Here is a 57,671-nt window from a genome sequence, read left to right as displayed (position 1 = left end):
AAATGGTTGGTTAAATATATCACCATATTCCCGCGAATGTATTCGGTAAAAACCTGAATTAAAATGAGCAAAATAAAACCTGCAGCAAGAGCGTATAGGTTGTTGGGGTTACTCGCCCCAAGTACATTGTCAGTAACATGTTGCAAAAAAAGCGGATTAAACAAGGTTAGCATTTCAATCGACAATGAGAGAACGATAAGTAAGCAGACAAATTTATTTATTCCTCGGACAGTTTTGAGAAGATCAACTAAACTCAGCTTGTTTTTTGCTTTTATCTCTGTAAAGCCATGGGATTTTTCAATCTCCAATGCGATGCCAGTAAATGAGTTGGAGACCTCAGACATTTTGCATTCACGCCGGCCTAGAGCAGGATCATGAATGATGATGCTGTTTTTCTTAATCTGCTTAAGCACTACGAAATGATTCATATTCCAATGCAAAATTGCGGGTGTTTTTAGCTGTTTTAATTCCTCCAGGGAAATTTTTAAAGCCCGGCTAGTGAAACCTAATTGCTGAAATAAATCTTTAAGCACTAATAAATTAATCCCTTTCTGTGTGGGTTTATTGACCCGCCTGACCGCATGCAAATCCAAATCCTGCCCCCAGAAATTACAGATCATAGCGACACAGGCATGACCGCATTCTGCAATTTCATCCTGTAAAATCACAGGAAGCCTGGTGCTTTTCTTAAATTCGAGTACTAACTGTCCATAATTCATAGAAATAAAGTCCCATAAAAACTATATAAAGGATCTAAAACCCACTGCCATACTTTTCTTTTGGAGCCAACGATCACAGCTGAAAGGGTCATGCCGTGTTGAATGGGCTTTTTCCTGCCATAAAGGACTACCATTGGACTGTCCAAATTGGCAGTAATTTTGTAATAAGGCTCGCCAATCCGTATTGGTTTTTCTTCCTCCTCGTCCGTCAGGATACTTTGGCTTATGGTTTTAACCGTTGCGGAATAAGAACCAAAACGTTCATATGGATAAGCATCGTATCTAATAATTACTTTTTTATTGTTTTGTAAAAACCCAGCTTGTCGGGCTGGAATATACAGTTCAGCTACAAGCGAGGAATCAGCCGGTAGAATTTTTAGCAAAGGTTTAGATGCATTACTGTATTGGCCTGTTTTGAATAAAACAGTGGAGATGGTGCCGTCGATGGGTGAGCGAATTGTATAGGTTCGACTCTGCCGATATCGAATGAGCTCTACTTCAGCAAGATTTTTTTTATTTTCAAGCTCTCGCAACTCATCTTGTTTTTGGTTGTACTCCATTAAAGAAATATATTTTTTAAACAATAAACGCTTAAACTGCTTTAACTGCTGCTTTTTATGAACAATTTCTTTTTCCAGAACCTGTTTTCCTCGTCTTAATTGCTCTCCAACATCCTGTTTTTCATGTCCATAACCCGAATAGGAAGTATCAATTAAAAATAATTTCTCCCCTTTTTGAATGCGATCACCCTGTTTGTGGTAGCTTTTAACAATGATGCCGTTTGTTCTAGGATATACTTGAGCAGCAGCCTGGCTGGAGTTGATATAACCTGACACAACGAATCTCTCAGAAAATTCGGCAAAAATAAAAAACAGAATAACTAAGCAAGCTAAACAGGCGAAACCCGTACTAACAATAAAATAACGAGGCGGGATATTAATAGAAACCGTCCCAAACATTTGTTGAAGCCTGTTGCGCATGACTTCAGGCCTGAAAAGTTGCGGATTATCCATTGCGAGTTGGCTCTTAGGTTGGCATCCCCGACTGAGTTGTCTTTCCTGTTAGACTCAGCCGGCTATTTTTGGAATTTCGATTTAGGCTCGCTGAGATACAGAGTTAAGCCAATTTTTCCAGGCATTTACATCATACTCGGCAAACTCTTTCCCGCTAATCCTCTTTAAAATATCATAGGCGGGTAAATGATTGTTGGGCTGGAGCAACTGAAGCAATGCCAGCAATTGCGGGCCTGCCTGTTGAGCAAGAATTGTTTTTGCAGGCTCAGATTTAGCTGCTTGCAATAAAATCAATAAAGATTTATTTCTATCTGTGTCCATAGGAGAGTCCAGCAACTTAATAAACGGCATGACATCAATCTGCTCTATGTTTGCCTTTGCCATGGTCGCGCCGATTACACGCATGGCTGCATTTCGTACAAATTCATTTTTATCATTTACTTGAGGAAGCAAGAGAGCAATAATTTCCTTGGGATTGTTGAGATGGCCAAGTAAAAAAATTGCTGATGTTCTTCTTTCTGGATTTGAGTCATGATTCATTGTATTTAGAACAAGAGTACGCTCTTTTACAACACCATCATTGAACGCATTTAAATAAGGTGCTAATTGGGGATGCTTAAAATCACCCAGACAGTGATAAACAGGGCAAATGTAGTCATTTGACTGAAGTTGATTGGTCATAAACAGCTTCATCTGAAGTTTTTCAAACTCAGTCATTTTGGCAATTAAGTCCTGTTTTTGCGGCGGCCGCTGAACATGCTCTTCAGAGTTTACGAAGCGCATTCTCTCTTGTTGATTTTTCCTAATCACCTCGATGGTTGTATAATGCTTGTTCCCGTCGTAGTAAATGGTGTCAAAATTAACGTAAAGATAATCGCCATCTTTTTTTATCTTCTCAACCAAGGCTTCTTTTTTTGGGCGCAACGCCTCAATATCCTTCGTAATGTCTCGATTTCTCATAAAATCCTGAGTGATCTTGTCAAAAAAATTTTCAAATTCAATTAATTCAGCAGAATATTGTTTGAGAATATGAGCAGCTTCCTTTGGATTACTGCCATAAACATCCAGATTATGGGCAGCGACTTTAAAAGACGAAACCATTGCAAACAATGGCAAGGCAATTTTTAACCCTCTCATTTTAACTTCCTTATGCAATTTGCGCTTGTGCACAATTTAAATAAACGTGACGCATTAAATTCTCATCTAATAAATCACGGACCTCCTTTTTATAGCAGGATATTGTATGCACAGCCTGATCTTTTTCCCATTGAAATTTGCTGGATTTATTCAATAGAAATTGAATAAAGGTATCAAGCATCTTGAAATCGGAATTGTATTCTTCAATCCACAAAAACTGCCCCTGCTCATTCACTTCGAGGAAAACGTAGTCACCCTCTGGCGTTACAATAAAATCCAGACAACCAAAAACCAGCCCCATTCTATGCATGAATTGTTTTATCTTGTTTTCAACAGTAGGTGGTAGATTGTAAGGTTCAATACTCATTTGCCCTTCTGGAATGATTCGCCAATCTATTTGGCCATCGCTATGTTCCTGGGAATTTAACCGAGCCGTGAGAAGATAATCACCAAAACAAGTGATCCGCAATTCATATTTTTTGGCTATTTGTAATTGAAAGATGCCAGGAACCAATTGCAAAGCTTCATCATTTGGCAGATCCTTCAAAGTGATCTTGCTGGTGTAAGCCAATTTCATTTGGTTTTCTTCAAACCAAAATGCAGAACACAGAGGCTTATAAATCACACCCGTTTGTTCGTTTTTCGCAACAAAGCTTCTGATTTCAGCCGAATCATTCGAGCACAGGGTCATTGGGGTAATTAATCCGCACTCCCCGGCAAGTTTTAATTGCAGCAATTTCGAATTAGAACGCAGTGCGGATTCTTTTGAATTAATCCAAAAGGCCTCTGGCGCTAAATTATTCGCAATGGATTCATGAAAGAGGATATTCTCCTTCGTTACAAATTGATAATCTTCAGGATGCGTTTTCTGCTTAGGGATAAACGGTTTTCTAGGACGGCGCCACCATACTACATCATAGTGGTTGTCCTGTATGCTTTCATGTTCATCTGCTGTTTTCCACCGAAAATCCTTGTGGTTGATGAAAATAGAGTTTCGCTGTTTTGTGGGCTGGTCCGCTGTAAAAAAGAGCCTCGTTTCATGCCCGAGGTGTTCCATTGCCGATTTGACGAATAGCGCGTGAGTATCATCAGCCTCTGTGGTAATTAACAATTTCATCTTTAATTTCAATCCCTAAAGCCATTTGTAAGAGCCTCAATAGCGAGGCTCTAATTCCAATTTACCAATCAAAATGCACATCAAGATGAGCGTCATAATTGCCCGTTTGCCCGCTTGGTCCCATGGTGATGCTAGAGGTCATTCCAGAAGTAACACCTCCAGCCACTTTTTCCAAATCCTCATCAGTAATCGTCTTGGCTAATTGATAAGCGAAAACGCGCTCATGTTTATCTTTCATTATTTTCTCCTATAATATTGATAATTAATTCTTAGCTTGTAGAGTTTCCCCATCCAGTTCTTATGAATGCGAAAACTCAGCGCACTAAGCATTTAATTATCTTGGACTTGCTATCGTATTTTCCTTAACCCTGAAACTCTCTTCAGGGGCGAGTAAATTATCTATTCTTTCTGGCAAAATCGGTTTTCCTAAAATTAGGACTTGTATTTTGTTTTTTTCAATATTAATGAGAGAATAAATTTTGGCCAGCTTGTCTTGCAGTAATGGAGCTGTTATGTTCAGCAACATCTTATTTTCAAGTCGGTGACAGAATTTTGCGTCCATTGTCTCTAAACATTATAGGTGCAGGAAAATTGGGTAAGGTCATTGGGTGCTTACTCAAAAAGGCACTAAGAATTTCGGCGATTTGCAATCAATCGCCTGCTAGCACCCAAACTGCGGTTGCATTTATTGGCGAAGGCCTTTGCTCTTCTTCGATCAAGGATTTACCTCCTTCTGACCTCACGCTAATAGCTGCCTCTGATGAAGCCATCTTTCCAATTGCAGAAGAACTCAGCACCAGCATGAAGCTGCAACAAGGTAGCATCATATTTCATTGCAGTGGTCTTTTAAGCTCTGAAACGTTACTTCCATTAAAAAAGAAAGGATGTTTTTTAGCGAGCATTCACCCAATGAAAAGCTTCGCCAACCCAGGTTTAAACATTACTCAATACAGAGGAACCTACTGTGCCATCGAAGGGGATAACGAAGCATTATCGGTGCTCATTCCTTTGTTTAGATCCATCGGTTCTGTGATGTTTGAAATTGAAAAGGATAAAAAAGCCTTATACCATGCAGCGGGTGTTTTTGCTTCCAACTACCTGCTTACTCTGGCCAGGCAATCCTTATCCTGTCTTCATGAAGCCGGGGTGGAAGAACAACTTGCTGTGCAAATCGTTAGCAATCTTATGAAAGGAACGGTTTCAAATCTTGAGCACAACCTATCCCCCGAGCGAGCATTAACTGGCCCCATTCAACGGGCAGACCTATCCACGATTAAATCTCATCTACAAGCGCTTAACCATGAGCAAAAATCAATCTACTCTAAACTTGGATTAGCCACTATTCCATTGACTATGCACGATGAGGAGGAAAAAGCAGCCATTAAGGAAGCTTTGCTGCCTTAGCCTTGCCAGACAAAATTTAACTTTTAAATATTCCGTTGTAAAACCACAAGTATTAATCCTGCTACTCAATTAAGATTCGCTTTTTTTATGGAGCACTTTACATTAAGTTTCTGAATGCATTGCTTTTAATTTAATTTTTCTAATTTGGTGGAATGCTTTATTTCTTTCCGGTAATATGGGTCGATTTTAAATTTCAGTTTTTAGGAGAAGGAATGAAACGGATTTTTGGGTTAATGCTTTCATTTTTTATCAGTACAGCTGTCGCGGCAGTCTTCAGTCCCAAAGAAATAAAAATTCTTGAGCAAAATTTTCTCGCTAATGTGACGGATACTGGAGCCATTGTAGCTTCACCATCCCGATACTACCCTGATTACTATTATGATTGGGTAAGAGACTCAGCCATTTCTATGAATCTGGTTGAGGGTTGGTATGAGAAAAATAATAACCGTGAAGATAAAACCCGCCTTTTAAATTACGTCAACTGGGTTGAGAAAGCACAACATCAGATAGACACTCTTCCAGGCCAGGATATCATCGGTGAACCCAAATTTTATATGGATGGCAGAGCCTTTGATGGCGCCTGGGGACGGCCGCAAAATGATGGTCCGGCATTAAGAGCCCTAACACTCATTCGATTTGCCCATACTCTTCTCAAGAATAATGAAAAAGATTATGTACAAAAGCATCTGTATGACAATAATCTGGATGCAAATCGTATGGGCGCCATCAAAACAGATCTGGAATACATTGCCCACCATTGGCAAGATAAAAATTATGATCTTTGGGAAGAAGTCTATGGTGAACACTTTTTCACCGAAATTGTCCAAAGAAAAGCTTTAATTGAAGGAGCTAAATTAGCAAGAGAATTGCATGACAATTCAGCAGCAGCTTATTACGACTTACAAGCCAATCTCATTGAAAAGCGTCTTGAGCAACATATTGATAAAGACAATAATATCATCCAGGCTACTCTAGTTCCGCATCCAGGTCCTCAAAAAACTTTGGAATTGGATTCCGCGGTTGTACTTGGAGTCCTGCTTGGCCAAACAGATAACATGCCTTTTGCAGCGGATAATAAATACGTTAAAAATACAGTCAAGGCATTAAAGCAACAATTCAAAATACTTTATCCAATTAATGATGAGTACCATCAAGCTGTTCTTTTTGGTCGATATCCCGGCGATACTTATGACGGTTATCGAAACGACAGTTTGGGCAATCCCTGGTTCATTCTAACAGCAACAATGGCTGAATATTACTATACTTTGGCTTCCATGCTGCCGCACACGGAAGAGCATCGCGTCAAATTTGAAAGCTATGTTGAGGAAGGAGATGGCTATTTAAAACTCATTAAGAAATACGCTCCACATTTAATGATGAGTGAACAAATCAACCGTGAAACCGGTATTCAACAAGGTGCCATTTCTTTGACCTGGAGTTATGTGGCTGTACTTCGTGCGATTAATCTGCGCGAGCACCTGCAAGTTTTTGTTTAGTGTTCCCCATTAGCGATTTTCCCCATATTGTCTTGATATGGGGATACCTCCCCAATTCTATTTTCAAATCTCAAAATTTCTTCAGAGAGATAACAGAAATACTAATAACCTGTTTTATTCAAAAGCTTTGTATTCCTTACCCTAGACAACACGTCTGACCCGTCCAAAACGATTTACTACAAGTTTTATGGAAGTAGACTGAGGCGTTAGGAGTTTGAAATGCCCACTGGTGGTTGCCTTTTTTAAATCATTAACAAAAAGAAGATAAGAGTTGGATTGGAAACCCTTCCAACTAATCTGCATACCTGGATAATGCCATTGCCACTTATGTAGTATTTTACTTCCCTGGTGATATTTGTGATCTTTGGTGTCAGGAAACAAAATCATTCCTTGAGACCAATCATCCGCTATGCCCCTTAGAATTAAATGTTGATCATGTAAAAGTGCTAATCTTTTCGCATGCTCTATGGCCAATGTAATTTCATGTTCAATGGCCTCCAATTGATTTTTCTTAAAAAGAGAATGCCACACCGGAAAAGCCATAAAACAAAATAAGCTCATCAAAAGCATGACAAATACAAGCTCTATCAGGCTAAATCCTGTGCTTTTTCTTAGCATGTTTCTAAAATCTGCCTTACTGTCAGCATATCCACGTAAGCTTTTTTCTTGTCTTGTGGGTTTCGAAGCAGATAAGCGGGGTGATAACTGACTATAAATGGAATAGTTTTAAATTTGTGGACTTTCTGACGTAATTGGTTTAACGGCAGCATTTGATTCATTAGAAATTGTCCCGCAAAGCGGCCTAAAGCCAACAATAGATGAGGGTTAATCAGTTCAATTTGTTTTAAAAGAAAAGGACTGCATGAGTTAATTTCTTCTGGTCTGGGATCACGATTTTCGGGTGGCCTACATTTTAGAACGTTCGCAATGTATACGTCCTTCTCAGTTAAACCAATGCTTTTAAGCATTTGGTTTAAAAGCATACCGGCTTTACCAACGAAAGGCTGTCCCTGTTTATCTTCATAAAAGCCCGGGGCTTCACCTATAATCATAAGCTTGGCCTCAGGATTGCCGCGGGCAAAAACCGTTTGACTGCGTGTTTCACTTAAATTGCAGCGCACACAGGAAGCAACTTCCTTAGCCAAATCGGTTAATGTACAGTTGGAATTTTCTTGCTCTCGGGGCAATAAGACATCTATCCCCATGAGTTCAAGATAAAAATTATTTAATTGTTCTGACATGAAAAAAATGAATAGTTGGATGGTCAGAAATTATGGCAAATTAATCCAAGCTTGCGAAGTCTGGAAATTCACATCCCAGACTTCGAGCCTGTATAAATAATCAGCCCACGTTAGATTCCATTCTCGTTGAAACTGAAGAAATAAATTCATCAGATTTCGGCAATTGGATCAAACAATCTAAATTAGCGACCAAATATTTTAAATGTTTGGGAATCTTAGCTTTATGCTCTTTGATTATCGCTGCAATCTCGCTTAGCTCCACTGAACCTGGCAACCAAGGATCATCCATTTCCGAAGCTCTCTCCCAGATTGGAACCATGGCTTGTTTCAAGACGTTTGTGTCAGGCAAACGCTCAAATAATGTTTGCAAATGGAACCGGGTTTGTTCTTCTAAAATGCTATTTAAATGAGATTTCAACTGCACTGAAACCTCTTTATCTTCAATAAGATCTTTGGCCACTTGCAAAAACATTTGCACAGTAACGTCATAAAGTCGGCTGTAACCTTTTTTATTATGCTGAGTCCCTTTGTCCCTTTCTAAAATATTCTTTTGAGTTTCCCAGATGGTATTCAAAGTGTGATCATAATATTCTTCCTTCGTTTCAAATCCCCGATCTTCCAAGGAGTGAAATAATCTGGCAGCTTGCTGCTCTCGAACAGAGTTTTTCCACCAGAAGCTTGCATATTTTTTCTGTTGTTTTTCAAAAAACTCTTGATGCTTGGCTTTCACCTCTGACGCATCCATTCCTACCACTTGGTCTACTGCTTCGGTAAATGGAGCCTTGGCCACTTCAACCAACTCTCTGGTGAAATAGATTAAGTCCTTGAAACATTTTTGCAGTAAATTTCGTCCTTCCAGGTTATCCCCAAGTTCCTCCGGAATACTCGTTAAAATCTTAGTTGATAACCGTTGGTACTCTTGATAGCACCTCTCAGCAAACTGTTCTCCGAGATTTAAGATATTATGATGCAGGAGCTGCATTATTTTTTGGCGAAGCGGCTGTCTTGTACCTCTTGCATGGCCAAAAAACGCATTCCACTTGTTTTCCCTCTTGAGAGCAACATCAGCCTCATGAACGACGAAAAGCGCATTTTGAAGATCTTGTTTGTTCCTGATCGTTTTCGTTTTAAAATAAGCTTTATACAAAGCTTCAACCGTTTTTTCCTGTAATCCTTGTTGTTCCTTCATCACATCCAGAAAATCACGATACTGTGAATTACTACGTATGTGCTGAGGCGTTTTCAAATAATGTCCCAACAAATTTATAGTAGGATAGCGGTTGTCAAAACCTCTAAGATCATTAATGAGTTTAAGAGATTCCTTCATTAAAGCTCGATCATTTCCCTGTTTCCAGCTACTCCACAAGACTTTAATAGCGGCCTTAGGCAAATCACTTGCTGCTTTTTCAATAATTACAGCAAAAGCTTTAAGCCCTCCAATTTTTTCAAATTTAAGGGAGTCAACATAGTGCAGGTATTTATCGGACAGAAATTCATACTTGTCGCCCTGCATCTTAACTTTTTCAATAATTTGCAGGGTCTCTAAAATGCTGGTTAACAGGCCATGATTAATTGTGCCATTGTTGTATTCATCAAGCAGCTTAGACAAATCAGCATCGGTCAAATTACAATCTTTGACAGCCAGGAAAAATTCCTTCGCTTTTTCAGCTGACATTGTGCTGAATAATCTCGTCCAATATAAATGCTGGCCAGGATTCTCTGGTTTTGCAAAGAAGTCTGCAGATTTAATAACCCCTCGGCTCATCAGGAAACGAGTAAAGGCTAATGCTGCCTCATTGACCTGCTCAAGCACTTTTTGGCAATCATCAAATTCATAGCGCCCCGGTTTAAACCGAATTTGCCTGTTGACGTATTCCAAAGGAATGTATGAAGGCAAGGCAAATAGCGGTTTAAGCACTTGCTTTTCAAAAGATTTGCTCATTTCCTGGCTGGATAAATTATCAATCAGCGTGTCACAATCCTCTTGTTGAAGAGGTAGCCGTTGAGATAAAAAGTGCCAGAATCTATTTCGCAAATCGGGAGACATATTCCTTAAGACATCTGGCTGAGGTAGATAGTCTCTCTCTGGATCAAAACCATTATTCGTCATGATAATTGCGAACAATGGTCTTAACTGACCAGGCAATTCCATCAGCGTATCCGCATGCTCCTCCAGATAATTCACCAATCTCTTAACTCTTAGATTGGCTTGTTCAACTTCCTCTGCGGAGTTTAAGGGCTCGCTCTTATGATTTTCACGAATGAGTTGAATCAAATAACCTAAATCATTCCTGTTGGTATGAGCAATCAGTAATCGAGTGACTTTGGAGTTAGAAGTAAGGATTTTCTCAAGTTCGGGCAGTTGAATAAAATCATCCCAAAACTCTTTACGGATTACCTCACTGAAATTTCTGATGAATTTTCTTGAAGCGTCGTGTTCGCTGACATAAGCCGTATTATTAATCTTCATGGTTAACATGAACAAAATGCTATTTTTAGCAATGGTCTCGGCATCAAGTTGCAAAGGACGCTTGTCATTCAGCCAATGCTGAGCGAAGAACGTGTTCAATCCATCCAGGAATTCCGCATCTTGTTTTTCAGTGATATGACTACCGTAAACGTGCAATACCTGAGCTAGAGCTCCACAAGAAACGTTAAATACCCCACGGTTTTTCTTTAGGCATTCAGTCAAGGATGAAAACAATTTCTGTCTTCTTCGGTCCTGAACTTCCGCACTAAATGCTCTGTTTCCCTGGTGGCAGCTTTGTATTTTAAGTTCTTTGTATAATAAGCCTAAAAAGATTTGCTTCTCACCATAAACCGCCTGAATCACTTCTTCTTGTCTGTGAGGTTCAGCGGACAGACTAAAGTAATGACTCTCTGCTTCCCTTATCCATTCCTGATAAAATTCAACTACTGTAGCCATATCTTGTTTTTGATTACCAGAAATATGGCGATACACGGGAACGTATGGAACTATGGCCATTCCAGAAACATCCTGGGTGGAATGTACATGTGCTTGTGCATGCATCCCCTTCTCTGCAGGGAGACTGCTTTCTTCTCTCTTTCCACTGAGGGCATGTTCACAATCTTCCCTGACTTCCATAAGCTCCGCAATTTGCTTGAAAATCTCAGGGCCCACTTGCTCTTTGTCAATCGGGCTTTTATCTGAGTATTCAAGTTTGTCAGGGTGCCATTCTAAAGCCAATCGTTTTAGTTGCTTCTTCAACTTTTCAAGTGTGGTTAAATCCTCTGCTTTAAGTTGTCTGCTGTCCAATTTTCCTTTCCATATCCTGGTTTGCTCTTTTAAATGAGCAAGAAGCCCTGCGGAACCTTGATTTAGATCAGCTGTATTCTCTGTCAAAGTAACCAAACAGAATTTATCCAGTTGTGGGGAAAGAACACACAGTTTTTGCCATATGGCATCTGCTTTTTTGAAAAATTCGGTATAAACCTCTTCACTGTCCCCTGCCTTGCCTGTAAGTCTGCCATTCCACGCATCTTCTATCTGTTTACGATGCTCAAGCCAGGCTGTTCGCAAGCGATTGTGGGTACGATGATCATTGTCGCGTATTGACTTATGCAACACATCCATGACTTCGCCAGATAAAGTTGCAATCAAGTACTCTTTACGGCGCAGGAATTTTTCACGTTCATGCTTAAGTTCGTGATTCAGCTGTACCACCGCCCGTGTTGTCACGTATTTATTTTGTAGCTCTTTATTATCTTCAAGCCACGACCATTTTTTGGATAAATTATGCTTATGTTTTTGCAATTTATGAGAAAGATGGAGTGCTTGCTCTTGGCAAATGGCCTCAAGACGAGAGGCATGTGCTGATTGCATATACCTATTGTATTCTTTCTTAATGGCCTGGAAGTTAATGATGTCTACGCAAAATCCTTCAGCACCATTTCGACCCTGACGGCCACGCTCTTGTTTTTCAACATCCGGATCAGCGGGATAACTGCGCATTACCCCCAGACCTTTCGGAGATTTAGGTTTAATATCCGTACCCCGTCCCAAACGTGCGCTGTTAGTCACTGCCCCAACTTTTCCTGCTTCAGGCAGAATTTCACTTTCTTGTTTACCACTGTCATTGGTGTCTGTTTGAAATTGCTCAAGAGAATAATCTTTGCTTTCAAGAACTTTCGCAATTTTTTTACTCAAACGCTTAACTGCCGGGTCATCTTTACAAGCATGCAAGAGAGGCTGATCTTTGTGCTCAATGATACAGGCTGCAAGGGCTTCGACTTGCTCCTCTTCTGAATCGCAGAAAATCATGGGTAAGTATTTGGTACGAATGACTTCATGTGAAGGCAATTTGGAAATGTGCTCAATTCCGAATTCTTCTTTATAGAATCGAAGAGCGACCGCATTTCCAGCCGTACCCGTACAACCTTCCAGTTTACTGTAATATTTTCTAAGCAAATAGGGCACGTTTTGCGACAAAGCAATTTGAGTATTGGGATCAACGAAGAAGTCGGGTGTTTGCCCTTTGGCGACTGCTTCTTTGTTTAGTCGGACATGCAAAAATTGCTGCACCAAATCGCTGTAGGTGGAACCCAATCGAACCTGATTACCAATTACTACTTTTGCTGCTCTCGTTTCGAGATTTAAGCCGCCTACAACAATTTTATTATCAGGCCTGATGCAAAAATCTGTATCTACCGTTAGATTAGAAGCAACCTGTGCTGCTGTAAGCAGGAGCTTCAACTGTTGATCACGTTTTTTGAGTGCGCTTTCATCCCCATTTAATGCAGGAATGATATATTTTTCGAAGAAATGTGATTGCTTTGGGCTATGGGAAAGTCGTTCCTGTAGGTACTTGCACAGCGATTGCAAATGATCCTTGCGGGACACAGCCAAAACACCCGTTTGATCAATTTTCTTGAAGGTATGACGATTTTCGAGAAACCAATCGTAAGTAACACGGTAAACCCATTCATCCATGTTGTAGATTGGATCACTGTCCGTATTGTCCGAATAGTTAAACTGGGTTTGTTCAAACCGCAGAATGTAATCTGCTTCATCAAGCCAGGCTGCACGACGTTTTGGATCAAGTTCAATAGCATCTTTTCCATCCCACATGTGTCCGGAATGGAACAAACTGAAATTGCCAATGGTGGCGTAGTTAATAGCACCTACCCCAGCCCTAGAACGTGTTTTATAGCTACGTGCCGGAGAACTCTCAGTGATGTAAGCATGTTGTATCCCCATAGCATCCAATACAGGAGCAAATTCCTCATGGTCCCGTTTTGATAAACTATCCTTGGAACTGAAGACATCAACAACATAATCGTTAAGAGCCAAATAGGCAGACCGCATAACCGTGATGATGCTTTTACCCTGTCCAGTTCGTACCTGGTGCAGCAAACTTTCATCGTTATACAAGGCCGCATATAACAGAGCCAGCATTTGGGTATGATTAGCCCATTTTCCTGATTTACGAAGTAGAACTTCCCGCATGCAAGCAAGAACCCGGGCGGAGGCTTGATGTTTGTCAGTGTCATCGCCTGCGTTCCTTAGAGACTCAAGTGATTGATCCAAAGTTTTGGTTAACACATCTGCGGGCAAGGCATGCAAACGAGCGGCTTGACTGTAACTATTGGTGTAATACAACAGGTTAATCAGTTCTTTTTGCTCAGCATCCTCAAGATAACGTGCGCCCTTGCGCTTAAATCCAGCAAGTACTCGCATGAGACCTTTTCGATCATCCTCAGTAATGCTGTAGTGTCGTTTTGATTCACCCTTTTCATTGAGCCCTTGTTCTACGGTTTCGAACTGATGAATGAGGGATTTGGTGTCCCCGGCTTGGTGCATGGACAATAATTCATCCAACTTAGTGAGCGAAGGGAAAGGCTCAGAACCGTAATACTCTGCAAGAATTTTTAGATTTTGCTCGGATAAACCCTCCAATTTGTTGCGAACCTTCACCAAAATTCCCTGCTCTTTTTGCCAGTCCGTTAGCCCTTGTGCCAGGATAATTTTGATGTAAGCCTCTTTGGGGGTTGTACATGGGAAATGACGCTGAAAGATATGAGCTGTGATGACGCGATTCTCTAATAACTCAATCAACTTCACCTGAGTTCTCTGCCACAGGGACAGCATATTGTCCTCAGGACTAATTATGTTTAATGCGTCCTTAGCTTCTTGGGCCAAGCTCTTGATGATTGCACTTTGCTGAACTGGGGCAAAATCCTGTGCTACATCAATTAATCGGAGCAAAGCATTCATCCATTCACTGCCTACTTTGGCTTCATGCAATCGCGACAATGTGGTTTGCGCCGTTCTAACAAAAGCAATATTGTCAATATTTGCAAAAATCAGCTTGGCTAAGACGGGTTTGTACTGGTTAGGCAAGGGTTCTTCAACCAGTTTTTTGATTAGTACTTGGGGTGATAACGGATCTTTTTCTTTTAATTTATTCAAATCATCACTCAACAAACTAGAGTCTTTGTCAAGTTCATTATTCAGAAGAACTCTCAATAAATTGACTGGATAATGTTGTTGATCATGAACTTTCTCATCGATGAAGACCTGCAACCAACTTGTAAGCTGATGAATGGAATATCGCTTTAGACCCTTTTTACTGCCGTTGGAGATAAGGGTACCCAAGATTTGCCCTAATTCATCAAAATGAGTTTTATTATCAAGGCGCGCCAGAGTTGCCAGGAACCTTGAAATTTGTTGTTCAACTGTTGCCCCAGCCTTAACCGCCACATGTTGTTTAAATAAACTGTGACATAATTCCAAATTTTGCTTTTTGAATCCAGGTTTTAAATGCTCGTCCATAAAGGCAAGGGCCTCTTCCATCTCTTTTTGTTCTAGAGCTCGGAAAGGAGCATCCTGGAAAGTAATGGCACATTGTTTTTTCAGTAAACCAGAAACTGCTGCCCTTCTTGTTTCCTCTGGAGTGGAGGATTTTGCAATGTCAGTCATTATCTCTAACAATTCATCACTGTTCGGTAAATAGTTAGAATTCGCAAAGTCGATGGATTGCAACTGTCGCTGGAATATACTTACCTGTTTTAGCACCTCTTGAGACTTAACCCTGTCGATACCCCCTGCAATGAGCACCGCTTCTGCTACAGGATCCCTCCATTCAGGACCAACTTCTTTAATGAGCCATGGATAACTATTGAACAATGAATCATCAAAATCAAAATGTTCAGTATAGGAAAGTAATCTAGCAAAAACGGCTTGTTTATCTTCCAATTTCTCGAAACATTGCAATGCACGACCAGCGGCATTGACAATTTTCAAGCCATTAGGATTTTTGAGAATGGCTAAATCGACCCTCCGTTCGCGGGCTGCTTCAATGAAAAAAGGCACATCGACAAAGCGCATTTGGAAAGTGCCAGGCATCAGCTCATCATCAAGCGACAGTTGCAGGTTTAACCAAACAAGAAAGTCCTCAGGCAGTTTTGCAAATGCTACTGTCCATTGGGCGAAATGGTTTTTGGAGTCTTCTGAAAGACTGAGTTCATTGCCATCGAATGCAGGGGATTTCATGCCTTCATAAAATTCAAGGCTGTCTACCCCAATGGCCAAACCAGCAATAAATAACCTTAGAGTTAAGCTATTTTCCTTTGAAATATCATCGCCAAGAATGTTCTTTAAGGCTGCGAAATCTTTGTGGCTTAACTGCATTCTTTGCGAAGCAAAGCGCAAAGCATGGGTAAGGGGTGAAGTTAAATCAAATTTGTAGTTCCAGCGGACAGCGTATCCAGGATCGCTTCTATGGCTTGTCTGGGTAAAATCGGAAAGCAACAGTTGTTGGTCCCAATAAGGGAAGTGCTGGTAGCGAGTTGCATAATAAAATCCATTATGCTTCCAGTCGATATTGTGCAGATTATTTAAGATATTTTGCTGAACTTGCTTACTATCGAGTTGATTTTTGGTATCCCGTAAGACGCGGTATAAACGATCGAGAAAGACCTTGCCATTAAAGTCTGGAGTGTTCTCCAATAGCTCAGTGAGGCTATCTTCATTAAGAATAAGATCCTTATTTTCGGCATAGGAAAGTACTTTTTGAAATGCATACCAAAGATCCGCATAATGCATGTGACCCGTCGCGCGGCCGTGGGCATCAACAAGCTTCCACCAAAGAGCCTGATGTTTTGGAAAATTCTTTAAAGTAGCAATGCTCAAAGCCATAGCATCCACTTCAGATTTTTCTAAAAACTCTGACCAATTTTCTGAAACGTCTAAAAAGCGCCTTTTCCAAATCTCAAAATGCTTTTGGCCAAAGGCGGCAAGCATCTGATCAGCAATAAAAAGAAAGTGCTCACTGCCATTAATATTTGGATTAGTGATGTCTGAATGATTAAAGACCTGCCCAAAGGATTTGAGGTTACTGGTTGTAAAGACGATACTGGAGCCATCATTAAAAAACAGCTCCCTTAATTTAGGTGCAGGCTGGTTTTTCAATCCTCCCGCCCACACATCCAAGTAATGCAAGCAAGATTGGTACTCTTCAGGCGATCTGAATTTTCCTGTCGCATCAAAATGCTGCATAATCACAGAGGCGGTTTCTGCATCATTTTCTATATGGTTACCAATGAATTTTTGAGCATTAATGAGGCGTTGTTTGTCTTTGTCCTCAGTTGCCAGATATTGCCATAAAGTTTGATGAGCTTCTTTGTTTCGGCTAAGGCAATCAAACTGGCGATAGTCACCTCGGAATTCTTCAGCCTTTTTAGGATCATATAATTCTACAGTAAAAGGATTTCGCTCTTTTAATGTTTTTTGCTTTAAAGCCCTTAAATCTTTTTTCTCGCGTCTTTCATCGAAATTGAGAATTAATCCTCGATTTTGAACCGAATACTGAAGATAAAAGCCGGGTGGCAGATTGTCTTTTGCTACCCCCATTCGAAATTGCGGGGCATGTTCCATAATCTTTTGCACAGCATTGGGGTGAATTTTTTCAATAACTTGTGATGCATCAACCTCACTACCGACCCATAGAGAAAATAATTGTCTGAGCTCCTGCTTTTTCCATCCTGAGAGCATTTTAGTATTTTCGTTAAGAACTTCCCAAAGCTGTTTGCAGCGCTCATCAATATTATCCCGGGTAATCAGTTCGCGCTCATCCCCGTAAAACTGGACAATTTCCTGCTCTTGTTCCTGTTCTTGTTCCTGCTCTTGCTCGGCTTGTTCTTCGACTTGAAACTCTTGAACCACTTCTTGCTGAAGCTGTTGTTGAATGCCGGGAGTTTGTGCCGTTAATGGGTAAAGAACATCTTCACCTTCCCAAAGTTGCGGTTCCTGGGCTAACTTATTATCAAGAATAAGCTCAGGATTGAGAGAATCCCTTGCCGCTTCATAAATATTAGCTGTATTGGCAACTAATTTTTCATAATTCACACGGCGTTGGTTATTAAGGATTGCGTTTTGCATGCTGCGATAAGAAGCTTTTAAGTCCCTGGCTTCTTTCTCTGCATAGGCTTCCCGGTTCCACTCAGGGATATTAATTTGAACTTGGAGATCTTGGTTTTTCGCTTGAGCAGTTAAACTTAATATAAGCGGATGGCTTTGTTTCTTCGCATCAGGATTTCTTAAATTGTACAGATTTACTTCTGCCAATTCTTGCGGAAAACGTTTTTTGCGCGCATCCAGGGCTGCAATCAACTCCAACAAAGCACGTGAGGTTTTGTCATCCAAGTTGCTGGGTAAAATAAGCGATAAAGATTTGAATAAAGGGGCATAACCTGCATCTTTGGGATGGTAGGCTTTAATTTTTTCCGTTAAAGAGGCAATATACTCATGCGGCTCATCGGCAAGCCCACCGTTTAAATCGAATGTGCAGGACAAATTCGGAGATGGCTCTTTATCATCCACATCTCCAGAGTAAGCATTCAATACAGTAAATAATTCATCAAGTCCGCGCTTGCCCATTTGTGCAAACTGCACAAATGCCCAAGTCTTTGAAGGAAGTTCACGTCTTTCATCATGATCACAATAGGAGTATCGCCACGAACTGTTGAATTCTTGTGCTTGCTTAATGAAGTCAATGTTGATGGCTTCCCCATTGTTTTTAAAGAAATCAACAAGGGCGTTCCCGGTGGCACTCCACAATTTCTTACGGTTTGCTGGCTCTTTATCCGCCTTAGCCAATGCTTCAGGCTCAACCTCAGCCAGGAATCGGTTACGGGCAGCGCATTGCAGGGCAAATCCAAAACTTTGTCGATGCATCAACCAATTTCCTTGAGGTCTTATAGTCCTCAGATTGATGTCGTAGTCAAACAATAGCTCCTGGGTGAAACTTAAATTGAGGCCAGGAGTAACCAGGCGATTTAGCGAGTAATGATAAACCAAGTCCAAAGCTTCAGTTAAATAATCCGAAAGCTCGTAGGAATTCTCATTGATTTTTAAGGTTTTTAAATCCGCAGATAGAGATAATTGCCCGTTGTCGAATCCATCAAGAATATGTGAAACATTAAAGCGCAGAATATCCTTAGAACCTAGCAGGTAAAAAGGGTTTTTTTCTTTCAGTGGATTAAGCTCAGCCCAAGTCAGTTTGCTGAAAGGTTTACGATTTCTCGCTGCGTCCTTAACTCGGTCTACGAGAGACTCATATCCCACATTAACGTTACGCATACATTGTTCTAAAACCAGCTGATGCAACACTGGAACCGGAACTTTATCACGGAACTGCTCTAAAGATCTCTTCCGCGGACCTGCACAGGCAGGGAAAATTCTTCCTAAAAGTACGGCATGCCACTGCGTAAGATCACTCAAATCACTAACATCATTCAGTTTGATATTGTTGATGCAAGTCACTGTTTCAATGTTCATTCGCTGTAGGGCTGGAATAGAGGCAAACTGGCTGGATAAATAGTCAGCAGTAGCCCCAGGAATTTTCATATCTTTAGGAAGATAAGCTGTCCATCCCCTAGATGCTTTAGACAATAAAATCCAAACTGGCTGAGATTCGGAGCCTATATTGACTAATACATTGTCTAAGGAATCCCATTGTGACGGTTTTAAAATTTTCAACTCTTCAATATGATAGGGAGCATTAGTTGTGGTGGCGATTCCCTCAATGGTCTGTCTTGCCTGCATGGCATTGGAATTAAAATTTAGCAGATAACGGAGAATATCTACGCGACTGATTGGGTAATCTAATCTTTCCTTTCCTGACAATTGGTTTGAGAGGTTTAGGTATACTTGGCTCACATACTCCAGACGTTGATCCCTCATGTACATGGAAAAGGCATTTGAAAGAGGAAAACCCTCTATATAATGGGTTAGCCACTCCTGGGAAAATAGCTGTTGCTCCCATTGAAAATTCTTACCTTCTATCTGCTTTACTGAAGCAGCAGCCCATGCAGTCAAATTAGGTTTGGATTTAGCTAACAAACGGTTATTGATGTACTCATATAGGAATTGGTAAGGAATTGAATTTTCATATAAGCGACTTTTATTGATCCACTGGTGCCTATCGAAGAATTGATTAATGGCTTGTTCAGGTTTTAAAGCATCAATGGCGGTAGAAAACTTTTGTTCAATTCCTTGCGAAGAGCCCCAGATCTCATTATTAAATTGCTGTTTATACTCCGTTTCGAGTCTTTGTATAATGGCAGGCTGGTCAACCCGGATATAGTTGGCATAAGATCTTTTAATCGTGTAGCCATGAATCTGCACGAACTCCCACGAAAAACCTTCTTCGTCGTTTTTTGCAAAAGCTTGAGGATTACTCCTTTTGAGTTTTGCTATTTCCTCTTTTTCTCTCGATTCAGCTTCTGCTAATGCCAGTTTGTGTATCTCGGCTTTTTTTTCCATCAGCCACTCTCGCAGCAGTACTGATTTGATTCGTTCAAGAATGGCGCCTCGTACTTGCTTTACCAATTGCTTCTTCGACATAATGGACTCCGCGATAAATCAAACTGCAACACATTTTGCGCAGTAAGTTGTAATGATGAGCAAATATAGAAAGATTATAATGCCTAAATATTAAGAATTTCTTAGCAGAGTCTCTTTACATTGAAATTTAAGGAGAAATTATTTTCTATGTAAAAATGCTGTGATTTGACGGCTTAATCTGAGGGGAGCAATAGTTGCGCAATAAGCGAGTAATTTATTAATGAATCCAGGTATAATGAATAATTTATTTTTTTGAAGGCTTTCATAAGCTACTTCAGCTACCTTTTCAGCGGAGCTAAGCCCCAAAACCCCCCGAGCCAGAAAGCTGCCTTCCATGTGAGCCTCCTTAAAGAAATGGCTTTGGGTAGGACCCGGGCATAAAATAGACAGCGAAACCCCTGTTCCTTTCAATTCGTAGGCAAGGCTGACGGAAAAAGAAGTTACATAAGCCTTTGAAGCGTAATATACCGACATATAAGGTCCTGGCTGAAAGCCTGCTGTAGAAGACAGTTGCAGGATCTTTCCTCGTTTACAGTCCACAAACCGCTTGGCAAAGTATCGTGTCAATTGCGACACCGTAGTAATATTCAATTGCAGCATCTGTTGTAATAGATGGGAATCCATGTCTTTGTAATCACCCAAATAACCAATACCGGCATTATTGACCAAACAATCTATGTCATACTTTTTACCCGCAATAATGTTAATCAGTTCAAATGGAGATTTGCTCTGATTCAGATCAAGAGGGATGATTTCGACAGCAACACCATATTGTGTTCGAATATCGCAAGCCAATTGCTCAAGTATCTCTCTGCTTCGGGCAGTAAGAATTAAATCATGCCCATGTTTTGCAAATTCAAATGCTAAGGCGCGACCGATCCCCTTCGATGATCCGGTTATCAAGGTATATGTCATCTTCTTCCTCTACAATAGACGTATCAAGTACACTGAAGACTTCCAAAGGTTCCTCACCTTGCTTCAATGATGCACACAAATTCTGGAGCTCCTCCCAATTTTCCTTGAGAATGAGATTGATGACTCTCAGACCTTGTCTGGGTAATAAATTCCAATTTCCCCAAAACACTTCACTTTTAATTTTATACTCATTCACCTGCAAGGCGCGATTAAGCAATTTAAATTTCTCAGCGATATCTTCTATCTTTGCCAAATGGGAACTCTGTAAGAACTGGGTAAAGATGTGAAAGAGTATATGCGTTGGCCCTTTCACGGCATTCAAGTAACGCAGACCAAATAAGGGTTGGTTTAATGAAAGAAAATGGCGAGCTAGTTTGAATAATTTTACATCGTTAGCATGATTAACAAAATTGCTTGGTAAACGGTGAAATATGGGATATACCGCTTCGAATAATCGCATATTCCGGAATATCCAGCATTTTTCAGTCCTTTCAGAAGACAAATGAGAAGTGAAATCGTCTTGATCCGTGGGTGATTCATGCCTGTTTTGTGCTTGCGTAAAATAATTTCTTCTCAGTTCAACTATTTTTTCCTCGCTCATTCCTTCTTGCTGGGCTTCACGAGCAATTCTTTCAAACCACTCTGCATGCCCGCGATAACAGCTAAAATAAAGTAGCTCTTCCAGGGAAGAAAACGTGGAAAACATAAGCTCTACATTTTTAGCCTTTTCTTCTGTTCTATCATATCTGGCTTGAATATAATGATTGGCTGCTTCATAACCATTCTTGACCAGTTCATTTTGATCTCTCATATCCAGATTAAATTGAGTGGAGGAAATTTTTCCTACAGGAATCAATACGACTTGATTACTATGCTGCAGCAATTTTAATCTGTCTTTTTCCCACCCGCTTACAGGATCTTTAACCCCCGTTAACAATCCATATATCCAGTTCCAAAAGAAGTTTTCCCGATACACTCGCTCAACCAGCCGGTCCACCAAGCTTCTTTCGTAACCGTGATCAAATTGAAATGCCAGCATTCTCAAACAATTGCCGTGCTCGGATTCCAACAAGGTTGTCCGATCATCTTTAAATGTTTCAGTGGGTAAATTATTTAAAATTCCACCATCTTTATGGGGTTTACCATCAAGTAGAGTCGGTTTAAAGATCACTGGAAAACTGGCTGAGGTTTTTCCTGCCTCGCTAATTTCTGCCCATGGGGTAGTTGGAAATGAAAAATAACGTGTTTCTCTGCGCTCAACGTGGGTTGCAGTTACAATAAGCTCCTTACCCAAACCACAATCGGGATATTTGCACTTTAATTTATGCAAGGATTCAAAGGTTATTTTGCCAAACCGGAATACATGCTCTGCTAAAAACCTTCTGCCCTCTGCGGTTTTATCAATGGAATACTTATCAATAATTCCATTAACTTTTTTAACAATCATATAATCCAATGCCGCTTTCAATGCACGAGCATCGGAAAGTCCTGAACTATCGATATCATAATGAATCAGATTTTCCTCTTTGAATCCCTGGAAAAACTCAAGAATTTCAGCTGAAGAACAGCCTATATAACATAAAATAGCCATTATGGCTCCTGCCGAACTTCCTGCAAATTTATCCGCGCTAATCCCAGCTTCTTCAAAAGCCTTGATTCCTCCTACATGCGCAAAAATTTTAGCTCCACCGCCGCAAAAGACAAAGCTGTCCACATCCTGTCTTTTTTCAATTACAAGAATTTGACCATTGGTTTCGCGGCGATATATTTCGGCCTGCTGATCTTTAAATAACAAACGATAGTCTTTACTGCCGCCGAGAATCTCTTCCATTTCAATTTCATTTGAAGGTTTTGTAAACCAGGCCTTGAGTCTGTCAAATAAGCGTTGAAGCCAGGATTTCGTCGTGATCAGTCGCTGGGTTTGACGATATTCGCGCATGTCCTGCATACGCTTACTCTGGCACAAGACGCGCACAGCAAAGGGATGAGGGTTAGAGACCATTGAACTAAAATTCTGGGCTTGAATGTCTGTTGTGAGCAAATGTTCAACCATAGCATCCGTCAAAATAACACGTTTCGTGTTCCTTAATGGTTCCGTTTGGTTGTCCTGAGGTTCCCTGTATTTTGTTCCAGTCTCACCAGGAGCTAATTGATTAAACCCTATCAATAACCCATGAGTGTCTTCGCAAATCTCAAGGCCAGTTAACTGATAATTCAATGAGAGCTCTAATGGAGCCAAATGCCAGTGATAGGATTTTCTGCGATAAAATAATAAATTTGTTATACGTCCCCACCAGCTTAAGCCGACTTCTGCCGTATACCCACGATAATTATTAGTCGTAACTCCTGAAAGAAGAGCTGTATAAGCCTGCTCCCGATGAGGAGCTAAAAACCACTGCAGGAATTTTTTACGCGAGATTTCGCTCATTCTCGTAAAATCAATAATGATACGCTCATCATCCAGTAAATAATCACTCAAACTGAATTTGGAATCGGGCGGCTGTCCATTGATGCGAAACCAGCCATGGTGGACGCAAAGCAGGAATTTTTTTAATAAGAGAACATTAGGATGATGGACAATATCTTGGCTTAATAGATCATTTAATACGTCTTTTCTTGACATAGTCTATTCCCTTAGTTGCAAGCCTATGAATGATGCGCATTCCATGCATCAAATATGTCAAATTATTTGACTAAATTAATAACTAACATAGATCAGTGAATAAATAAATAGCAAATTAGTTAAGCCATTCTTCCACAGAGCTCAACATCTCTACTCCGGGGCGAATGATTCATGGTTTTTGTTTTTAATGGATAACCACAGGGGCTGAAGGCCTTGAAGAGTGGCTTAACTCTGGAATCAATAAACAAAATTAGTCAATGGAAGTCAAAATTAGATCGATTATCTTTGATGGTGAAGGCGCGCGTGTAATCGGCCTCCCAATAACGAGATAATCACTCCCGGCCTGAATCGCTTGCGAAGGTGTCATTATGCGAGCCTGGTCATCCAGGCTGCTTTCAGGCAATCGGATACCGGGGGTGACAGTAATGAATGATGGGCCACAAGCATTCTTTATCGTTGGAACTTCAAAGGCGGAGCAAACAACGCCATCCAAACCTGCGGTTTTAGATAAGCAGGCTAAATTTTGAACCTGTTCTTCAACAGATGTTTCAACATTGATTTGGATCAAATCTTCCGCCGTCATACTGGTCAACACCGTGACTGCAATCAACAAGGGGCGTTTAGCTCCATAAGGATTTAAAGCTTCTCTAGCGGCTTGCATCATTTTTAAACCACCGCAAGCATGGACGTTTATCATCCAAACACCCAAGTTCGCACAGGCATGGCAAGCCTGAGCTACGGTGTTCGGAATGTCGTGAAATTTTAAATCCAAAAAGACCTTAAAGCCTTTATTTATAATGGTTCGAACCAGTTCAGTCCCAAATAAGGTAAACATTTCACTGCCAATTTTTATGGCACACTGTTTTGGATTAAGCTGCGTTAGCAACTGAAATGCTTCTTCTTGTCGATGAAAATCAAAAGCAACAATAAGCTTTGGGTTCACCTTAGGCCTCCACTGCCTCATGGGACAAGCAAGATTTGACTGCGGCGGCAATTCTTTGTTGATCGTCAATCGTCAAATAGGGGTGCATTGGTAAACTTACCACGTATTGACTGGCGCGTTCCGCATGAGGAAAGTCGCCTCTTTTATAGCCTAAATGAAGTAAAGCTTCTTGTTCATGCATGGCTATTGGATAATGAACAGCAGTAGGAATACCCAAGGCTTGCATTTGCTTTTGGAATAACTCGCGATTAGGAACTTCGATTGTATATTGCGCAAAAACCGAAGTATGACCGGGCTTAATCACTGGAGTTTTTACCACATTAGAAAGCAGTTTTTCGTAATTTTCCGCTACTCTTTGGCGCATAATGATTTCATCTGGAAATAGCTTCATTTTTTCCAGAAGGATAGCGGCCTGGATTGTATCCATTCGCCCATTTATTCCAATTCTGCGGTGACAGTACCTGGCATTTTGACCATGAATACGCACTTCCACCATTCTTTCTGCGAGGATATCGTCATCGGTAAAACAAGCTCCCGAATCTCCATATCCCCCTAAAGGTTTTGAAGGAAAGAAACTGGTGCAGCCAATTGTTGATAAAGCGCAAGAATAGTCTCCATGATAGGTTGCGCCAAAGCTTTGTGCGCCATCCTCAACAACGGGCAGACCATAGCGCTTTGCAATGTTATTGATGCGATTCATATCAGCGCATTGCCCATATAAGCTCACGGGCATAATCGCTTTGGTTTTCTCAGTAATCGCTGCCTCGATTTTATCTGGATCGATATTGTAAGTATCCGGTTCAATATCAACAAAAACAGGTTTCGCCTGACAAAGTGCAATGACTTCCGCTGTAGCAAAAAAACTGAATGGACTGGTTATTACTTCATCACCTGGTTCCAATTCCAAAGCCATTAACGCCATTAATAATGCATCTGTCCCGCTCGAATTCACTATGGCATGTCTCACGCCTAAAAATTGTGCCAGCTCTTTCTCAAGTTTGGTTATTTCAGGCCCCATGATGTATTGACCATGCTCAAGAACATTTTGGATGCCCTTTAAAATATTTTGCTCAATTAATCTATATTGATGTTTAAGATCTATAAATTGCATAATTATCTCAATATTAATGGGGTAAGAGCCAAGTGTCGATGAGCAATTTCAAACTCATCTTAAGCTGCGGGTGAACAATAAAAATCAATCACAACTTAACTACATGGATTTAAGGATGTTTTTTCACAAACACTGACTTAACTTCATGCACAAAAAACCTGGGTATGAGCTCTAATCCCCTTCCAAACCATGAACTGGCTTCATTCTACCCCACTGCTTACAACTTGGGCAATGCCAATGAAGATGTTTGCCGCCAAAACCGCACTGTCCACAACGATATATCGGTTTATTATCTAAAAATTTACTGGTTATATCGTAAAGCATCTGCAACTTTTCTCTTACTTTGCCATGAGCTGTTTCCAGATGCCAAAAAATGAGACGGTTTAACCCTCTGATTGAAGGGTGTGTTCCTAATTTATCAGATACAAAATCAATGGCGACATCAACGCTTTTGTGGTTACGTAAAAATTCCCCAATAACAAAAATGGTAGAAGCTCTTGGATGTTCTGTCAGAGTTTGTTGAAGGTGCTCAATGCATTCGTCCATTGAATCCAGTTCACGATGGCAAGCGACTAACGGCTCAATGATCTCACTTAGAAATTCCGGATCCTGCTCAGGAACACGTTTCAAAGAGCGAATAGCTTGCTTATAGCGCCCCATTTGCATATCAAGAGAAGCTTGCATGAGACTAGCCCGTACGCACATCTTGTCGACCATAAACGCCTGCTTAATGGCATTTTGTGCTTTCTCAAATGCATTGGACTTTAGGGCTTGTGCTGCTATTTCGCAATAATAGTGAGCAGCCTGGGTATGCATGCTTTGGCCTAAAGACAGTTCAAGTTTTTTAGCAACATCTAAAGCCTTTTCCCAAGCTTTTTCCTGCTGATAAATGGCCAATAGTCCCTGGAGGCTACAAGTCTCACTCCCTCCACCCAACTCAACTACCTCAAGGAAAATACGTTCTGCACGGTCAAATAAGCCAGCACTCATGTAGTCCTGACCAAGAGCCATAAGGGCTTCCTTACGTTCTCTGAGACTGAGTTGCGGGCGAGCAATCAAATTTTGATGGATTCGTATTGCCCTGTCGACTTCTCCTCGCCGCCTGAATAGACTACCCAAAGCAAGATGTGTTTCTACTGTATCGCTATCGACCTCAAGCAACTTAATAAAGATATCAACTGCTTTATCCGGCTGCTCATTGAGCAAATAATTCAAGCCCACTACATATTCGCGAGATAAACGATTATTGAAACGGGTTTCTTTGGCCGAATAATTACGGCTCGCAACCCACCATCCTGACCAAGCCGCGGCAGGTAACAGTAAGGGCCATAAATTAATCATTCAAAAGCTCCATTATTTCGTCTATTCCAATAGGCAGTATGCCAAGTGATTAATGCTGATCCTGTAAGGGGATTGATCGCAAATTTTTAATTTCTTTCTCAGTCAATTTAAATTGGTTTTTAAGTTTTGCGTATTCAATTTTAAGCCGCCAGTAGCGATATAAAAACAAAAGAAAGCCTAAAAGTAAACCTATACCCAACATGATAGTCATAAGCACAGCAATAGGCATGGTTACTTTGCTGAAGTAAAAATTCACCACAACAGATGAAGCATTTAAGGCAGCAAAGGTAACACCTAATAAGATCAAAACCAAATAAATTATCATCATAAAAAGGCGCATTGCATTTCCCTTTTTAACATTTCGAATAAAAACTGCTGTATAAGAAATACGCGGCTCTAGTTAAGCGCCATGCATTTTCAAATCATTTCGGTATTACTCTACCATTCCAGCAAAATTTGACAATTAAAATAAAAAAAAAGCGTAGGTGAACTACGCTTTTTCTAGGTATTACGCGAAGGATTATTCGCCTTCTTTGCTGGCCATTTTCTCTTTAAGCAAATCACCTAAAGTGGTTGAAGCAACTTCCCCGCTGCGGGAGTATTTCTTAATTGCTTCAGCTTGATCTTGAGCATCTTTGGCTTTAACTGAAAGAGCAATGCTGCGATTTTTCTTGTCAATGTTGATGATTTTAGCTTCAACTTCATCACCTTCTTTGAAGAAATTACTCGCGTCATCGACTCGTTCTTCAGAAATTTCATTGGCGCGAATGGTGCCAGTAACATCTGAAGCCAGCTCAACAGTTACAGTCTTGGCATCAACTGCAGATACCTTGCCCTTAACAATTGCGCCTTTGCCATGTTCTTCAACATAGGTAGTCCATGCATCGCCTTCAAGCTGTTTCAAGCCTAAGGAAATTCGCTCACGCTCAGCATCGATGGCCAAAATAACAGCCTCAAGCTCTTGTCCTTTCTTGAACTGCTTAACCGCTTCTTCTCCAGGAATATTCCAGGAAATATCAGATAAGTGAACGAGTCCGTCAATTTCGCCTTCAAGGCCGATGAAGATTCCGAAATCAGTAATAGAACGAATCTTACCTTTAACTTTCTGTCCCTTGCTATGACTTTGAGCAAATTGATGCCAGGGATTGCCTACGCATTGTTTCATGCCCAAGGAAATACGTCGACGTTCTTCATCAATTTCAAGAACCATCACATCAACGACATCGCCCATGGAAACAACTTTGCTTGGGTGAACATTTTTATTGGTCCAATCCATTTCAGACATGTGAACCAAGCCTTCTACACCCTCTTCAATTTCAACAAAGCAACCGTAGTCTGTAATATTGGTGACTTTACCCTTCAGTTTTTTACCGACTGGATAACGCTCAACCAGATCAACCCATGGATCATTACCCAACTGTTTCATGCCGAGTGATACACGGTTGCGCTCGCTGTCGAAACTCAAAACTTTTACACGGACATCCTGGCCAACAGTTAGTACCTCGCTTGGATGCTTAACACGCTTCCAAGAAATGTCAGTAATGTGCAACAAGCCGTCAATTCCGCCCAAGTCAATAAATGCACCGTAATCGGTGAGGTTTTTAACAATACCATTGAGTACTTGGCCTTCATGTAAGGATTCAAGAAGCGCTTGTCTATCAGCACTGCTTTCTTCTTCAACAACAGCACGACGAGACACAACAATGTTATTGCGCTTGAGATCCATTTTGATGACTTTAAACTCTAATTCTTTACCTTCTAGGTAGGAAGGATCACGAACTGGTCTGACATCAACCAAAGAACCTGGCAAAAAGGCGCGAATTGAGCCGATTTCTACCGTGAAGCCACCTTTGACTTTGCCGGAAATTAAACCGGTCACTGTATCATTGTTTTCGTGGCATTTGGACAGTTTGCGCCATGCTTCTTGGCGTTTTGCTTTTTCTCTGGATAGCAGGGTTTCGCCATAGCCGTCCTCTACTGAGTCCAGCGCTACTTCAACGGTGTCACCGAGATGGATTTCCAGCTTTCCATTCTTATCTTGGAATTCTTGAACTGAAACAATGCCTTCGGATTTTAGACCAGCATTTAAGGTGACCCAATCGTTATCGATCCCGATAACTTTGGCGGAAATGATCGCTCCTGGATAAAACTGTGCGCCAGCGATACTTTGCTCAAACAATTCTTTGAAACTTTCAGACATATTTAATTAACTCTCAAGTAAAAAAATGGAAGAACGAGGTCCTCTCGCCTTCCCCCAAATTTAACGGAAATACAAATGTTCATCGAGTAATTTTAATACATGTTCGAACACTTGTACAACTGTTAATCCAGTTGTATCGATAAAAACCGCATCCTCTGCGGGTTTCAATGGCGCATGCACTCGAGAAGTGTCTCTTGCATCCCGTTTAGCCAATTCATCAACAACTTCGGCGAGGCTAGCATCAATTCCTTTTTCTTTCAACTGTAAATATCGTCGAAATGCTCTTTCTTCGGGTGTTGCATACAAATAAAGTTTTAATGAAGCATGTGGGAAAACCACTGTGCCCATATCTCGGCCATCAGTAACCAAGCCGGGAAGTACGGCAAAGGCGCGCTGACGATCTAGCAAAGCGTTTCTAACTTCAGGAAGAACAGCAATTTTAGAAGCATTTTGCCCACACTCTTCACTTCTGATTTCGTCAATGACATTGTTTCCATCCAGTAAAACAGCCGCTTTTTGCTCTGGATTGGTTTCAAATTTTAGATCCAGAGAGCGGGCTAATTCCGCAAGTCCTTTTTCATCATTAAAATCAATTTTTTTCTTTTGTGCAGCCAAAGCCAAAACTCGATAGATTGAACCACTGTCTAAAACATGCCACTGTAGATGATTCGCGAGCATGTGGCAAATGGTTCCCTTGCCTGTACCACTTGGTCCATCCAAAGTAATAACAGGGACGTCTTTACTGGGCTTCATATTGATTTTCCTTGATGGACAAATGAATGGAATTTGCGGTTCGCACGAATGTAGGAAAAGAAGTCGCCACGTTGGCACAATTTTTTATTGTAACTGGATTTTTTGCGACTGCCCCAGCAATGGCAAAAGCCATGGCAATACGATGATCATGGAAACTGTTTACCTCCCCGCCTTGAAGCTCACCGCCTTGAATATATAAACCATCATCAAAAGCCTGAGCTTCAATGCCGAGACGCTGCAAACCTTCAACCATTGCTCCAATTCGATCACTTTCCTTGCATCGCAATTCTCTAGCCCCATGAAGCAAAGTTTGGCCTTTGGCACAAGCGGCCGCAATAAAAATAATGGGGAACTCATCAATAGCCAGAGGAACTAAATCAGAAGGAATATCAATACCTTCCAGGGGAGCGTGCTGAACGAATAAGTCTGCCACCAATTCTTCACCACAAAGGCGTTTATTATTTAAAGTGATGTGCGCTCCCATATGAGTTAAAATTTGAATAACCCCGGTTCTTGTGGGATTTATGCCAACATTTCTAATAACCAATTCGGAGCCAGGAATGATGGTTGCTGCAACAATGAAAAAGGCGGCAGAAGAGATATCTCCAGGAACAATGATGTCAGTTCCCAGGCATTCGCTTTCAGAATTAATAATGATCGTATTTTCTGATTTTTGAATGGGGTAGGAAAAAGTGGTAAGCATACGCTCAGTATGGTCTCTTGTAAATCCGGGCTCAATGACCCTGGTCTCCCCCTGTGCATACATCCCTGCCAATAATAAACAGGATTTTACTTGAGCACTCGCCTCAGGCATTTCATAGGTAATCCCTTGCAAGTTACGACCACCTTTAATACGTAGAGGAGGTTTACCATCGGTGGTACTGATCTCAGCTCCCATTTGGATTAATGGTCGACTCACCCGCTCCATTGGCCTTTTTTGTAAACTTTGATCGCCCGTCAATTCGCTATCGAAGGGCTGAGCGGCCAAAAGACCTGAGAGCAAACGTATGGTTGTACCGGAATTGCCACAATCAATGACATCTTTGGGTTTTTGCAAACCATGCTTACCAACGCCATGAATAATCACTCGTTGGGCAACAGGCCCTTCAATCGAAACCCCCATTGAGCGAAACGCCTTCAAAGTCGCCAGACAATCTTCTCCCTCTAGAAAACCACTGATTGTCGTAGTACCGCGTGCAATGGCACCTAAAATAATTGACCTGTGTGAAATGGACTTATCACCTGGTACCGTGATATCGCCCCGCAGGGCATTCACTGGGCTGCTGACAAAATCTAGCAGTTTCATTAATCATATTCCTTAGCAAAATCGCACATAAATTCTATTAATTGCTCCACAGCAACCAAAGGCATCGAATTATATAGACTGGCACGAAGCCCCCCCACTGCACGATGGCCTTTCAAAGCCAATAAACCTCGTCGACTGGCTTTAGTCAGAAAAATAGGTTCAAGATCTGATTTTTTAAGGGTAAAACAAACATTTACAAGTGATCTTGCCTGCTTTGCTATTTTGCAACTATAAAAAGAAGAAGAGTCAATATAATCGTAGAGCATATTGGCTTTCTTACAATTCACCTCATAGATAGCTTTCACTCCGCCCTGCTGTTTAAGCCAGTCAAACATTTTCAATGCAATATAACAGTTAAACGTGGGAGGAGTGGCATAGATTGAATGTTCCATGGCATGTATTCGATAATCCAGCATCGTGGGTAAAATTTTATCACCGATGCTGTTTAGAAATTCATCTCGTACAATAACCACAGTCAACCCAGAGTTGGCAATGTTCTTCTGAGCACCCGCAAAAATTAAGTGATAATTTTGCACATCGATTGGCTCGCTTAAAATGCTGGAAGTCATATCGGCAATCAATGGAAGGCCTGTAAAAGTTGGCGCCTTAAGACGAATGCCATTGATGGTTTCATTAGAAGTGAAGTACAGATAACGGGTTTTATCCTGAATCTGCCAGTCTGTCATTTCTGGCCAGTCCACAAAACCCTGCGACTCGCTACTGGCTACACAATAAGCATTTTTTAATTTACAAGCTTCCTTAAAGGCTAATGCAGACCAAATACCGCTTATAAGATAGGCACCTTGCTCAGACTGATCTAAAAAATTTAACGCAATCATGGCAAATTGCGTGCGTGCGGCTCCGCCTAAAAAAAGGACATGATAATTGGAAGGAATGTGCAAAAGTTCACGAAGGCCTTGCTCTGCTTTGGCCATTAATTCTATGAATTCAGGGGTTCGATGGCCGATTTCCATAATGGACATGCCAGTGTTCTGCCAATTCAGAAGTTCTGTCTGCACTTCCTTAAGAATTGGTTCGGGGAGCATGGCAGGGCCTGCCCCGAAATTAAAGCCTCTATTCATCTGAATGCTCATCCGATTGCGATTCGAAGCCCTCTACTCCATCCTGACTGCTGTCTTCTTCTTGTTCAGAGTCATCCAGTTTCTCCTCACCAAGATCTTCAATACGCTGCATCCCGACTACATGCTCACCTGGAGTAACGTTAATCAATCGGACACCTTGAGTATTGCGGCCGATGATGGATAACTCCGAAACCTTGAAACGCACCAAAGTTCCCTTATCGGTAATGAGCATCGCCTCATCATTGTCTTCTACTTGAAGCGCGCGAACCACTTTACCATTTCGTTCATTCACCTGGATTGAAATCACCCCTTGCCCACCACGTCCAGACACCCGATATTCTTCCACATCGGTGCGTTTTCCATAACCATTCTCAGTGGCCGTGAGAATGCTGCCGTGATCCTTGGCAACGACTAATGAAATCACTGATTGACCTTCTTGCAAGCGAATACCACGGACTCCACGTGCAGTTCTTCCCATAGGACGAACAAGGTTTTCATCGAAACGAATGACCTTACCAGCATCCGTAAACAGCATAATATCTTTGGTGCCATCCGTGATATCGACGCCAACCAGACGATCATCATTATCCAAATCGACAGCAATAATGCCATTGGATCGTGGGCGACTGAATGCTTCTAAAGGTACTTTTTTTACGGTGCCCGCCTTAGTGGCCATAAAGACAAAATAACCTTCCGTGAATTCTCGGACAGGCAGCATGGCATTAATTGATTCATCCGCAGCGAGCGGCAAAATATTAACAATGGGTTTGCCACGTGAAATTCGACTGGCTAATGGCAGTTGATAGGCTTTAAGCCAATATAATTTGCCATAATTAGAAAAGCACAATAACGTGTCATGGGTGCTGGCTATCACCAACCGCTCGATAAAATCCTCATCCTTAACATTGGTGGCCGACTTGCCTTTACCACCACGGCGTTGCGCTTGATAGGCAGAAATTGGTTGATATTTGACGTAACCTTGATGCGAAAGCGTCACAACGACATTTTCTTCAGTGATTAAGTCTTCAATAGTTAAATCTTCTTGTGAAGCAATAATTTCCGTTCGTCTTGAATCACCAAACTGCCCTTTTACTTCAAGTAACTCATCTCGGATAACCTGCATTAGGCGTTCAGGGGAAGCTAAAATATCAAGCAATTCCTTGATTAGTTCCAATAATTCTTCAAATTCTTTAATAATTTTATCTTGTTCTAAAGCCGTTAAGCGATGCAATCTCAATTCAAGAATCGCTTGGGCTTGTTCTGCTGAAAGACGATATCCCGCATCGGTCAAGCCGTATTCAGCCGGTAAATCATCAGGTCGGCAGGCGTCACTGCCAGCATTTTTCAACATAGACTTGACCAAACCCGGCGCCCAAACACGAGCCAACAGCGCCTCTTTGGCTACTTGCGGAGTGGCGGATTGCTTAATCAACTCAATCATTTCATCGATGTTTGCTAAAGCAACGCCTAAACCTTCTAAAATATGAGCACGACTTCTTGCTTTTTTCAGTTCAAAGATGGTGCGGCGGGTCACCACTTCACGGCGGTGCTTGAGGAAATACTCAAGTATTTCTTTGAGGTTCAATGTGCGCGGTTGCCCATCCACCAAAGCAACCATGTTGATTCCAAATACGTTTTGCATTTGGGTGTGAGCATAAAGATTATTTAAAATCACCTCAGGCACTTCACCGCGCTTTAATTCAATAACTACACGCATACCCTGCTTATCGGATTCATCCCGCAAGCCAGAGATTCCTTCAATGCGCTTTTCACGTACCAATTCAGCAATTTTTTCAACCAAACGAGCTTTATTAACCTGATAAGGCAACTCATTGATGATTATGGCTTGACGCCCTGACTGCTCATCGGTTTCGATGTCTGTGCGTGCACGGACATAAATTCGACCTCGACCCGTGCGATAAGCTTCGACAATCCCGGCTTTACCGTTAATGATGGCCGCTGTTGGAAAATCAGGGCCTGGAACATAGACCATTAAGTCATCCAGTGTTAAATCAGGATTATCCACCAGGGCAACACAGGCATTAATTATTTCACTCAGGTTATGAGGAGGAATATTCGTCGCCATACCTACAGCAATCCCTGAAGAGCCATTCACTAACAGGTTAGGGATTCGTGCTGGCAACACAACAGGAGCGAATTCAGTTTCGTCATAGTTAGGGCTGAAATCAACCGTTTCTTTTTCCAAATCAGCCAATAAAGCATGCGCAAGCTTTGACATCCTGACTTCGGTATATCGCATGGCAGCGGCCATGTCGCCATCGATCGAGCCGAAGTTTCCTTGCCCATCGATGAGCATGTAGCGCATTGAGAAAGGCTGAGCCATACGCACGATGGTGTCATAAACTGCAGTGTCTCCATGAGGATGGTATTTACCAATAACATCCCCGACTACACGGGCTGATTTCTTATAAGGCTTATTCCAGTCATTACCCAGTTCACTCATGGCAAAAAGCACCCGTCTATGAACTGGCTTTAATCCATCTCGCACATCCGGCAGAGCTCGTCCTACAATGACGCTCATCGCATAATCAAGATAGGATTGCTTTAATTCATCTTCAATGTTAACTGGTATAACTTCTTTGGCTAAATAAACCATGACGAGGACGTATCCTTATGCAATTGATGCAAGTAAATAGGGTGAAATAATAGCACAGAGGCCAATTTAATTGAATCGCTATCCCTGATTAAGACGTAGATGCCGTAAACACATGTGGGACTTTTTCCAAAAAGCTAATGATTAATTTGTCAATGTTGATTCTGCTGCTACTTAAAAAATCTCCATTCATACGATTGGTCAATACCACACTGATGGACAAGCAGCGATGACCCAAGGCGCTACCCAGTCCAAGTATAGCAGCTGTCTCCATTTCGAGATTGGTAATACCTAAACCTGAAAAGGAGAATTCCTTGAGCGCATTAAGGAAATTGGGATAGCGAAGAGGCAATCGCAAACTTCTGCCTTGAGGGCCATAAAACCCCCCGCACGTCGCGCTGATGCCCACTACTCCCAGAGATTTAAATCCATCTAATAAATTCTGATCGGCTTCAGCAACAAAAAAAGGTCCCGTTTCTCCGCGCAATTGAATTTCCAGTGCCGATTGGAGTTCCAATAAATTTTGTGAACGTGGGAATTCATAATATTGCATCAAAGTATCAAACCCGATGCCATACTGGCTTACTATCACATCTCCTGGCCGGCATTCCTCCTTAATTCCCCCCGTTGTCCCTAATCGAATGATACTCAGGCGTTTTGTTTTCTCCCTAAATGAACGGCTCTCCACATCCAGATTGGCCAATGCATCGAGCTCGGTCATGACAATGTCGATATTGGGCATTCCGATTCCAGTAGAAATCACGGTAAGGCGTTGGTTCCCAATGTATCCAGTATGCGTAACAAACTCTCGATGAATTCTTTGTACTTCCACTCTATCAAAATATTGACTTACTTGCTGGACCCGTCCAGGATCGCCAACAGTAATTACCAAATCAGCGAGCTCTTCAGCCCTTAAATCCAGATGATATACAGCTCCTCGTTTGTTAAAAGGTAAATCGGCTGGTTTAATCATTATGCTTTCCCTATTAAATTACCGCAGATTGCTTCATACTTATTCATAATGTTAAAAATGAATTTGCGAATAGACAAATTGACTGCAAAGGGGCATTTTTATATAGTTCTGCGCACTGACGCAAGCGAGAAGGCTAAGAAGCCACAAATTTAGGAGACGCGATGACCAAAAAAGTTGCACAACTTAACATTAACGGCCATGATCCAATTGAGCTTCCCATTTATAGCCCAACGCTTGGTAATGATGTCATTGACATCAATAAGCTGGCTGGACAAGGTTATTTTACATTTGATCCAGGTTTCGTAGCGACCGCCTCTTGTGAATCTAAAATTACCTATATCGATGGGGATAAAGGAATCCTGCTTTATCGTGGCTATCCCATAGAACAATTGGCAGAAAAGAAAGATTTTCTGGACGTGAGTTATTTGCTACTGAATGGTGAATTGCCAGACGAAAAGCAAAAGAAAGATTTTGTTGGTTTGATTAATAATCACACCATGGTGCATCAACAGATGTACAATTTTCTAAATGGTTTCCGTCGTGATGCACATCCAATGGCCATTATGGTAGGCATTGTAGGGGCATTGTCTGCTTTTTATCATGATTCCATCGATTTGAATAATCAGAATGATCGATTTATTTCAGCCATTCGATTAATTGCCAAAATGCCCACTCTGGCGGCCATGAGTTATAAATACTCTGTAGGTCAACCTTATATGTATCCACAAAATAAAATGTCCTATGCTGAAAATTTCTTGCATATGATGTTTGGAGTTCCTTCTGAGGATGTGACCCCAGATCCTGTGATCGTCAATGCCATGGATACGATCTTCACTCTTCATGCGGATCATGAACAAAATGCCTCAACATCTACGGTAAGGCTTGCAGGGTCTACAGGTGCTAATCCTTATGCCTGTATTTCAGCAGGAATTGGGGCTTTATGGGGACCCGCCCATGGTGGTGCCAATGAGGCTTGCCTCAATATGCTGAAGGAAATTGGTGACGTTAAGCACATAAATCATTACATCAAACGTGCAAAAGACAAAGACGATCCATTCCGATTAATGGGCTTTGGCCATCGCGTGTACAAGAGCTACGATCCACGCGCCAAGGTTATGCGTAAAACCTGTTATGAGGTACTCAATGCAGTGGGTGCGCATGAAACACCTTTATTCAAGTTGGCTTTGGAATTGGAGCGCATTGCCCTGGAAGATGATTATTTCATCGAGAAAAAACTCTATCCAAACGTTGATTTCTATTCCGGCATCACTCTAAGTGCAATTGGCATTCCCACGAATATGTATACAGTTATTTTTGCTTTGGCAAGGACTGTAGGATGGATGTCCCACTGGATGGAAATGGTGGCTAATAAATCCAAAATCGGACGTCCTCGCCAACTTTATACTGGTGAAAAACAAAGGGATGTACCTTAAGCAACTGAACAGGAGCAAGTACATCTTGCTCCTTTAACTATCCACCCATAAGATTCCCCGAATCGGCAATTTTAAATCTTACATCTCATCATTCATTGACTAACTGCTGCTTTATTTAACCTTGCCTATGTTGAAAGCCCTAGCTATCCTATAATTAATTAAATTCTCATGCCTGAAGGGATTCATTTATGATTATTGACGTCCATGCGCACTGCTTTCCCAAAGAATATCTTGATGATATTGAACGGAAAGGAGGGAATTTGGTTGATGTTGCCCGGTATATGAGAGCGGGAATAGAAGAACAGGATTTGGAATTACGTCTTGCAGTAATGAAAAAGGCTGGCGTTGATTTACAGGTGCTTTCCATTGTGCCTCAAGTCCCGTATTTTTCAAATAAAAATGATGCAGTAAGCAGTGCCAAAATGGCGAATGATATCTATGCACAGCTCATTGCTAAATACCCCAAACATTTTCAAGCCTTTGGGATTTTCCCACTCCCGCACATTCAAGAATCATTAGATGAGATTAAACGCTGCTTTGATGATTTGGGAATGCTGGGTGTTACTGTAACAACTACCGTGTTGCAGCGGTCTATAGTAGAAGCAGACCGTTTTGAAGCCATTTTTGCCGAGCTAAATCGCAGAAAAGCGGTTGTATTTTTACATCCTGCGGGCTGTTGTACCGGTGAGCAAACCAAAGTGTATGGGCTTACCTGGATGATTGGGGCCCCTTTTGAGGACACTTATGGAGTTTTGCATCTAATCTTATCTGGTATCACCACGCGTTATCCTGATATCCATTTTATTAGTACTCATCTTGGTGGCTATTTACCACTGATCATGCAGCGCATAGATAATTTATACAGCGATTGGGGTGAAGGCAATATTGAGGGTGTGCCCAGCGACTTTATAAAAAAATTTTGGTTTGATACGGTAGCCCATGGACATATTCCTGCATTACACAACGCAGTAGCTGTTTATCCCCATAATCAATTATTGTTGGGGACAGACTACCCTTATGCGAATCACGATAAATACCTCCTGGCAGTGGATTACATAAAAGAGGCCAATCTTCCAGAAGAATTGGTTAAAAAAATTCTCAGTGATAATGCCAAAAAACTATTTAATTTATAACTGGCACACTGCTAAGCTAAGATGCTTAAAGCTTTTTGCCATCCATGATAATTGGCTTCCACTGCTTCCCTGTCCTGGCCCGGATAAAACTCCTTATCTAAGCGCCAATTTTTTTGCAATTCATCTAGTGAGTTAATCAAACCCGCTCCCAGAGCTGCTAACATAGCAGCCCCTTGCGCCGTGCTTTCGACTTCTTTGGGGCGTTGTACAATCAAATCACATTGCGAAGCTAGAAATTGCAAAAACCAATTATTAACGGCCATGCCACCATCCACTCGTAGTTTGCTAAACACAAGTCCACTGTCTTTACGCATGGCAGTCAATACATCCCTGGTTAAATAGCAGACGCTTTCTAATGCAGCTCGCGCAAAATGCGCACGATTAGTGGTTCTGCTTAAGCCAACAATCGCCGCCCCTGCAGCAGAAGACCAATGCGGGGCACCCAATCCGGTAAATGAGGGCAATAAATAAACTCCCTCATTACTCGACAAACTCTGTGCCAGCGATTCGCTTTCATCCGGGGTGGCAATTAGCTTCATCTCTTCACACAACCACTTAATCGTTGTTCCGGCATGATAAAGGCTGCCTTCCATGCCATAAGCTATTTCATCTTTAATTCCATATGCAATGGTGGTCAATAGTCCATAATTTGATTTTGCTGGGTTGGATCCAAGGTTAAGCAATAGGAATCCCCCTGTTCCAAAGGTTGCTTTAATCATTCCCTCCTGAAAACAACCCTGGCCAATCAAAGCCGCTTGTTGATCTCCTGCAACCCCGGTTATAGGAATTGGCTTGCCCAGATAACTTTTATCAATAGCGCCAAATTGAGCATCGCTATTACAAACCTGCGGTAAACATGCAAGAGGAACTTTGAAAAGATCGAGCAACTCTTCATCCCATTGCAGACTATGGATGTTGAACAATAAAGTCCGTGATGCATTACTAACATCTGTTAAATGGGAATGGCCTTTTGTTAGACGCCAAATCAAAAAGCTGTCAATGGTGCCGAAAGCCAATTGATTTTTACTCGCCAGTTCGCGTGCTTCAGGGAGATTATCAAATAACCAGTGCAGTTTACTGCCGGAAAAATATGGATCAGCCAATAAACCGGTTTTTGCTTGCAATAAATCATTGAACTCGACCAGTGATTGACAGAAGCCTTCAGTCCTTCTATCTTGCCAGACAATGGCGGGAGCCAAGCATTTACCACTTTGTTTGTCCCAAATTACTGTGGTTTCCCGTTGATTGGTAATGCCACAAGCTGCTATTTTTTCAGCTCCTACTTGTTCTGCCACATCTAAAATTGCCTTTAGCGTTTTTGTCCAAATCTCTTCGGGATCATGCTCCACCCATCCTGCCTTTGGGTAGGATTGTTTAAGAGCATATTGGCTTGAATGAATCAATTTACCTGAAGATTCGTAAACAATGGCTCTGGTGCTGCTCGTTCCTTGATCAATGGCAAGAAGATAGTTCATTGCTTTTCATTTCCTGAATGTGATAATTAAATTAATATCAGAGGTAGGCCACAGCAATTTACTTCAAATGCTTCAAGCCATCCTGGCGTTATTAAGAGAATTTATACCATCTTGACAGCATTTTACATGATTTCGGAGACAACATGGAGCGAGTTTTTGATGTTGCAGTTATCGGAGGAGGAATTAATGGCTGTGGCTGCGCTGCAGATGCTTCCATGCGTGGGTTGTCAGTAATTCTTTTAGAAAAGGATGATCTTGCCTCAAAAACTTCATCCAGCAGCAGTAAATTAATTCATGGCGGCCTTCGTTATCTGGAGCATTATGATTTCAAACTGGTAAAAAAAGCTTTGGATGAACGCCAACGTTTATTAAAGCTTGCGCCTTATTTAGTGCGACCTTTACCATTTGTTCTCCCCTACTCCAAAGAAATGCGGCCGGTTTGGTTATTACGCACCGGCTTATTTCTTTACGATAATCTCAGCCGTGACAATAAATTGCCGGGCAGCCGTTTTCTACTGCGCAAAAAGCATTCCCCCTACTTTGATCCTTTAAAAGAAAAATACCAGAAGGGATTTCTTTTCTATGATTGCACAACGGATGATTCTCGCTTGACTATAACCAACGCTTTGCAAGCAAAAAATCACGGTGCTGTCATCTGCAATTATACGCAACTTGTTCAAGCTAATACCATCGATGGGCTTTGGCATTTGACCACCCAAGATAAAACAGGTGAACAGCATTTTATTAAGGCCAAAGCTGTAATTAACGCGACCGGCCCCTGGGTCGAGTCCATGAACAACTTATTGCAAATCGACAATCAATACAAAATGTCTTTGGTCAAAGGCAGCCATTTGCTGGTGCATAAATTGTATGAAGGCAAACACGCCTACCTTTTACAACATCAAGACAAACGCATTGTCTTTATTGTCCCCTATCAGGGGTACACGATGATAGGAACTACAGATGTTGCATTTCATGGTTCGTTGGATGACGTTAGCATCTCTAGTGAAGAGGTGGGTTATCTGTGCGATCTAATTAATAATTATCTTAAATTTAAAATTCAAAGAGAAGATATCATTTATACCTGGAGTGGCGTTAGGCCCTTATTGGCAGCACCGGGGGAACTTAAAGCATTAAGCCGGGATTACTCTTTTCTTTTCAGCGTGCTTCCGGCACCCTCTGTAACGATTTATGGAGGGAAAATTACAACTTATCGTCAACTGGCCAGTGAAGTGATCGATGAATTAAAAGCCGTTTTTCCTTACCTTAAAGAATCCATAACCGACCATACTTATCTCCCTGGCTCGTATTTGGATAAAATGTCCTTTCGTGAATATGCAGAATACGCTCTAGAAAAATATTACTGGCTTCCAGAAGACATTCGCCAGAGATATCTTAGTAACTATGGAACCAGAATGGAGGAGCTCATTCGAGATTGCACAAACCTGAATGATTTAGGACGAGATTTTGGAAACGGCCTTTTTGAACGTGAGGTTGATTTTCTTTGCCAACATGAATGGGCAACGAGCAGTGAAGATATTTTGTGGCGGCGAACCAAATTAGGAATACATTTCAATCAGGAAAGCAGCTCCTGCCTCACTGAGTACTTGGCTTATCCATCCACAGAAAACGCTAACTCTTAAATTCCTGGCCTTAATTTTTTCATCCTGAAAAGGTGATCGCCTTCCCAGTTTAACTACTGGATAGCTCAACCAACTCAGCCTGAACATTTCTAATTTCTTCTAGAGGTTCACTGAAAGGTCTTACAGGTTGTGCTGGAATTCCTTGCCATCTTGTATTCTCTGGAAGGTTCTCTCCTTTCATCAAAAGAGAAAAGTTACCTAAAGTTGAGTTTTTCTCCATGACCGTGTTGTATAGCACGATAGAAGCAATGCCCACATTGCAACCTTTTTCGATATTAATCGTGGACATTTTAAAAACACGATCCTCATAAAGATGAGTTTGAATCACCGCCTCTGAATTAATACAAACTTCATCTTCAATTCGAATTAAGTCAAACTCCGTGAAATCAGCAGTATCGATAAAGACTTTCTTCCCTATCTTTGCGCCAAGACTACGCAGCAACAAAGACACAAACGGAGTTCCTAACACCAAATTGGTAAAATTAGGATTAATAAAATAGCTATAGGAATATTCAATTATGTCATTTTTCCAAATGAAAATATTCCAAATCGGTTTGGTCGCTGGCTTAACTTTACCTAAAATGAACCATTTTAACGCTACGATGCCAGCAACTAAACCCACTACGACCCCCAATTCAACTATTGGTAAAATAAGGGCTATTTCTGTTAAAGAATAGTTATCAAATAAAATATCAAGCACATAGAGCATATTAAAGAGGCCAATTAAAGTCAGCGTTGTTGGCATGATAATTCGAATGAACTCAATGGCCAATCGAGTGAAGAAGAGCTTACGCGAAGGAGAAAATTTTTCCTGATCTGAAAAACCGGCAGCAATTTCTCGTTTGGGCAAGAAAACAGCCGGTGAGCCAAGCCAAGCCGTTCGATGATCAGCAGCCCTATTTCCCGGAGGGGTGATTGACATACAGCCTAATAATCCCTCATCTCCCAAATTAGCTCCCGAAGGAAGCAAACTCATGTTGCCAATAAATCCACGCCTCCCCACTTGTATCGGAGCAAATTTTATCGAGCCTAAATAAACGTTTGGCCAAGCCAAAGCAACCGAACTCGCAATAAACCCTTCATCTTGGATGTTGACCAAATCAGGGATGATATGTGGCGTTTCACCAAGCTCTACGTGCCGGCCTAATTTTGCCCCTAAGAAACGCAGAAAATAAGGGAAGTACAGTGTATCGGCCATAACATAAATTTCATCAATGTCGACCATTTTTACGATAGTCCACTGACGCAGGTAATATAAACTTTTTAATGAATAAATCCCTGGTTTTATTTTATTCATTAGCAATTTCTTACAAAGGCCAATGCCCAAATAATGCAAGATTAAAAATATGACTGCTCCTGCCGGTGCAGCTATCAGAACAGTAAATAAATAATGAGTCTGTTCATGGAAATGCGTAATTAAAGACAACGCTGGAAAATAACACACATAGTAAACCATCATTGCAAAGACTAGGCAGCAATAATGTAAAACACCATAGGTGAAATTTTTAATCATGGACGTTGGTACAGAGGATTTTTCATGATTAGTGATATGATCAGCTGGCGCTACCGAAGCCGCAGCAGGGGAGCCTGAAAAAAATTGGCCTGCAGGGATGTTGCTATGACTCGGCAACATCGACATGTCATCCAATTTAGCGTTATCGTGAATAACCGTATTTATACTGACAACACTTCGAGCGCCAACGAAACACCGATCCCCAATGGTAATACTAGCAATTTTCAACCAGCCATCTTCAACCACATATCCAAGTAAACGTGAATCAAAACCAATCGAACTGTTATCGCCGATGGTTAGTTGATCGTGGACAGCAATATTGGTTGAAGCAATGTAACAATTTTTACCAATTTTTGCTCCTAACAAACGATAGTAAAGCACGATTAATGGGGAGCCGATCAGGTGTTTGGGTGAAAATATATTTTTTTGCAGACGCTCAACGAGCCACCAACGAAAATAAAACCAGCCCCACAACTTATAAGTGCCAGGCTTCACCTTCCCCAATAATATCCATTTTGCAGTAATGGTAAACGCCAAGGAAGCAAGTGGCATAGCTAAAAAGAGGCCCAGGAAGATCAATAAAGATTTCATATCCCAAGGGGATTCACGTGTAGCCACCCAGGTGTAGCAAAGAATCACAGCTAACAGCTGCCAAGCCCCAAGGGCATATTGCAACAAAACACCAAAGAGCTGCCCTGTAGCACATAAGTAATAGTTTAAAGAGGAAACCTTCCCTTTTTTTACCTTTCGCTGTTCTTTAACTTGGACGTTATTGTTGCTGAATTTCTCCGCCAATTGTTTAATAGTTGGATGCAAATATAAATCCAGAATGGATACATTTTGCAGACCAGACATTTTACGTAAACTTGATACTACCCGTGCGGCCGACAGAGAATGCCCGCCTAAGTCATAGAAAAAATCAGCCTCTATTGATATAGATCGATGTTGAAATTCCTCTTCCCACACTTTACTAATTTCACGCTCCAAATCGGTTTGAGGTGGAATATAGTCAACGGTTTGAATGCTGCTTTGAGGTTTAGGAAGTGCTTTTCGATTAACTTTCCCGCTCGACAATAGTGGAAATGCTTCGACAATCTCGAAAAACGATGGGAGCATATAATGAGGCAACCGTTTTTTCATAAATTCTTTGAAATGTTGTAGATCAAAGGGCGCATCTTTTTTAAGAAGCAAATAAGCCACTAAACAAGGATTATCCAATTCCTGCAAAGAAACGACGGCCTTGTTAATCGCCTCATACTCCATGATAACTGTTTCTATTTCATTTAATTCAATGCGAAAACCACGAAGCTTAACCTGATCATCAACTCTGCCGAGAAAAACAATCTCACCCACTTCATTGATCATGGCTAAATCGCCTGTGCGATAGAGCCGCTTATTGCTATCCTTTGGGTGTTTTACAAACTTGTTTTCGGTGATTTCCGGGCGATTTACATAACCACGTGCGACCCCTGCTCCTGCTATACATAATTCGCCTTCAGTGCCGTCCGGTACTAGTTGCAAGTGCTCATCAACAATTACAACTTCATAGCCGTCTAAAGGCTGGCCGATTGTGACAGGCTCACCAAGCTTACATTCCTTGTAAGTTGCAATCACGGTGGCTTCAGTTGGCCCATATGTATTCATTATTGTAAGATTCGGCCTTTGCCAACGCTGTATAAGATTTAGGGTGCAAGCCTCACCGCCTAAAATCAATAGTCTTAAATTGGGTAAATCGCCTTCTAAAGTCGATAATAAAGTGGGGACTGTGGAAAATACGGTGATCTTATTATTTTGTAGAAACTCAATTAACCCTACCCCTGAACGGGTGTCTTTATTGGTACAGGCAACCAAGGCAGCACCATTGGCAAAAGCCATCCACAGTTCCTCAAGCGAGGCATCAAACGCCAATGAAAATCCCTGATAGACTCTATCGCTGAAACTCATCTGATATAGAGAACTTGCGACTCTGACATAATGACAAATATTACTGTGAGTTACCTCAACCCCTTTTGGTTTTCCCGTCGATCCAGAAGTATAGATCACATAGCAGAGCTGATCGGAAGCTAGAGGCCCTTGGATGGGACGAGTATTTGGTTGTTCGGCAATGTTTTTTCTAAGTTGGTCCAATACAATAGTAGAGGGAAAATCAATGCTGTTTTTGCGTTGCAATTGCGGTGAAGAGGTAATTACCGAATGAAAAGGCATATCACTAAAAATATAATTGACCCGTTCATCAGGATATTCAATTTCGATAGGAACGTACGAGGCTCCTGTCTTTAACACAGCCAAAATGGAAATATAGCTGTCCAAAGACCGCTCAAGAAAAATACCAACACTGTGTTCAGAACGAACTCCCAGCGACAGCAAATAATTGGCTAACTGGTTTGCTTGCTCTTCCAGTTCTTGATAAGAGAGCATTACATCGTTGCAAATCAATGCAGTATGGCCAGGATATTGATCAACCGCTTGTTCGAAAAACTCCCTGAGTTGCTTGAACTTCCTAGAAGATGTACTCATCGGTTTCTCCCAACCTTTCCTGTTCCTATTCCTACAATTCAAGAGACAAATACTTGAAATTCCATTCACAACAATTCTTCAGTGAAATTTGATTCTGGGCGTCCAGTAAATCTGTATCAATTGCAAATTCTTATTTCAGTTTTGTATCACTCAAGCAAAAAATAAGCCACGAATGGAAACTTCAGCCATGTCCTTTTGAAAGGGTTTAGAGCTTTTAGGATGAAACCGGATAAAGCGAATCCTCGCCAGGGTTTAGGAACAGCGATCAGGTGGTTTCCTAATAGGATTTGCAATTTTTTTAATAAGTTTTGATGAACATCATACTGTAGGAGTTCGAGTAATGAGCTCTATATTTTTTTCCGTTCTGCGCAAAGGCGAAAAAAATGTTACACCAATTCCAGCATTGGGTGGCTCTAAAAGCTGAATTCGGTCGGGATTTCGAGCTTGTACTTTAAATGCTTCTGACACGTAAAGTTCATACATGTTTTTATGCATGTTTTTTACATTGGTTGTTGCCGCTTTCAATACATATTGTTTGTCCAGGCGTTCAATTGAATTTACGGCTACGACAGTTGCTAAAGTTATAGCTATCAGCAAGGTGGCCCATCCCACAATAGGAACGGCTGAAAAACCAGCGAGTAACCCCAATCCGGATAATAATCCCATGAATCCAGCTGTACATCCTGCGATTGCACCAAAAGTACCAACCATGCTTAAAAAAGCAGTTTGAATAATGGCCATGGTAGATGGCCTTTTGTTGGCTACCTCAGTCCTAATTATACCTGAAATCAATCCTTTAAGGGTCTTCGTGAATTTGATCTCATCTTCACCATAGCTCAGCGTAACTAAACTACGCAAAAGACCCTCATATTTCGGGTGAAACAACAACTGCTCCAACAATTCGCTAATTAGTAGGGTTCTATCGCAGTTTTTCAAATCCAATTCTATCTGCTTCTTTATGCCTTCAAGGATTTGCAGGTTGTCTTCTGGAGCTTTTAAATTTAGGGAAACATTTTTTTGGACGGATTGCAGGTAAAAGTAAGTTAATTCGCATAACTCTTCTATCTTAAGCTTAAGTTTTTCTTCAGCTTTTTTTTCGGCCTGTCTTGCGTTGTTTAGGGAGATGTAAAAAACCAGGCCAGCGACAGCACAAAATAGCAGGCTAGCTATAGAACCCGCTACAATGGTAAGCACACTCCCGGCAGCCAAACCGAGAGAAGACGAAAGAATCCCAAATAATGGCCAGGCAACGCCGGCTCCAGTTCCTATACCGTCAAAAGAGGATTTAAGAAGAGACATATCAGCAATTATCCTGAATTAGGGCTAAATTTCGCCTTTGTCAATCTTTTCCCGAATTTCACTAACATCCGCCTCAATAGCCTGTTTAACCAATTCTTTAAGGGTAGACTCAGGCATACTGCCAGCCTCTGAATAAATAACAATTCCATCTTTGAAAATCATGAGGTGAGGAATTGAGCGGATTTGGAATACCTCAGCCAACTCCGTTTCTTCTTCAATATTGATTTTGGCAAAATACACATTAGGATTTTGTTGAGCTACCTTTTCATAAACCATCGCAAATTGTTTACAGGGAGCGCACCATTCAGCCCAAAAATCGATAAAAACAATTTTATTGTTTTCGACTATGGCTTCAAATTGCTCTGCTTTTAAGTTATTTATGGTCACGATCCTTCTCCTTGCTGAAGGCAAGCTACAATTTCTGCGAAAATTTCGTCCACATTTCCTAAACCATTGATCCGGTGAAAAGCTGGTGCGTCTTCATCCTGACTATTTGCCCATTCTTGATAGTACCTAATGAGTGGTTCTGTTTGTTGATGATAAACCATTAATCGCTGCTTGATGGTTTCTTCTTTATCATCATCCCTCTGTACCAATGGGTCTCCGGTTATATCATCAACGAAATCTTTTTTCGGGGGGTGGGATTTCAGATGATAAACACGGCCGGAAGGCAAATGAACCATACGGCCGCTGATGCGGCTAATAATTTCTTCATCAGGTACAGCAATTTCCACGACGTGATCGAGTTTTACCCTTGCATCTTTAAGAGCATCTGCTTGGGGAATCGTCCGTGGAAAACCATCAAATAGAAAACCCTTTTGGCAATCGGGTTGTTGCAAACGTTCTTTTACAAGTCCAATGATGATTTCATCGGAAACAAGTTCGCCTGCGTCCATGATTTTTTTTGCACTTTTACCTAATTCTGTACCTTTTGCGATGGCCGCACGGAGCATATCCCCTGTAGATATTTGCGGGATATTAAAAAATGTGGTTAATTTTAGTGCCTGCGTCCCTTTTCCCGCACCCGGACCACCTAAAAGCATTAAACGCATTAATTCATTCTCCTAATTCAATGAGGCTACCATCCTACCCACTCAAGAGTAATCTGTCATTAATCCCTGCAACAATATTCTATTGCAAAGTTAAATTTAAAACCATGAGCTTTTTGGTAAGCTTCCTCGACATTGATTGAGTTGTGCTTGATAAATTTGAGAGCGTGCGCTTACTTTATGCGCTACCTGAATAAGCCATGGCTTCTTTAAATAAGTGCGACGTTGATAACCTCCAACTCCCTCATGATAAGCAAGGTATAAGCGATAAGCATCGGTGCGAGGAATTCCTGCGCGCCGGTTGGCTTGATTCGCATACCAACCGATAAAATCGACTGCGTGAGCAAATACATCTCGCTGAGCCCAGAAACTCCCGCCATTGGAATCTCTTTTATAGACTGCCCAAGTGGAGCGTAGTGCTTGTGAATAGCCATAAGCAGAAGAAGGTCGTTTCCAGGGAATAATCCATAATAGTTTTTGTCTTGGGGGCTTTGCATGGCCATCAAATTTCGACTCTTGATGGACAATAGCCATTTGTACAGCCACAGGAACCTTCCATCGCCGTTGGACGTCCACAGCATCTCGATACCATCTGGGATATTCCTGAAAAACATGACAAATGTTGTTCACATCGCGAGGAGGACGACTGGCGCAAGCCACAAGCAGTAAAGAGCAAACTATAAGTATAAGAGCTTTAAATTTCATTTTTCTTGCTGAGTTTATTTTTGTGAGGCGTATTAGTAACAAAATTGACGCGAAATTTAAACTGTTATCAGCAGAACATTAAATGACTTACCCCATGGCATTTACCTTCACTAAGAAGCTACCTGACCCCAACCCAATTCATTCACAACCGCATCAGGCTATGGTAATTTGTGCCAATCCCCTGAGTTTGTGAGTATTAATGAGCACTTTAGTCTTCGATATTGAAACCATTCCTGATGTGGAGACCGGCCGCAGGATATATGATTTAAAGAATTTATCCGACCAGGATACGGTGCTTGCCCTTTCTGCCTTAAGACGGGCAAAATGCGGGAATGATTTTCTCCCACACTATTTGCAAAAAATTGTTGCAATTTCCCTGGTACTGAGTCAAGGAACACAGCTTAAAGTTTGGTCGCTTGGCGATGAAGAGTCCGATGAGAAAGATTTAATCCAGCGTTTTTTTACCGGGATTGAAAAATACACACCAACGCTGGTGAGTTGGAATGGCTGCGGATTTGATTTGCCCGTTCTCCATTATCGTTCATTGCTTCATGGAATCTCGGCCCCCACTTATTGGGAAAACGGAGAAAACCAACAGCATTTTCGCTGGAATAACTATTTAAACCGTTTTCATTATCGCCATCTTGATCTTATGGATGTTTTAGCGGCTTATCAAAATAAAGCTTTTGCGCCTCTGAATGAAATTTCTTTCATGTTGGGTTTTCCTGGCAAAATGGGAATGAGTGGTGGCAAAGTGTGGGACGAATACAGGGCCGGTCATATTAAAAAAATCCGTGACTATTGTGAAACAGATGTACTTAACACCTATTGTGTTTACTTGCGATTTGAATTAATGCGCGGCTCTCTAAATCCCCAGGAATATAGCCTCTACATTGATAATTTACGGAATTATTTGCAAGGTGAAAGCGATAAGCCACATTTACAGGAGTTTTTATCTAATATGAATGTTTAAACTCAGTCTGTTTTAGCCTTTCTTTTAGCAAGCCTTTGGGTACGATAATGAGCCATGCGGCTGGTCAATACATAAAAAATAGGCGTAAATATTAAACCAAAGAATGTAACGCCAATCATGCCGCTAAATACTGCAACACCTAAGGCCCTTCTCATTTCAGCCCCCGCCCCCCTCGCAATGACGAGCGGATAGACGCCAAGAATAAAGGCAAAAGAGGTCATTAAGATGGGACGCAATCTTAGCCTTGCAGCTTGAATAGCCGCCTTCCAACGATTTGCACCGGCCTGTTCAAGTTTACGGGCAAACTCAACGATCAAAATCGCATTTTTTGAAGCCAAACCAATTAAAACAATAAATCCTAATTGAGTCATGACATTATTTTCCATGCCAAACAATTTAATTCCAAGTAAGGACGATAGCAAACACATAGGAACAATGAGAATGATTGCCAGAGGCAAAACCCAGCTTTCATATTGTGCCGCCAGCAATAAAAACACAAACACCACGCTTAAAATGAAAGCGATAGTGGCAGTATTGCCCACCATTTTTTGTTGATAAGCAATTTCAGTCCATTCATAACCAATGCCATCAGGCAAATACTGATCAGCCAATTGCTCCATAGTTGCCAAAGCTTGGCCGCTGCTATAACCAGGCCTGACGTCCCCAATCAAATCAATGGCAGGATATAAATTGTAGTGAGGATAGCGGGCAGGACTAACACTATTATCAACAGTTGCCACGGAACCTATGGGAACCATATTTCCTGAGTTATTACGCACTTTCAACCGCAAAATATCATCATTAGTCAGGCGATCCTCAGCTTTGGCTTGTGCCATAACTCGGAATGTGCGTCCCAGGTAATTAAATTCATTCACAAATACTGAGCCCAAATACACTTCCAGAGCGTCGATGACCCGAGCCAAAGGGACGCCCAGGCGCTCGGCTTTCTCCCTATCCAGCGCCAAATGCAATGTAGGTGTGTTGTTCTCAAAAAATGTGTACACGGATGTGGTTGCTGCTGCTTCATTGGCTTTCATCGCCAGATTGGTTACAGCATCGTATAAAACATCCATCCCGCGGCCACCTCGGTCTTGAATCATCATTCTAAACCCTCCGGCGTTACCTATTCCCCGGACAGGTGGCGGGGGAATGACCACAATCATGGCTTCCTTAATGCTAGCCATTTCTTGCCTTAACCGATTCAGTAAATCCGTATAAGTAATTCCCTGGTCGTAGCGGTTTTCAAAGCTATCCAGAACTGGAAATATGGCAGCGGCATTACTGGCGTTCGTAAAAGTCGCACCTGAAAAACCTGAAAATCCCACAGCATTTTTTATCCCAGGTATGGCTAAAATTTTTTTCAACGCCTTTTGGACTACATTATTCGTTCGATCTAATGAAGAGCCAGGGGGAAGTTGTACCGCTACGATGAAATAACCTTGATCTTGCCTCGGAATAAAACCTGTAGGCACCATCATGAACAAAAGAAAAATGAGTGAGATCAGAAATAGATAGACAATTAACATAATGCCAGTTTTGCGCGTGAATTTTCCCACCCATTGTCCGTATTTTTTAGAAAGGTAATTAAATCCCCGATTGAACTGATTAAAAAAAGCATGAACCGGTTTTTTCCAAAATGGAATCTCGCTTTCATGTCTTTCTTTTGAATGTGCTTTTAAAAGTATGGCTGCAAGTGCCGGGCTTAATGTCAGAGAAATAAAAACCGATATTACTGTGGCTACGGCAATCGTTGTTCCAAATTGCTGATAAAATCGGCCCGAGATGCCTTGCAAAAAGAGAGTAGGTAAAAATACCGCAACCAATACAAGACCTATCGCCACCAGGGCTGAGCCAACCTCAGTCATTGTTTTTCGCGCTGCTTCCTTAGGCGATAAACCGGCCGCGATGTTCCTTTCCATGTTTTCAACAACCACAATGGCGTCATCAACGACAATACCAATGGCCAAGACAAGACCAAAAAGGGTTAGATAATTTAAAGAAAAATTGATCGCTTCCATAACGGCAAAGCTGCCAATCAGAGAAACTGGAATAGCTACAATTGGAATAATTGCAGCACGCCAGCTTTGTAAAAAGAGGATGATAACCAGGACAACCAGCACGATGGCTTCAAAAATGGTTTCAAAGACCGCATAGACCGATTGAGCAATAAATTCGGTCGGATTATAAGCAATTTGATATTTAATTCCTGGTGGAAAATTCTTAGAAATTTCTTTCATGGTTGAAATAATTTGATCCGCTGTGGCAAGAGCATTAGTACCAGGCCGTTGAAACACCGGTAGCGCCACTGCGGAGTAAGTACCTAAAAAGCCTTTTGTGAAATAATCTTGTGCACCTAGAACCACCTGACCCACGTCTTTAACGCGAACAATTCGTCCATTTTTATCCGATTTTATGATGATGTTTGCAAATTCCTCAGGCGTGGATAAACGCCCTTTGGTTTGAATTTTGAATTCGAAACCCAACTGCTTGGGCTGAGGTTGGCTATTTAAAGCCCCACTGGCAATTTGCACATTTTGACTGCGCAACGCGTCTAATACATCTTCCGCGGTGAGGCCATAGGAATTAATGAGATCGGGATCTAACCATATCCGCATTGCATATTCGCTCGCACCCACCAATCTTATTGAACCCACTCCATCAATTCGATTAATTTTGTCGCGAATATTTAACACCGCATAATTTCCCAGATAGGTTTGGTCATAACGGCCATCTGGTGAGTAAAGGTTAATAACCAACATCAAATCGGGTGAATTCTTAACCGTTGTAATCCCTATTCGCCGGACTTCCTCTGGAAGTCGAGGTTCAGCAATGGCAACTCGGTTTTGCACCAACACTTGAGCGATATTAAGATCCGTTCCTAACTTAAAAGTCACAGTTAGTCTCATTTGACCATCATCGGTTGATTGCGAATCCATATACAACATCCCTTCAACACCGTTTACTTCTTGTTCAATAGGAGTTGCTACAGTTTCAGCCACAGTTTTGGCATTCGCACCGGGATAGGAGGCCGTGACCTGGATTGTAGGCGGCACTACTTGTGGGTATTGTTCAACCGGCAAATTGAAATAAGAGAGCCCACCGACGATCACGATGATGATGGCAATGACGGTGGCAAAAATAGGTCTATCAATGAAAAAATGCGCTATTCTCATTCCTCACCTTCAGAAGAGTTACTCATGTAAAGAAACTCTGTTGGGCTTAATTTCTTGTCCAGAAGCGTGAATACGTTGTATCCCATTAACTACAATCAGCTCATTGCCTTTCAGTCCGTCGCGAATGATATAAAAGCCACTATCACGCAAAGGACCTAGCTCCACATAAATGCGGTAAATTTTATTTTGTTTATCAACCGCATATACAAATTTTCGGGATTGATCGCTATTAACTGCTTTATCGGGAATTAAAAGAGCTTCGTATTCGTTGCTTCCAGCCAAACGTGCACGACCAAATAATCCAGGGTAAATCAAACTGTTGTTATTAGGGATGGTTGCCCTGCCTAAAATCGTCCCAGTACCTCTGTCTACCACGTTATCTGTAAAATTCATCACTCCTTTATGCTTAAATTCTTTTTCATCCTGCAACTTGATGACTATTTCATTAAGACTATGTTGAGATTGTTGCTGAGTTTTTCCTAAACGTATGTATTTCAATAAATCGCCCTGACTCATTTCAAAATAAAAATAAATGGGATCGAAGGAAACCACTTTAGTTAAGATGGTATCGTCCTTACGTATTAAATTCCCCACGCTGACATAATGCCGACTGATTTTTCCTGTAATTGGTGACTTTACGGCCGTATACTGGAGATTCAATTTAGCATCATTGAGTCTGGTTTCAGAGACTTTCATTTCTTGATAGCGGCGATCAACTGCTTCTTCGGCAATAAAGCTTTTTTTCTGCAACTGAACAGCTCTTTGATATTCTCTCGTGGCTAATTGGTATTGGGCCTGCGCACGTGTGACGGCATATTCGAAAGGCCTTGGGTCAATAATGAACAATATATCACCAATCTTGACCATTTGACCGTCTTTGAATTTAATGGCATCTAAATAGCCTGTAACGCGAGAGCGGACATCCACTTCCTCAACTGCCTGAAAACGTCCAGTGTACTCATCCCATTCAATAATTCGTTTTTTTAATGGAAAAGCGACGTCCACTTCGGCTGGAGTTGCTTTTTGCGCAGGAGGAGCTGAGCCGCAGGAAGGCAGAAAAATAATGCTTAATACAATAATAAAATTACGGAGCAATTGCATCCCTTCGTCTCCCATGATCTAGCAGCGCAGGCTAGAATGATATTCCAAGCTCATACGAATTGTTTTAATGATTTACACTGTTGTCTATAACTGCAAGATTCAGGCCTTTCCTCTTAACTGAGATGTGCTATTACTTAAAATTATTTTCTTCAAAAGCATTGCATCCTCTTCACCATTTTCATCTTTGTAATAAGCCCTTTTAATAAGATCGGTATGAAATCCGAATTTTTCATATAATTGCAAAGCAGCTTTATTGCTAGGTCTCACCTCCAGGATAACTGTGTCAAATTGGGAACCTTGAAGCGAATCGAGAACTGCTTTCAATAATGTTTGCCCATATCCTTTTTTTTGTTCTGTGTTCAAAACACATAAATTAAGTATGTGGCATACATTAAGATTTTTACGTGAAATCACATAACCCACTATTGTTTTGGATGACTCATCTCCAACTTCCAAGACTCGGCAATCATAACCTACTAATACGCAATCGCTTAGTATATCTCGACTCCATGGAGCTCGATGAGAAGCTCTTTCGATGTAAAACACCCGATCAATATCGCTGTGTCTCATAGAGCGTATCTTAATTGACATGATAGGTCATCTCTCAAGACAAAAAATGGCATTCAATTACAAGAATAGTATGTCGCCCTGGAGAAAAAAAGAGAGGTAATTTAAAAATTGAGAACAGGGATGGGCAAACTGCCCATCTCCGTAAAAGATAATAGAATTATTTTTCTTTCTTTTTCTTGGGCATATATAAATCGGTAATAGTGCCTTCGAATATTTCTGCAGACATTGCAATGGACTCCGATAAAGTCGGATGCGGGTGGATGGTCAAAGCAATGTCCTCCACATCACATTCCATTTCAATTGCCAAGGCAGTTTCAGAAATCAGATCGCCGGCGTTGACCCCAACAATACCTGCACCTAAAATTCGTTTCGTTTCAGGGCAGAATAGCAATTTGGTCATACCTTCTTCACGACCCATACTTAAGGCACGGCCACTGGCTATCCATGGGAACACAGCTTTTTCATAGTTAATGCCCTTTTCTTTGGCTTCTTTCTCTGTCAAACCTGCCCATGCGATTTCAGGATCAGTATAAGCTACACTTGCGATGCATTTGGGATCAAAGAAATGCTTCATGCCGGCAATCACTTCCGCTGCGACTCTGCCTTCAGGAATGGCTTTGTGGGCAAGCATGGGTTGGCCAACCACATCGCCAATTGCAAAAATGTGAGGAACATTGGTTCGCATTTGTTTATCAACGCCAATGAAGCCACGCTCATCTACATGAATTCCTGCTTTGCCTGCATCAATAGCGCCACCATTGGGTTTTCTTCCAACAGCAACCAAGACTTGTTGGAAGCACAGAGGTTGCTCAGTAGCATGCTGCCCTTCCATAGACACATAAATTCCATCTTTCCTAGCTTCAACTGCAGTAACTTTGGTTTTTAATAAGAATTTAACGCCCTTTTTAGTCATTCTCTTTTGAAGAACATTCACTAAATCAGCATCAGCACCCGGGATGAGTTGATCCATGAATTCAACTACAGTGACATCAACACCAAGAGCTGAGTAGACCGTGGCCATCTCAAGTCCGATAATACCACCGCCCAATACGAGCAAGTTTCCTTTAATGTCAGCAAGTTCCAATGCGCCTGTTGAACTAAAGATGCGTGGATCTTCTGGAATGAAGGGCAAATTAATGGATTCACTGCCAACCGCGACAATTGCATTTTTAAAGTTGATCGTAGTTTGGCCTTCTTTGCCTTCAACTACTATCTGATGTGTTCCTGAAAATTTGCCAACACCAGTCACTACTTTCACTTTGCGTTGCTTCGACAAGGCTTTCAAACCACCGGTCAGCTTGCCGACAACAGAATTTTTCCAGGCCACCAGCTGTTTACTATCCAACTCAGGTTTGGCGAATGTAACTCCTTGGGCTGACATTTCATGGGTTTCATCCAACACTTTAGCGATATGGAGCAAAGCTTTAGAAGGAATACAACCTACGTTTAAGCAGACTCCTCCCAGATTGTCGAAGCGCTCAACGAGAACAACTTCTTTGCCTAAATCTGCTGCTCGAAAGGCGGCGGTATAACCGCCAGGTCCACTACCCAACACCACAACATCTGTATTCATTTCAGCCATCACACGCCTCATTAATTGTCTTAAAACATCATAGTATAAATAGTCTCTTCCTGAGCATACTCAGGCAATCCTTTACCCAAACCAAATTTCCAAAATTTCTTATTAGAGTAAAATTCGTCTGATATCGCTTAGCGAGTCAGCAATAAAACGCGTAAACCGAGCAGCCTCTGCCCCATCAATGACTCGATGATCATAGGACAAAGATAAAGGCAACATCAGTCGAGCTTTGAAATCCCCTTGCTCATATACGGGTTTCATACTGGAGCGTGAAAGACCGAGAATAGCTACTTCAGGACTATTTACAATGGGTGTAAAAGCAGTTCCACCTATGCCGCCAAGGCTTGAGATTGTGAAGCAGCCGCCACTCATATCCGCAGGCATTAAGCCTTTATCACGGGCCTTTGCACTCAATCTTGCCATCTCTTGCGCAACTTCCCCAACAGACAGGCGATCGACATCTTTAATCACAGGAACAACCAAGCCGTTTGCAGTCTCTACAGCGATGCCAATGTTAAAATATCGTTTGTAAATTAAATTTTCGCCAGAAGCATCCAGGGAAGAATTAAATTGGGGATAAGCCGCTAAAGCTTTTGCAACCACTTTAGTTACAAATGCTAGCATGGTTAATTTATAGCCAGACTGTTTTGCATTTTCCGTTTCTGATTTTCGAAAAGCCTCAAGCTCGGTGATATCGGCTTCGTCAAATTGGGTAACGTGGGGAATAGTAATCCAAGAACGGTGGACATTCACACCAGTTAACCGTTTTATTTTATTCAAGGGCTTGGTTTCAATCTCACCAAACTTGCTAAAATCAATCACTGGTGCTGCAGGTAATGATAGTCCTCCTCCTGCGGATACGGATTTTTCACTTAGTTTATTTTTAACATAAAGCTGTAAATCTTCTTTGGTAATGCGGGATTTTCTCCCAGTTCCTTTCACCTCAGTCAAATTAATGCCAAACTCCCTCGCCAGTCGCCGAACTGCAGGACCAGCTGGAATGGCTGTTTGCTCAGGATGGAACTCTGCTGTTGAAGGCGCGGATGTTTTAACTTTGGGTGCTTCTTCCTCGCGGCGTTCTATTCCCTCAGGTTTGGCTTCACTAGCCGCTGCTACCTTGGGAGCAGCCTTAGCAGTGGGCGCTTCTGTTTTCATGGTGAGAATTAATGAGCCTTGAGACACCTTGTCGCCTACTTTGATATCCACATTCTCAATAACACCAGCCGCAGGAGAGGGGATCTCCATTGTTGCTTTATCACCTTCAAGGGTGATTAGGGATTGATCTTTAGCAATGGATTGGCCTGCACTTACCATTACATCAATGACATCTACATTGGTAGCGCCACCGATATCTGGAATGCGAACTTCAAGAGATTCACTCTGGGTTGGTTCATTCTTTGAAACAGGTTCAGAATGCGCTTCTGCTTTTGCTTCCGGCTTTTCTATTGCCTTAGCTTCCTGCTGTTTACTGGGTTTTGTTTCGCCAGATTCTTCCGCCCCTTCTCCTTCCAGAACTAAAATAGAATCACCTTCGGAAACTTTATCTCCAACTTTCACCAATAATTCTTTTACCCTTCCACTTTCAGGCGATGGTATATCCATACTGGCTTTGTCAGATTCCAAGGTAATCAAGGAAGTGTCTTTAGTGATTTGA

General features: G+C 41.5%; 38 protein-coding genes (2 of these 38 cut by a window edge). 6 read left to right on the top strand and 32 right to left on the bottom strand.

The features are described 5' to 3' along the window. From EL203_RS06135 to EL203_RS14350, 6 genes are all read right to left on the bottom strand, one after another. Positions 1–719 carry the start of a peptidase domain-containing ABC transporter gene (locus EL203_RS06135; protein WP_058470006.1) on the bottom strand. The gene continues 1,387 nt to the left of window position 1, outside the view, so the window shows 719 of its 2,106 coding nt (coding positions 1–719); the start codon lies at positions 717–719; its stop codon lies off the left edge, out of view. Further along, complete coding sequence (locus EL203_RS06130; protein WP_058470007.1) at positions 716–1,732, bottom strand: HlyD family secretion protein; 1,017 nt, start codon at positions 1,730–1,732, stop codon at positions 716–718. The genes EL203_RS06135 and EL203_RS06130 overlap by 4 nt, the downstream gene beginning before the upstream one ends. Before the next feature lie 81 nt (positions 1,733–1,813). Beyond that, positions 1,814–2,869: a HEAT repeat domain-containing protein gene (locus tag EL203_RS06125; RefSeq protein WP_058470008.1), complete on the bottom strand. Its 1,056-nt coding sequence runs from the start codon at positions 2,867–2,869 to the stop codon at positions 1,814–1,816. Between the two features lie 10 nt (positions 2,870–2,879). Further along, entirely contained in the window at positions 2,880–3,986 is a 1,107-nt protein-coding gene (locus tag EL203_RS06120; RefSeq protein ID WP_058470009.1) for a hypothetical protein, read from the bottom strand. Between the two features lie 61 nt (positions 3,987–4,047). Continuing rightward, a complete protein-coding gene (locus tag EL203_RS14355; RefSeq protein WP_156413810.1) occupies positions 4,048–4,224 on the bottom strand; it encodes a hypothetical protein in 177 nt (58 codons plus the stop codon). 96 nt (positions 4,225–4,320) lie between these two features. Continuing rightward, positions 4,321–4,512, bottom strand: coding sequence for a hypothetical protein (locus EL203_RS14350; RefSeq protein WP_064108415.1), 192 nt, complete (start codon positions 4,510–4,512; stop codon positions 4,321–4,323). Between the two features lie 65 nt (positions 4,513–4,577). Here EL203_RS14350 and EL203_RS06115 point away from each other — a divergent pair, with 65 nt between their 5' ends. Beyond that, the gene (locus EL203_RS06115; protein ID WP_165481227.1) at positions 4,578–5,390 is read left to right on the top strand and encodes a Rossmann-like and DUF2520 domain-containing protein; all 813 of its coding nucleotides are present in this window, start codon (positions 4,578–4,580) and stop codon (positions 5,388–5,390) included. Between the two features lie 212 nt (positions 5,391–5,602). Beyond that, a complete protein-coding gene (locus EL203_RS06110) occupies positions 5,603–6,886 on the top strand; it encodes a glycoside hydrolase family 15 protein (RefSeq protein WP_058470011.1) in 1,284 nt (427 codons plus the stop codon). Positions 6,887–7,027: 141 nt separating this feature from the next. Here EL203_RS06110 and EL203_RS06105 read toward each other — a convergent pair whose 3' ends face one another. The 15 genes from EL203_RS06105 to EL203_RS06035 form a co-directional block, all read right to left on the bottom strand. Next, entirely contained in the window at positions 7,028–7,504 is a 477-nt protein-coding gene (locus tag EL203_RS06105) for a pilus assembly FimT family protein (RefSeq protein ID WP_058470012.1), read from the bottom strand. Then, positions 7,498–8,127, bottom strand: coding sequence for a uracil-DNA glycosylase (locus tag EL203_RS06100; protein ID WP_058470013.1), 630 nt, complete (start codon positions 8,125–8,127; stop codon positions 7,498–7,500). The genes EL203_RS06105 and EL203_RS06100 overlap by 7 nt, the downstream gene beginning before the upstream one ends. A 100-nt stretch (positions 8,128–8,227) precedes the next feature. Further along, positions 8,228–19,993: a J domain-containing protein gene (locus tag EL203_RS06095; RefSeq protein ID WP_058470014.1), complete on the bottom strand. Its 11,766-nt coding sequence runs from the start codon at positions 19,991–19,993 to the stop codon at positions 8,228–8,230. A 138-nt stretch (positions 19,994–20,131) separates the two neighbouring features. Next, positions 20,132–20,908 carry an SDR family NAD(P)-dependent oxidoreductase gene (locus tag EL203_RS06090; RefSeq protein WP_058470015.1) on the bottom strand — a complete coding sequence of 259 codons (777 nt, stop codon included), beginning with the start codon at positions 20,906–20,908 and terminating at the stop codon, positions 20,132–20,134. Next, a complete protein-coding gene (gene vpdC / locus EL203_RS06085) occupies positions 20,850–23,531 on the bottom strand; it encodes a Dot/Icm T4SS effector VpdC (RefSeq protein ID WP_058470016.1) in 2,682 nt (893 codons plus the stop codon). The genes EL203_RS06090 and vpdC overlap by 59 nt, the downstream gene beginning before the upstream one ends. Before the next feature lie 250 nt (positions 23,532–23,781). After that, positions 23,782–24,474 carry an orotidine-5'-phosphate decarboxylase gene (gene pyrF / locus EL203_RS06080; protein ID WP_122224902.1) on the bottom strand — a complete coding sequence of 231 codons (693 nt, stop codon included), beginning with the start codon at positions 24,472–24,474 and terminating at the stop codon, positions 23,782–23,784. A 1-nt stretch (position 24,475) separates the two neighbouring features. Beyond that, positions 24,476–25,585, bottom strand: a complete 1,110-nt coding sequence (locus EL203_RS06075) for a DegT/DnrJ/EryC1/StrS family aminotransferase (RefSeq protein ID WP_058470018.1) — start codon at positions 25,583–25,585, stop codon at positions 24,476–24,478. A 171-nt stretch (positions 25,586–25,756) separates the two neighbouring features. Continuing rightward, complete coding sequence (lapB, locus tag EL203_RS06070) at positions 25,757–26,926, bottom strand: lipopolysaccharide assembly protein LapB (protein ID WP_058470019.1); 1,170 nt, start codon at positions 26,924–26,926, stop codon at positions 25,757–25,759. A 49-nt stretch (positions 26,927–26,975) separates the two neighbouring features. Further along, positions 26,976–27,266: a lipopolysaccharide assembly protein LapA domain-containing protein gene (locus tag EL203_RS06065; RefSeq protein ID WP_058470020.1), complete on the bottom strand. Its 291-nt coding sequence runs from the start codon at positions 27,264–27,266 to the stop codon at positions 26,976–26,978. A 180-nt stretch (positions 27,267–27,446) separates the two neighbouring features. After that, positions 27,447–29,126: a 30S ribosomal protein S1 gene (gene rpsA / locus EL203_RS06060; protein ID WP_058470021.1), complete on the bottom strand. Its 1,680-nt coding sequence runs from the start codon at positions 29,124–29,126 to the stop codon at positions 27,447–27,449. A 60-nt stretch (positions 29,127–29,186) separates the two neighbouring features. Beyond that, complete coding sequence (cmk, locus tag EL203_RS06055; protein WP_058470022.1) at positions 29,187–29,879, bottom strand: (d)CMP kinase; 693 nt, start codon at positions 29,877–29,879, stop codon at positions 29,187–29,189. Beyond that, a complete protein-coding gene (gene aroA, locus EL203_RS06050) occupies positions 29,866–31,185 on the bottom strand; it encodes a 3-phosphoshikimate 1-carboxyvinyltransferase (RefSeq protein WP_058470023.1) in 1,320 nt (439 codons plus the stop codon). The genes cmk and aroA overlap by 14 nt, the downstream gene beginning before the upstream one ends. After that, positions 31,185–32,267, bottom strand: a complete 1,083-nt coding sequence (gene serC, locus EL203_RS06045; RefSeq protein ID WP_058472145.1) for a 3-phosphoserine/phosphohydroxythreonine transaminase — start codon at positions 32,265–32,267, stop codon at positions 31,185–31,187. The genes aroA and serC overlap by 1 nt, the downstream gene beginning before the upstream one ends. Then, positions 32,260–34,884: a DNA gyrase subunit A gene (gene gyrA / locus EL203_RS06040; RefSeq protein ID WP_064108414.1), complete on the bottom strand. Its 2,625-nt coding sequence runs from the start codon at positions 34,882–34,884 to the stop codon at positions 32,260–32,262. The genes serC and gyrA overlap by 8 nt, the downstream gene beginning before the upstream one ends. An 88-nt stretch (positions 34,885–34,972) precedes the next feature. Further along, positions 34,973–35,854: a nucleoside phosphorylase gene (locus tag EL203_RS06035; protein WP_058470024.1), complete on the bottom strand. Its 882-nt coding sequence runs from the start codon at positions 35,852–35,854 to the stop codon at positions 34,973–34,975. A 161-nt stretch (positions 35,855–36,015) separates the two neighbouring features. Here EL203_RS06035 and gltA point away from each other — a divergent pair, with 161 nt between their 5' ends. Then, positions 36,016–37,287 carry a citrate synthase gene (gltA, locus tag EL203_RS06030; protein ID WP_058470025.1) on the top strand — a complete coding sequence of 424 codons (1,272 nt, stop codon included), beginning with the start codon at positions 36,016–36,018 and terminating at the stop codon, positions 37,285–37,287. 188 nt (positions 37,288–37,475) lie between these two features. Then, complete coding sequence (locus EL203_RS06025; RefSeq protein WP_058470026.1) at positions 37,476–38,420, top strand: amidohydrolase family protein; 945 nt, start codon at positions 37,476–37,478, stop codon at positions 38,418–38,420. 11 nt (positions 38,421–38,431) lie between these two features. Here EL203_RS06025 and glpK read toward each other — a convergent pair whose 3' ends face one another. Further along, positions 38,432–39,895 (bottom strand): glycerol kinase GlpK, encoded by a 1,464-nt coding sequence (gene glpK, locus EL203_RS06020; RefSeq protein WP_058470027.1) that lies wholly within the window; start codon positions 39,893–39,895, stop codon positions 38,432–38,434. A 143-nt stretch (positions 39,896–40,038) separates the two neighbouring features. On the opposite strand from glpK, the gene glpD reads away from it, so the two are divergent. Next, entirely contained in the window at positions 40,039–41,538 is a 1,500-nt protein-coding gene (glpD, locus tag EL203_RS06015) for a glycerol-3-phosphate dehydrogenase (RefSeq protein WP_058470028.1), read from the top strand. A gap of 49 nt (positions 41,539–41,587) precedes the next feature. On the opposite strand, the gene EL203_RS06010 is transcribed toward glpD, so the two are convergent. From EL203_RS06010 to EL203_RS05990, 5 genes are all read right to left on the bottom strand, one after another. Continuing rightward, a complete protein-coding gene (locus EL203_RS06010; RefSeq protein ID WP_058470029.1) occupies positions 41,588–45,568 on the bottom strand; it encodes a Pls/PosA family non-ribosomal peptide synthetase in 3,981 nt (1,326 codons plus the stop codon). 318 nt (positions 45,569–45,886) lie between these two features. Further along, a complete protein-coding gene (locus EL203_RS06005; RefSeq protein ID WP_058470030.1) occupies positions 45,887–46,867 on the bottom strand; it encodes a hypothetical protein in 981 nt (326 codons plus the stop codon). Positions 46,868–46,891: 24 nt separating this feature from the next. Continuing rightward, positions 46,892–47,254 (bottom strand): thioredoxin, encoded by a 363-nt coding sequence (gene trxA / locus EL203_RS06000; protein WP_058470031.1) that lies wholly within the window; start codon positions 47,252–47,254, stop codon positions 46,892–46,894. Then, complete coding sequence (adk, locus tag EL203_RS05995) at positions 47,251–47,919, bottom strand: adenylate kinase (RefSeq protein ID WP_058470032.1); 669 nt, start codon at positions 47,917–47,919, stop codon at positions 47,251–47,253. The genes trxA and adk overlap by 4 nt, the downstream gene beginning before the upstream one ends. A 96-nt stretch (positions 47,920–48,015) precedes the next feature. Beyond that, a complete protein-coding gene (locus EL203_RS05990) occupies positions 48,016–48,621 on the bottom strand; it encodes a transglycosylase SLT domain-containing protein (RefSeq protein WP_058470033.1) in 606 nt (201 codons plus the stop codon). A 199-nt stretch (positions 48,622–48,820) separates the two neighbouring features. Here EL203_RS05990 and EL203_RS05985 point away from each other — a divergent pair, with 199 nt between their 5' ends. Beyond that, entirely contained in the window at positions 48,821–49,594 is a 774-nt protein-coding gene (locus EL203_RS05985) for a 3'-5' exonuclease (protein WP_058470034.1), read from the top strand. A 2-nt stretch (positions 49,595–49,596) separates the two neighbouring features. Here EL203_RS05985 and EL203_RS05980 read toward each other — a convergent pair whose 3' ends face one another. The 5 genes from EL203_RS05980 to aceF all read right to left on the bottom strand — a co-directional run. Continuing rightward, on the bottom strand, positions 49,597–52,767 hold the full coding sequence (locus tag EL203_RS05980) for an efflux RND transporter permease subunit (protein WP_058470035.1): 3,171 nt from the start codon (positions 52,765–52,767) through the stop codon (positions 49,597–49,599). Between the two features lie 18 nt (positions 52,768–52,785). Next, positions 52,786–53,868 (bottom strand): efflux RND transporter periplasmic adaptor subunit, encoded by a 1,083-nt coding sequence (locus EL203_RS05975; protein ID WP_122224901.1) that lies wholly within the window; start codon positions 53,866–53,868, stop codon positions 52,786–52,788. A gap of 99 nt (positions 53,869–53,967) precedes the next feature. After that, complete coding sequence (gene rimI / locus EL203_RS05970) at positions 53,968–54,459, bottom strand: ribosomal protein S18-alanine N-acetyltransferase (RefSeq protein ID WP_058470037.1); 492 nt, start codon at positions 54,457–54,459, stop codon at positions 53,968–53,970. Between the two features lie 136 nt (positions 54,460–54,595). Next, the gene (gene lpdA / locus EL203_RS05965) at positions 54,596–56,020 is read right to left on the bottom strand and encodes a dihydrolipoyl dehydrogenase (RefSeq protein ID WP_058470038.1); all 1,425 of its coding nucleotides are present in this window, start codon (positions 56,018–56,020) and stop codon (positions 54,596–54,598) included. Positions 56,021–56,122: 102 nt separating this feature from the next. Next, a protein-coding gene (aceF, locus tag EL203_RS05960) for a dihydrolipoyllysine-residue acetyltransferase (protein WP_058470039.1) crosses the window boundary here: on the bottom strand, positions 56,123–57,671 show its 3' portion. Its footprint extends 86 nt past the window's final position; 1,549 of the gene's 1,635 nt are visible here — the last part of the coding sequence; the start codon falls outside the window, past its right edge — the gene reads right to left on this strand; its stop codon occupies positions 56,123–56,125.

It is taken from the genome of Legionella jordanis, assembly GCF_900637635.1.
Classification (GTDB): Bacteria; Pseudomonadota; Gammaproteobacteria; order Legionellales; family Legionellaceae; genus Tatlockia; species Tatlockia jordanis.
The sequence above is the reverse complement of the archived record's forward strand: the minus strand, read 5'-3'. Positions and strand labels throughout refer to the sequence as shown.

Excerpts from the sequence above, each read along its gene's own strand:
- EL203_RS06130 (WP_058470007.1), bottom strand. The coding sequence starts at position 1,732 with ATGGATAATCCGCAACTTTTCAGGCCTGAAGTCATGCGCAACAGGCTT.
- EL203_RS06125 (WP_058470008.1), bottom strand. The coding sequence starts at position 2,869 with ATGAGAGGGTTAAAAATTGCCTTGCCATTGTTTGCAATGGTTTCGTCT.
- EL203_RS06120 (WP_058470009.1), bottom strand. The coding sequence starts at position 3,986 with ATGAAATTGTTAATTACCACAGAGGCTGATGATACTCACGCGCTATTC.
- EL203_RS14355 (WP_156413810.1), bottom strand. The coding sequence starts at position 4,224 with ATGAAAGATAAACATGAGCGCGTTTTCGCTTATCAATTAGCCAAGACG.
- EL203_RS14350 (WP_064108415.1), bottom strand. The coding sequence starts at position 4,512 with ATGTTGCTGAACATAACAGCTCCATTACTGCAAGACAAGCTGGCCAAA.
- EL203_RS06110 (WP_058470011.1), top strand. The coding sequence starts at position 5,603 with ATGAAACGGATTTTTGGGTTAATGCTTTCATTTTTTATCAGTACAGCT.
- EL203_RS06105 (WP_058470012.1), bottom strand. The coding sequence starts at position 7,504 with ATGCTAAGAAAAAGCACAGGATTTAGCCTGATAGAGCTTGTATTTGTC.
- EL203_RS06100 (WP_058470013.1), bottom strand. The coding sequence starts at position 8,127 with ATGTCAGAACAATTAAATAATTTTTATCTTGAACTCATGGGGATAGAT.
- EL203_RS06095 (WP_058470014.1), bottom strand. The coding sequence starts at position 19,993 with ATGTCGAAGAAGCAATTGGTAAAGCAAGTACGAGGCGCCATTCTTGAA.
- EL203_RS06090 (WP_058470015.1), bottom strand. The coding sequence starts at position 20,908 with ATGACATATACCTTGATAACCGGATCATCGAAGGGGATCGGTCGCGCC.
- vpdC (WP_058470016.1), bottom strand. The coding sequence starts at position 23,531 with ATGTCAAGAAAAGACGTATTAAATGATCTATTAAGCCAAGATATTGTC.
- EL203_RS06075 (WP_058470018.1), bottom strand. The coding sequence starts at position 25,585 with ATGCAATTTATAGATCTTAAACATCAATATAGATTAATTGAGCAAAAT.
- lapB (WP_058470019.1), bottom strand. The coding sequence starts at position 26,926 with ATGATTAATTTATGGCCCTTACTGTTACCTGCCGCGGCTTGGTCAGGA.
- EL203_RS06065 (WP_058470020.1), bottom strand. The coding sequence starts at position 27,266 with ATGCGCCTTTTTATGATGATAATTTATTTGGTTTTGATCTTATTAGGT.
- rpsA (WP_058470021.1), bottom strand. The coding sequence starts at position 29,126 with ATGTCTGAAAGTTTCAAAGAATTGTTTGAGCAAAGTATCGCTGGCGCA.
- cmk (WP_058470022.1), bottom strand. The coding sequence starts at position 29,879 with ATGAAGCCCAGTAAAGACGTCCCTGTTATTACTTTGGATGGACCAAGT.
- aroA (WP_058470023.1), bottom strand. The coding sequence starts at position 31,185 with ATGAAACTGCTAGATTTTGTCAGCAGCCCAGTGAATGCCCTGCGGGGC.
- serC (WP_058472145.1), bottom strand. The coding sequence starts at position 32,267 with ATGAATAGAGGCTTTAATTTCGGGGCAGGCCCTGCCATGCTCCCCGAA.
- gyrA (WP_064108414.1), bottom strand. The coding sequence starts at position 34,884 with ATGGTTTATTTAGCCAAAGAAGTTATACCAGTTAACATTGAAGATGAA.
- EL203_RS06035 (WP_058470024.1), bottom strand. The coding sequence starts at position 35,854 with ATGATTAAACCAGCCGATTTACCTTTTAACAAACGAGGAGCTGTATAT.
- gltA (WP_058470025.1), top strand. The coding sequence starts at position 36,016 with ATGACCAAAAAAGTTGCACAACTTAACATTAACGGCCATGATCCAATT.
- EL203_RS06025 (WP_058470026.1), top strand. The coding sequence starts at position 37,476 with ATGATTATTGACGTCCATGCGCACTGCTTTCCCAAAGAATATCTTGAT.
- glpK (WP_058470027.1), bottom strand. The coding sequence starts at position 39,895 with ATGAACTATCTTCTTGCCATTGATCAAGGAACGAGCAGCACCAGAGCC.
- glpD (WP_058470028.1), top strand. The coding sequence starts at position 40,039 with ATGGAGCGAGTTTTTGATGTTGCAGTTATCGGAGGAGGAATTAATGGC.
- EL203_RS06010 (WP_058470029.1), bottom strand. The coding sequence starts at position 45,568 with ATGAGTACATCTTCTAGGAAGTTCAAGCAACTCAGGGAGTTTTTCGAA.
- EL203_RS06005 (WP_058470030.1), bottom strand. The coding sequence starts at position 46,867 with ATGTCTCTTCTTAAATCCTCTTTTGACGGTATAGGAACTGGAGCCGGC.
- adk (WP_058470032.1), bottom strand. The coding sequence starts at position 47,919 with ATGCGTTTAATGCTTTTAGGTGGTCCGGGTGCGGGAAAAGGGACGCAG.
- EL203_RS05990 (WP_058470033.1), bottom strand. The coding sequence starts at position 48,621 with ATGAAATTTAAAGCTCTTATACTTATAGTTTGCTCTTTACTGCTTGTG.
- EL203_RS05985 (WP_058470034.1), top strand. The coding sequence starts at position 48,821 with ATGAGCACTTTAGTCTTCGATATTGAAACCATTCCTGATGTGGAGACC.
- EL203_RS05980 (WP_058470035.1), bottom strand. The coding sequence starts at position 52,767 with ATGAGAATAGCGCATTTTTTCATTGATAGACCTATTTTTGCCACCGTC.
- EL203_RS05975 (WP_122224901.1), bottom strand. The coding sequence starts at position 53,868 with ATGCAATTGCTCCGTAATTTTATTATTGTATTAAGCATTATTTTTCTG.
- rimI (WP_058470037.1), bottom strand. The coding sequence starts at position 54,459 with ATGTCAATTAAGATACGCTCTATGAGACACAGCGATATTGATCGGGTG.
- lpdA (WP_058470038.1), bottom strand. The coding sequence starts at position 56,020 with ATGGCTGAAATGAATACAGATGTTGTGGTGTTGGGTAGTGGACCTGGC.